A 56,342-nucleotide genomic window follows, 5' to 3' on the forward strand; every position below is an offset into this window, starting at 1 on the left:
GGACGGCAGGCGCGCGTTCGCGGCGAGCCGCCCGTCGACGATGCCCGCGCGAAGCTGGCCGTAAATCTGGCCGGTGAGGTCGCGGCGGCCGTGAAGGGTGATGTGGATGTCCAAAATTCGCTCACACGGACTGGTCTCAGGGAGCCAAGAGGCCGTCGCCGAAGATATCGCGGCACAACGTTACGCCCTCCACCGTCAACTCCGCGCTTCCCGTCCCATCTTCGCTCATTCTCACGTCGACGAGCCCTGCCTCCTCCAACCCGGTCAGCATTCGGCGCAGCGCGCTCATCGGCAGATCGGACTGTTTCGCCAGCTTCGCGAGCGACCACGCGCGCCCAGGCGTTTCCTTCCGCGCGCGCCACAACTGCGTCAGCACGGCGACGAGCGCCGGATCGATGTCATCGCTCATGCGCGTTCTCCCATCTTCGCCTCCTTGCCCGCAAGTTCGCCGAGCCGTCGCAGCGCGGCCTCGCTCTGCGCGGTCCACGGATAACTGTAGTTGAGACGGATGAAGTGGCTGAAGGCATTGCGCGTCGAGAACATGTAGCCCGGCCCGACCGTGATGCCGCTCGCGAGCGCGGCGCGGTAAAGTCGCATCGAATCGACGCGCGCCGGCAGTTCGACCCATAGCACGTACCCGCCCTGCGGCGCCGACGTGCGCGTGCCCGCCGGAAAAAACCGCTCGACCATCGCGCCCATGATGCGCGACTGCTGCCGATACAGCCTGCGCACGCGCCGCAGATGCCGGTCGTAGCCGTCCTGCCGCAGATAATCCGCGACCGCCACCTGCGGCACAGACGGCGTCGCCAGCGTGTTGAGGAACTTGAGCTTTTCGACCTGCGCCCGGTAGCGCCCCGGCATCGCCCAGCCGATGCGGTACGACGCCGTCAGGCTCTTCGAGAACGACGCGCAATGCAACACCAGCCCTTTCGTATCGAAATTCTTGAGCGACGACGGGCGCACATCGCCGTAATAAAGCTCGTGATAGACATCGTTTTCGATGACGGGAATCTCGTGCGTCGAGAGCAAGTCGACGAGCTTGCGCTTGCGTTCGTCCGGCATCTGGAAGCCGAGCGGATTCTGGAAGTTCGGCATCACCATGCACGCCGCAATCTTTCTTCTGCCGATGATCTGCGCCAGCGCGTCGATGTCGATGCCCTCGGCCGGATGCGTCGGCACTTCGATCGCACGCATGCCGAGACGTTCGATCGCGTGCAGCATCGCGTAGTAAGTCGGCGATTCGACCGCCACCGTATCGCCCGGCTTCGCGACGGCCTGCAGGCTCAGATTGATCGCCTCGGTCGCGCCGACGGTGATCACAATCTCGTCCGGATCGACCGGCACGCCGTTCTCGGCATAGCGCCGCGCGATCTGGCGAATCAGTTCGGGATTGCCCGGCGGCAAATCGTCGATGAGATTCCAGCTCGAATGCCGGCGCGCGATCGCGTTCGCATACTGGTTGATGCGCCGCCACGGGAACGGCTCGGGATCCGGATACGGCGAGCCGAACGGCACGGCATCGTGGGCGCGGATGCTGCGCAACGTCGAGAGCACGAGCCGGCTCACATCGACCTCCGATGCCGTCGCGATGACGCGCTTCGGCTCACGGCGCGCCGCGCCCGCCTGCGGCTTCGCGCGCACGAAATAGCCGGACTGCGGGCGCGTCTCCAGAATGCCGCGGCCTTCCAGCAGCGCGTACGCATGCAGCACCGTCTTGATGCTCACGCCGTGCTGCTGGCTCGCCTGCCGCACCGACGCGATCTTCTCGCCGGGCGTGAACACGCCGCGCCGCACGGCTTCCTCGATTTCGTCGGCGAGCTTTTCGTAGAGTTTCAAGGGCGTTGCATCCGTTGGCGGCATGCCGCAACTGTACTCCTTCTATTTCTTATTTTCTGTGTGCCGCACGCGATTCGGAACACAGTACGCTTCGAACATCGCAGGCCAGAAGCATCATCCGACAACCATGTTCAAGAAGCCCGAAGAACGCATCGAACCCTATACGCATCCTGCCGCCGGCTGGGGCGCGCTCAAGCAGGTCGCCATCAATCTCGTCAAGGAGAAGGTGGCGGGCGGCAATTACAAGACGCTGTTCAAGCAGAATCAGCCCGACGGCTTCGATTGCCCGGGCTGCGCGTGGCCGGATCGCGAGCATGGCTCGACGTTCGAATTCTGCGAAAACGGCGTGAAGGCCGTCGCCGCCGAAGCGACGAGCAAGCGCGTCACGCCCGCGTTCTTCGCGAAGCACACGGTTTCTGCGCTGATGGAACAGTCCGATTACGAACTGGAGCAGCACGGCCGTCTCACCGATCCGCTCGTCTACGATGCGCGGCGCGACCGCTACGTGCCGATCGAATGGGACGACGCGTTCGAACTGATCGCATCGCATCTGAAGAAACTCGACGATCCCGATCGCGCCGCGTTCTACACGTCGGGACGCGCGAGCAACGAGGCGGCGTTTCTGTATCAGTTGTTCGTGCGGATGTACGGCACCAACAACTTCCCCGATTGCTCGAACATGTGCCACGAAGCGACGAGCCGCGGCTTGCCGCATACGGTCGGCATCGGCAAGGGCACGGTCACGCTCGACGACTTCGAACACGCCGACACGCTTCTGCTCTTCGGCCAGAATCCGGCGACGAACCATCCGCGCATGCTCGGCGAATTGCGCGATTGCGCGAAGCGCGGGGCGACCATCGTGTCGATCAATCCGCTGAAGGAGCGCGGCCTCGAACGCTTCGCGAGCCCGCAGCACACGCTCGACATGCTGTCGCCGAAGGGCGTGAAGATCAGCTCGGTGTTCATCCGCCCGAAAGTCGGCGGCGATTTCGCGCTCATCAAGGGCGTGGCCAAGCGCGTGATCGAGCTGGATGACGCCGCGCGCGCGAACGGCGGCGAGCGCGTGCTCGATGTCGATTTCATCTCGGAACACACGGTCGGCTTCGACGCCTTCGCCGACGATCTGCGCGCCGAAAGCTGGGACGCGATCATCGCGGAATCGGGCGTGGAGCGGGACGATCTGCTAGATCTCGCCGATATCTATGCGAAAGGTCGCGCCGTCATCGCGACATGGGGCATGGGCCTCACGCAGCACAAGAACTCCGTGCCGACCATCCAGATCCTCTCCAACCTGATGATGATGCGCGGGAATATTGGCCGGCGCGGCGCGGGCTTATGTCCGGTGCGCGGCCATTCGAACGTGCAGGGAGACCGCACCGTCGGCATCGAGGAAAAGCCGACGCAGGCGTTTCTCGACCGGCTCGGCGCGGCCTACGACTTCGAGCCGCCGCGCGAGCATGGCTACGACGTCGTCGAAACCATTCACGCGATGCTGGAAGGCAAGGTGAAGGTGTTCATCGGCCTGGGCGGCAATTTTTCGATCGCAACGCCCGATACACCGCGCACCTGGGAAGCGATGCGTTCGTGCGATCTCACGGTGCACATCACGACGAAGCTCAACCGCAGTCATCTCGTGCACGGCCGCGACGCGCTCATCCTGCCGACGCTCGGCCGCACCGAAATCGATATGCAGAACGGCGTGCCGCAAGGCGTGTCCGTCGAGGATTCGATGAGCATGGTTCACATCTCGTACGGCATGAACAAGCCGGCGTCGGCGAATCTGCTTTCCGAAGTGGCGATCGTCGCGCGCATGGCGCACGCGACACTCGGCTCCGCGAAAGTCGACTGGCGCGCGCATGCGGACGACTACGCGCTGATCCGCGACGGCATCGAAAAAGTGCTCGACGGCTTCGAGCACTATAACGAACGCCTGAAGCAGCCCGGCGGCTTCCATCTGGGCGTGGCCTCTCGCGATCGTGTGTGGAAGACGCCGAGCGGCAAGGCACAGTTCATCGTGCATGAGATCGCATTCGATACGCCGATTCACCGCGCCCGCGCGCTGCATGGGGAGCGCCTCATGACGCTGATGACGACGCGCTCGCACGATCAGTACAACACGACGATCTACGGCCTCGATGACCGCTATCGCGGCGTGTACGGACAGCGGCGCGTGCTGTTCGCGAACCGCGATGACATCGATATGCTCGGTTTCGAGCCGGGCGAACTCGTGGACATCACGAGCGTATGGGATGACGGCGTGGAGCGCCGCGTGAACGGTTTCAAGCTGGTCGAGTACGATATTCCGCGCGGCTGCCTCGGCGCGTACTATCCGGAGACCAACCCGCTCGTGCCGCTGTCGTCGGTTGCGGATGGCGCCGGTACGCCGACTTCGAAGTCCATTCCCGTGTTGCTGACATCCTCCAGCCGGTCGATGACGCCTTGAAGCCGCTTTGCGACGACATGTTGCACAGGGCGCGAAGCCGCGCGTTCTGGCGCTGACGAATGCGCCTTTCCAGCGCCGCCGCGCCGCTGAAGCGCCAGTCGGCGAACGCGCCGAGCGTGGCGAGGATCGCGGCCCAAGCGCTCAGACCCGCTGCGAAACTGTCGAATTCGTTGCTGAACCAGACGCCGCCGAGCATCGCGACCGCGAATACAAACATGACCACGTAGAACGGCGGGCAGTGTTCGTGCTCGACGCGAGCCCGGCTTCCAGCGCCCAGGCCCAATTGATAACCGCTCAAGGAATACGCGCTGATGGAGTGAATCATTCTGTCCTCCAAACTGTCATAAGTCTGTGAAGCACGAACTTACGCATTCGGAGCGAGCAGCGACACCAGACAACTCCTAACAATGCATGCGGCGCTTTACCCTTGACTTTCGTGGAGCGCGCTCGAATCGCTCATTTCGCACCGACGAACTCCTGCATATCGGCATCCGCTTCGCCCGCGAGCGGCACGATGCCTGACGGTCCCGTCGCATGCGGCTGCAGCAGCAGCGCGACCAGTCCGCTCCAGCCCGTCTGATGCGATGCGCCCACGCCGCGCCCGTTATCGCCGTGAAAATATTCGTGAAAGAGCACGAGATCGCGCGAACGCGGATCGGCCTGCAAGAGCGGATATGCGGCCATCACGGGACGCTCGCCGTTCTTGTCGAGCAGAAAGAGCGTGGTCACGCGGCGCGCAAGTTCGTCGGCGATCTGCGCGAGCGAGAACTTCTGCCCCGAGCCGGTCGGATATTCGACACGGAAATCGTCGCCGTAATAACGATGAAACTCGTGGATCGATTCGATCAGCAGATAGTTCACCGGCATCCACACCGGGCCGCGCCAGTTCGAGTTGCCGCCGAACACGCGCGAGTCCGATTCCGCCGGCAGATAGCGGATGCCGAAGCTCTCGCTGTTGTGATAGTAGACGAACGGGTTATCGAGATGCACGCGCGAGAGCGCGCGCACGCCGTGATCGGAGAGGAATTCGGTTTCGTCGAGCGTGCGCCTGAGCAGCGCCTTCATGCGATGTCCGCGCAACAGCGACAGCAGCACGCTGTTGCCTTGCCCCGAGACATTCCACCGCGAGACGAGCCGCGCGAGATCGGTGCGATGTTCGAGGAACCAGTGCAGCCGTTCGCGCAGTTCCGGCAGCGACCGATACACCTTCGGTTCCAGCACATGCACCGCGAAGAGCGGAATCAGGCCGACGATGGACCGCACGCGCATCGGCACGCTGGAGCCGTCGGGCAGGCGCAGCTTGTCGTAAAAGAACTCGTCCTCGCTGTCCCAGAGGCCCGTGTCGCAGTCGTCCTCGCAGCTCACCGCCTCAGCGATATACAGGAAGTGCTCGAAGAACTTCACCGCGATATCGACGAACACCTTGTTCGCGTACGCCAGTTCCAGCGCGATACGCATCAGGTCGAGCGCGTACGCGGCCATCCACGCGGTGCCGTCGGCCTGATCGATATGCCCGCCCGTCGGCAGCGGCGACGAGCGATCGAAGATGCCCACGTTGTCCAGCCCGAGAAAGCCGCCCTGGAAGATATTCTTGCCGTCGGCGTCCTTGCGGTTGACCCACCACGAGAAGTTCAGCAGCAGCTTGTGGAACACGAGTTCGAGGAAATCGCGGTCGCCTTTGCCGGTGATCGCGCGATCGATTTCGTAGACGCGCCACGTCGCCCAGGCATGCACGGGCGGATTGGCATCGCCGAAAGCCCATTCGTAGGCGGGCAACTGGCCGTTCGGATGCTGATAGCGGTCCTTCACGAGCAATAGCAACTGACGCTTTGCGAATTCAGGGTCGATGAGCGCGAACGCCGCAGCATGGAACGCGAGATCCCACGATGCGTACCACGGATACTCCCACTTGTCCGGCATCGACACGATGTCCGCGTTGCACAGATGCCGCCAGTCCGAATCGCGCCCGAAACGCCGCTGCTTGGGCGGCTTCGGCTGGAGCGGATCGCCGTCGAGCCAGCGCGTCACGTCGAACTGATAATACTGTTTCGACCAGAGCATGCCCGCGAGCGCCTGGCGCTGCACGAGGCGCTGATCGGCATCGGCGATATCGTGCTGCAGCGCGCCGTAGAACTCGTCGGCTTCCGCGAGGCGGCGCGCAAAAAGCGCATCGACGTCGAGCGGCACCGCGTCCGGCGCCGATTCGGGCCGCCAGCGCAGATACACCACGGCCCTGCCGTGCGGCTCCAGTTCGAGACCGGCATGCGCGGCCGCGCGCGTGCCCTTGTCGCGGCGAATCGCGTCTTCATCGCCTTGCAGGATGTAATCGTTGAAGCCGTCCTTGAACGGCCCTTCGCCTTCCATCTGAAAGAGCCGCTTCACGTTGGTCTCGTTCTCGCAGAAGAGCCATTCGATGTTCGCGGCGTCGGGCGACCACGCGGTGACGACCATCGGCTCGTGCGCGCCCTGTTCGGCGAGCACGTATGTGCCTTCGCCCTGCACGGTCTCCACTTTCAGCGAAGGCTTGATGGGCGCCGGCTTCCATGACCATGTGTTGCGCGCCCAGATTTGCGGCAGCACGTCGAGCGAGGCCGATACCGCGCCGCGATTCTCCACCGTCACGCGCATCACGATGTCGTCGGGCGTGTGCTTCGCGTATTCGACCTGCACGTCGAAGTAGCGCTCGTCGTCGAACACGCCGGTGTCGAGCACTTCGTACTCGGGCATGTCGGCGCCGCGCCGCGCGTTTTCATCGACGAGATCGGCGTACGGATAAGCCGCATGCGGATACTTGTAGAGCATGCGCATGTAGGAATGCGTCGGCGTGCCGTCGATGTAGAAGTACAGTTCCTTCACGTCCTCGCCATGATTGCCTTCCTGGTTCGTCAGACCGAAAAGCCGCTCCTTGATGATCGGATCGCAGCCGTTCCAGAGTGCGAGCGATATGCACCAGTTGAGCTTGTCGTCGCCGAAGCCGGCGATGCCGTCCTCGCCCCATCGATACGCACGGCTGCGCGCATGATCGTGCGGAAAGTATTCCCACGCGGTGCCGAATTCGCTGTAGTCCTCGCGCACTGTTCCCCATTGCCGTTCGCTCAGATACGGTCCCCAGCGCTGCCAGCGCGAGCAGTCTTTCGAATGGAGCCGCGAGCCCTCTACGGTGTCGAGCTGGTTGACGGGGCGCGATCTGGGCATGGACGTCTCCTCGTTGGCGGCGTGCGGAACGGCGGGCAAGACCCGTAATTTAACGCGTTCGTTCGCGCATTGCGCGCGTCACGTCTATCGCGTGCCGAGCAGCTTTTCGATCCGCAGCAGTTCCGCGAGCGACCACGCCTGAAATGGCGTGCCGCCGGGCGTGTGTGGCGCGTCGCCATCGGCGACCTCGCTGATGTGATCGAGGCCGTAGCGATCGAGATGCGCATGGAGCGGCGCAAGAAAGCGCTCGCGTGCGCCCGCCGCGCCGTGCACGCGCACCCAGGCTTCGACGAACGGACCGATGAGCCACGGCCACACGGTGCCCTGGTGATACGCGCCGTCGCGTTCGAGCACGCCGCCCGCGTAGCGCGCCCTGTACGCCGGATCGGACGGCGCTAGCGTGCGCAGGCCGAGCGGCGTGAGAAGCTGCGTTTCGACCTGATCGACGACGGCACGCGCGATATCGCCATCGACGAGTGGAAACGGCAGGCCGCCGACCGCGAAGATCTGATTCGGACGCACCGCGCGATCGACCTTGCCGGTTTCGTGGTCCACATCGACGACATCGTAGAGCGTGTGCGTGTCCGGATCGACGAAGCGCGCGGCGAACGACAGCCGCGCCTGATCGCGCAACGGCTGCCAGCGTGCATTCCACGCGCTCGCGATCGACAGCGCGTTGATCCACAGCGCCTGCACCTCGACCGGCTTGCCGATGCGCGGCGTCACGACCCAGTCGCCCGCCTTCGCGTCCATCCACGTCAGTTGCACGCCGGCCACGCCCGCGCGCAGCAGGCCGTCGTGATCGGCGGCGATACCGAAGCGCGTGCCGCGCGCGTAGCCTTCGAGGATCGCATCGACGGCGCTTTGCAGGCGGCTCGTCGTCGCGGCGTGGGCGTGACCCGTCGCCAGATAGTCCTGCACGGCGACGGCGAACCACAGCGATGCATCGACGGAGTTGTATTCCGGCAGCCCGCCGCTGTCGGGAAAGCGGTTCGGCACCATGCCTTCGGAGATCGTGTCGGCCCATTCGAGCAGGATCGATTCCGCTTCCTGATGCCGGCCCGACGCGAGCAGAAGGCCGCGCATCGAGATGAAGGTATCGCGGCCCCAGTCGGTGAACCACGGAAAGCCCGCGATGATCGTCTTGCCGACGTTGCGCGTGACCACGTAGGCATCGGCGCTGCGTGCGAGCCGGGAGCCGAACGCCGCGCGCCGCTCCGCTTCCCGCGATGCAAGATGCGCCGCATGCGCGAGCGCGCTGTCTTCGAACGGCCTGTCGTGGCCGGCGTGCGCGTGCAGGATCATCACGGCATCGCCGCGCGCGAGGTCGAAGGTGAAGACGCCGGGCGTCGCGAGGTCTTCGGTGAAATCGAGTCCGCGCTCGCGTTCGCGCGCGTAGCAGAAGTTGCGATACCAGTCGGGCGCGTGATCGTAGGCGCCGTTCGATGTGACGCAGATCGTCGGCAGATCGCCGTAGGGCTGCCATTGCACGCGTTCGCCTTCGAGCGTCGCATCGAAGGAAAAGGCCGCGTTTTCGTGATGCAGCGCGTGATAGTCGCGTCCCGAGAGGAGCGGACGCACGCCGAGCTTCGCGGTCTCAGAGGCGCCTTCGAGACGCCAGCGCAGCACGGTCTCGCGCGCGTCCTTCGCGACGAATGCTTCCGCGACGACGACGGCATCGTCGCCGATGGCGAATCGCCATGTTGGCCACGGTTCAGTGTCGAACGAAAGCAGGCTTGCGGATGTGTCGGGATAGAGCACGTCGGGCGCGTAACGCTGCATCGTAAGCGGAATGCGTTTATCGCCCGCTGCGAGCCACGCTTCGACGCCGTTGATGAGCACGACGCGGCCTGCTGGCGGTTGCGTCGCCGTGAGCAGCAGCGCGTGATAGCGCCGCGTGCGCATGGTGCCGACGGTGCCGGAAGCGAAGCCGCCGCTCGCGTCGGCTTCAAGCCATTCGTCTTCGAGACGCGCGGTGTCGATCGGCGATTCGTCGGTGCGTTCGATGCGTGTCATGGCTTTTTTCTTCGCTGGATCTTTTGATCGTGGCGGCTCGGCGTTTCGCCGGATCCCGTGTTCGTGTCGGTCTATTAGCACTGCCCCTGTGCGGGGCGGCAGTCACTTTCTTCGCTGGATCCTTTGATCGTGGCGGCTCGGCGTTTCGCCGGATCCCGTGTTCGTGTCGGTCTATTAGCACTGCCCCTGTGCGGGGCGGCAGTCACTTTCTTCGCTGGATCCTTTGATCGTGGCGGCTCGGCGTTTCGCCGGATCCCGTGTTCGTGTCGGTCTATTAGCACTGCCCCTGTGCGGGGCGGCAGTCACTTTCTTCGCTGGATCCTTTGATCGTGGCGGCTCGGCGTTTCGCCGGATCCCGTGTTCGTGTCGGTCTATTAGCACTGCCCCTGTGCGGGGCGGCAGTCACTTTCTTCGCTGGATCCTTTGATCGTGGCGGCTCGGCGTTTCGCCGGATCCCGTGTTCGTGTCGGTCTATTAGCACTGCCCCTGTGCGGGGCGGCAGTCACTTTCTTTGCTGCTGCAAAGAAAGTAACCAAAGAAAGCAGCTTCTGATACGCCCGCGGTCACACGCAATTTGGGTAGTCCTCTCGTCGTTCGTGGGCTGCCTAAAGAGTGCCCTCATAGGACCAACCGGGCCTGGCTCGCGCACGGTCTGACTAGCCAAAAAGTCCCAGCGCGCGGGTTCAGCAATCATACATCCGGCACAGCGCTACGCGCTGCCGCCCGGTATGCAAGGGCAACCAACGAATCACAGATGCAATGAGATCGACGCGTTAGTAGCGAAGCACGCGCGGACCCAATGGACCGGTCGGCCGCGAAGCGGGCTGGAGCTATTCCGTGCTGAACCGGTTTGTTAGGTGGTGCGATGTGGCAGACCGTGCGCGATCCAAGTCCCGCAACTTCTATGAGGGCACTCTTTAGGCGAGTGCCACCTGGGACGAGAGAACTACCCAACGTGCGTATGACCGCGGGCGTGAAAAGCTGCTTTCTTTGCCTACTTTCTTTGCAGCAGCAAAGAAAGTAGGTGCCGCCCCGCACAGGGGCAACGCTAATAGACCACAAAGAAAACGGGATCCGGCGAAGAAGAAGAGGAAGAAGACATGACCTCACCCAACAACCACCGTCACAGCATGAATCAAAATCCCAACCGCGCCGCCCACAAGCGTCCCATTCACCCGAATGAACTGCAAATCCCGCCCGATATTGAGCTCAACATCCCTGACGAGCGTCGCATCGTCCCACTGCTTGACAGTAGCGGCGATATGCTTCGCGATACCATCCCGCAACTCCGGCGCCAAAGCCTTCAACGCATCCCGCATATGCTCGTTGATTGAATCGCGCAACGCCGGATCGCTGCCGAGCGCCGCGGCAAAACCACCCGCCATCGCCACGACCTTCGCGTGAAACGCCGAATCGGGTCGCCTGATATCGGCATCGAGCCACGCGATGAACTCATCCCATAGCCCGTTCACATAGCCGCGCAATTCCGGCCGATCGAGCCATTCGCGCTTGTGCTCGTCGATACGCGCCTTGAACGAAGGGTCAGTCTTCAACCGCTCGACAAACCGCTCCACGGCCGCATCGAACGCCTTGCGGCGCTCGTGCTCCGGGTCGCTGCTCACGTCGTGCAGCCATTGATTCGCGCCGCGCACGAGACCCGCCGCGAACTTGTTCCCGAGATCCTCCGCATTCAGCCCGACGAACCCCAGCATGCCGACGAGCTTCGGATACTCCTCGCCCGCCACCGCGACGATGCGCGTCGCCAGCATCTCCTGCACCTCGGGCTTGTCGAGCCAGCCGGCCAGTTGCTTCAGGCCTTCGTCGAGCAGCAACTGATGACGCCGGTCCGAGGTCAGCGCCGACAGCACGCTGCCCGCCGCGCCCGCGAGATCGAACGAATCCGCGCGTCGGCGCAGCGTGTCGTACAGCATCGTCTTCACGCGCTCGTCGTCGACGAAAGACAGCAACTGGCCGACCGCCGTCACCGCCTTCTTGCCGAGCAGCTCCGAGTTCTTCGGCTCGGCGAGCCACATCGACAGACGGCTCGCCGGATCGAACGCATTCACGCGCGCGACGAGCGCATCGGTGCCGAGAAAACGGTCGCGCACGAACACCGCCAGATTGTCCGCGACGCGCGCCTTGTTCGCGGGCAGGATCGCCGTATGCGGAATCGGCACGCCGAGCGGATGACGAAACAGCGCGACGACCGCGAACCAGTCCGCAAGCGCGCCGACCATCGCGGCTTCCGCGAACGACGACACCCACGCCCACGCGCCCGCATCGTGCTGGCTCTTGGCGAGCGCGAACAACGCGCCGGCCGCGACGAGCAGCGCGAAGGCGAACCACTTCATTCTTTTCAGCGCGACCGCTTTGTCTTGCGCGTTTTCCTGCGTTTCCATCTATGTCGGTTTCATGGTTTTGACGAGGCCGAAAGCTTACCAGCACTACGCTGCAATTCCCGAAGGACATCGACGGCGCGCTCGCCCTCGTCGGCCGGAACGAAGATGTGGTCGTGATACGCCGCCGCCATCACATTGCAACTGATGCCCGCTTCACCGAGCGCATGCGCGAACGCCGCGGTCAAACCGACAGCGTTCAGGTCCGAATGCACCGTCAGCGTGATCCACGCCGCGCGAAACAGCGGCACGATGCCCGCTGCCTGCGCCGCGCGCCCTTCCATCACGACGGTCAAGCCCTCGCGCTCGCGAAACGTCGCGACGATGCCCGCGCCGCTCGTCACAGCATCGTGCGGCAGCGACGCGAACACATACACGCCCGGCTGCAATTCGGGCTGCATCGACGCGATCAGCGTATCGAGATCACGCAGCATTTTCGGTAGCCCTCGTTCTAGCCAGCACCGGGCGCAACGCCGCACCGGTATGGCTGCGCGGATGCGTCGCGAGCGTGTCCGGGTCCGCGGCCGCGACGATCGTACCGCCGTTCACGCCGCCTTCCGGGCCGAGATCGAGCACCCAGTCGGCTTCGGCGATCACATCGAGATCGTGTTCGATGACGATCACGCTGTGCCCGCCATCCACCAGACGATGCAGCACGCGGATCAGCTTCGCGACGTCCGCCATGTGCAGGCCAACGGTCGGCTCGTCGAGGACATAGAGCGTATGCGGCGGCTTCTGGCCGCGTCGCGTGATGTCGTCGCGCACCTTCGACAACTCGGTGACGAGCTTGATGCGCTGCGCTTCGCCGCCCGACAGCGTCGGCGACGGCTGGCCGAGCGTCAGATAACCGAGGCCGACATCGCGCAGCAATTGCAGCGGATGCGCGATGCTTTGCATCGACGAGAAGAACTCGACGGCCTCGTCGATTTCCATCGTCAGCACTTCGCCGATGTTCTTGCCGCGCCACGTCACCGCGAGTGTCTCGGGATTGAAGCGCTGGCCATGACACACGTCGCACGGCACTTTGACGTCGGGCAGGAAGCTCATCGCAATCGTGCGCACGCCCTGGCCTTCGCACGCGGGACAGCGCCCCTCGCCCGTGTTGAACGAGAATCGCGACGGCGTATAGCCGCGCGCGCGGGCTTCGAGCGTATCGGCGAACAGCTTGCGGATGGTGTCCCACATGCCGATGTACGTCGCCGGGCATGAACGCGGAGTCTTGCCGATCGGCGTCTGATCGACTTCCAGCACGCGATCGATAGCTTCGAAACCAGTCACGCCGCTGCAACCCTGCCACCCGTGCGCGACATCGAACTTCGGACGCGGCGCTTCGCGTGCGAGCACGCTGGCGCGCGCCTTCGTGCCGGGCTTGCTCGTGTCGGCGGCCTGCGCCGCCTTGCGCGCACGCCGCACCGCGGGCGACGACAGCACCGAGCGGCCTACAGCATCGAGCAGATTGGTCATCAGCACGTCGCGCGCGAGCGTCGACTTGCCCGAGCCCGACACGCCCGTAATCGCGACGAGCCGGTTCAGCGGCATCGTCGCCGTCACGTTGCGCAGATTGTGGAGCGTCGCGCCTTCGACAGTGAGCCATTGCTCCGGAACAGCCGCGCGCTTCGCCGTCCCCGCACGCACTTCGCGGCGCGGCTGCAAAGGATGCACGATCGGATTCGCAAGGAACTGGCCGGTCAGCGACGCCTTGTGCGCCGCGAGGTCCGTCACGTTGCCCTGCGCGACGACCGTGCCGCCGCGCTTGCCCGCGCCCGGCCCGATATCGATGATGTGATCCGCGCGGCGAATCGTGTCTTCATCGTGCTCGACGACGACGAGCGTGTTGCCCTTGTCGTTCAGCTTCTTGAGCGCGGACAGCAAGATGAGGTTGTCGCGCGGATGCAGACCGATGGTCGGTTCATCGAGCACATAACACACGCCTTGCAGATTGCTGCCGAGTTGCGCGGCGAGGCGGATGCGTTGCGCTTCGCCGCCGGAAAGCGTTGGCGCGGCGCGATCGAGGCTCAGATAACCGAGCCCGACTTCTTCGAGAAATTGCAGACGTCCTTCGATCTCGCTGACGACGTCCCGCGCGATATCCGCATCGCGGCCCTTCAGCTTCAGCGAAGCGATCCACTCGCGCGTGTCGCTGACGGTCCATCGTCCGACTTCCGTGATCGGATAATTGCCGAACGTGACCGCGCGGGCGACATCGTTCAGACGCGTGCCTTCGCAATCCGGGCACGGTTGATCGATGATATCGTCCGGCTCCTGATCCACCGAACCGATGCTCTGCTCGCGGCCGCGATCGTCCTGCGCGAAGACCGTGTCGTCGAACGCGGCACGTTGCTCGCGCGTGAGCTTCACGCCCGTGCCGACGCATGTGTTGCACCAGCCATGCTTGCTGTTGTACGAGAACATGCGCGGATCGAGTTCGGGATAACTCGTGCCGCACACCGGGCACGCGCGCTTGGTCGAGAACACGCGCGTTTCTTCCTTGCCGCGCCGCGCGCCGTCTTGCCACGAACCATGCAGTTCGTCGAGCGGCGCGCAAAGATGCATGACGCCCTTGCCGATTTCGAGCGTATCGTCGAGCAAACGCCGCAGTTCCGCTTCGTTATCCGCCGACACGACGAGATCCGCTACCGGCAGTTCGATCGTATGTTCGCGGAAGCGATCGAGCTTCGGCCACGGGCTCACAGGCAGGAATTCGCCATCCACACGCAGGTGCGTGTTGCCGCGCGCCTTCGCCCATTTCGCGAGATCGGTATAGACGCCCTTGCGATTGACGACGAGCGGCGCGAGCAGTCCGACATGCTGTCCCTTGAAGTCGCGCATGATCTGTGCGGCGATCGACTCCGAGCTTTGCGACTGGACCGGCGTGCCATCGTGAATGCAATGCTGAATGCCGAGCTTCACGTACAGCAGGCGCAGGAAGTGCCAGACTTCCGATGTCGTCGCGACCGTCGACTTGCGTCCGCCGCGCGACAGACGCTGCTCGATCGCGACGGTCGGCGGAATGCCATAGACGGCATCGACTTCGGGACGGCCGGCGGGCTGCACGATAGAGCGCGCATACGCGTTCAGCGATTCGAGGTAACGGCGCTGGCCTTCATGGAAAAGAATATCGAACGCGAGCGTCGACTTGCCCGAGCCTGACACGCCCGTCACGACATTGAACTTGTTGTGCGGAATATCGACATCGAGCGACTTCAGGTTGTGCTCGCGCGCATTGACGATACGCACGACGTTCTCGCCCTGCAACGCACGACGCGCGCTCGCGACTTCCGCCGCGAGTTGCAGCGGCACGCCCGCGCGCTTTTCCGCCGCGCCCGGCGCCATCGCTTCTTCGTAGTCGACCAGCGCGCGGCCCGTATGCGATTGTTCGCATGCCGAAACATCGTCGGGCGTGCCGACACATACGATCTGCCCGCCGCCATCGCCGCCTTCGGGACCGAGATCGATGATCCAGTCGGCCGCGCGAATCACATCGAGATTGTGTTCGATGACGATCAGCGAATGTCCGCGTTCGAGCAAACGTCGCAGCGCCTGCATCAACTTGGCGATATCGTCGAAATGCAGGCCAGTGGTCGGCTCGTCGAACATGAAGAGACGGCGTTCGCTCTTGCTCGTCTGCGACGTTTCCGCGAGAAAGCCCGCGAGCTTCAGACGCTGGGCCTCGCCGCCCGAAAGCGTCGGCACGGGCTGGCCGAGCTTCACGTATTCGAGACCGACATCGACGATCGGCTGCAAAACGCGCAGCACTTCCTTGTCGTCCGCGAAGAGCGCGACGGCTTCGCTTACCGTGAGTTCGAGCACATCGGCGACGCTCAGTTGCCGATTGCCGCGCTCGATCTTCACCTCGAGAATTTCCGCGCGATAACGGCGTCCGTCGCAATCCGGGCAACGCAGATAGACATCGCTCAGGAACTGCATCTCGACGTGCTCGAAGCCTGAACCGCCGCACGTCGGACAGCGTCCGTCGCCCGAGTTGAAGCTGAACATGCTTGCGCTATAGCCGCGCTGCAACGCGAGCGGCGCCTTTGCATAGAGCTTGCGGATTTCATCGAACGCGCCGACATAGCTCGCCGGATTAGAGCGTGCCGTGCGGCCGATCGGCGACTGATCGACGAACACCACATCGCTCAGATGTTCCGCGCCTTTAAGATCGCGATACGCGCCGGGCGCCTCTGTCGCCTTGCCGAAGTGGCGCATCAGCGCGGGCGCGAGCACGTCCTGGATCAGCGTCGACTTGCCCGAGCCGGACACGCCCGTCACGCAGACGAGACGTTGCAGCGGAATATCGACGGTGACGTCGCGCAGGTTGTGATCGCTCGCGCCTTCGAGCGTGAGGCGCGGCGTGTTCGCATCGACGATGCGCCGGTTCCAGTTCGACGCATGCGCGACATGCTTGCGCCCGCCGAGATACGCGCCGGTCAGCGTGTCGGTGGTTTGAATGTCGTTGGGCGCGCCGTCGTAGACGATCTGCCCGCCGCGTTCGCCCGGCCCCGGTCCCATGTCGATGAGACGATCCGCCGCGAGCATCACCGACGGATCGTGCTCGACTACGACGAGCGTATTGCCCGCATCGCGTAGACGATGCATCGCCTCCACGATGCGGTTCAGATCGCGCGGATGCAAGCCGATGCTCGGCTCATCGAGCACGAACAGCGTGTTGACGAGCGACGTGCCGAGCGCGGTCGTCAGGTTGATGCGCTGCACTTCGCCGCCGGACAGCGTGCGCGATTGGCGATCCAGCGTCAGATAGCCGAGACCGACATCGCAAAGATATTTCAGGCGCGTGCGCACTTCCGCGTGCAGCAGCTTGAGCGCTTCGTCGAGCAAAGTGGACGGCAGCGTGAGCGAATCGAAGAAGCGGCGAATGCGCTCGATCGGCATCAGCATCAGATCGTGCACGGTCAAGCCCGGCAACGCCTCGAGCTGATCGCGCGTCCAGTCGACGCCTTCGGGCATGAAGCGATCTTGCGGCGACAGGACCGCATCGGCCTGTTCCTTCGTGCCGAGACGCCACAGCAGCGATTCGGTTTTGAGGCGCGCGCCGGCGCATACCGGACACGTCGTATAGCTGCGATATTTCGATAGCAGCACGCGAATATGCATCTTGTACGCCTTCGACTCCAGATAATCGAAGAAGCGCTGCACGCCGTACCACTGGTTCTGCCACTTGCCGGTCCAGTCCGGCGAGCCCTTGATGACCCAGTCGCGTTCCTGTTGCGTGAGATCCTTCCACGGCACGCCGAGACGAATGCCCGCCTTCGCGCCGTACTTCACGAGATCGTCCTGATTCTCTTTCCACGCGGGCGTTTGCAGCGTCTTGACCGCGCCTTCGCGCAACGTCTTCTTCTCGTCGGGAATGACGAGCCCGTAATCGACGCCGATCACGCGTCCGAAGCCGCGGCACGTCTCGCACGCGCCATAAGCCGAATTGAACGAGAACAACGCGGGCTGCGGGTCCGCGTAACGCAGATCGCTTTCCGGGCTATGCAGGCCGGTGGAAAAGCGCCAGATTTCCGGCTCGCTTTCGTCCTTCAGCACATACACGTCGACGCGCCCCGTGCCGCGCAGCAACGCGCTTTCGATAGCTTCCAGCGCGCGCGAACGCTCGGTGTTCTGCACACGGAAGCGATCCGCGACGACATCCAGCATCTGCCGCTTGCCGCTCGCGGTTTCGACGTGCCGTTTCGCCTGCACGCGCGTATAGCCGCTCGCGGAGAGCCATTGCTCGACTTCCTCGTCGCTCGCGGTATCGGGCAGTTCGACCGGGAACGTGACCGCGAGACGCGGATCGTCGGCGCGCGTGCGTTCCAGCAGTTCGGCGTAGATCGTCTCCGGCGTGTCGTGACGCACGCGGTGCGACGTCTTCTTGTCGAAAAGCTCGGCGGCGCGCGCATAAAAGAGCTTCAGATGGTCGTTCAGCTCGGTCATCGTGCCGACGGTCGAGCGCGAACTACGCACCGGATTCGTCTGGTCGATGGCGATGGCGGGCGGCACGCCGTCCACGCGGTCGACCTGCGGCCGGTCCATCCGGTCGAGAAACTGGCGCGCATACGCGCTGAACGTCTCGACGTAGCGCCGCTGGCCTTCCGCGTAGAGCGTGTCGAAAACCAGGCTGGATTTGCCGGAACCGGACGGGCCGGTCACGACCGTCATCTGGCCGGTATGCAGGTCGAGATCGAGATTCTTGAGATTGTGCTGACGTGCGCCGCGAATGCGGATTGCGTTATTCGATGCCAATTTTTCAACCGGTTCAATAAGTTGGGCGGCTTACCGGAAGCGCTCCGCGAACATGCGAAGTGTTCGGAAGTGCGCGGCCGCCATAGCGATCAGTACTGTACACGCATACAGTGTTCGCCGCCAAACGTGTCAGGAGTGTCCGGTGATGCTACGCAAGCCGCTCGCCTGCCCGCCGACTATGCGAGATGCGCGATCAGCGCGTCCGCGACGGCATCCGGCGCCTCGCGCAGCGGAAAATGCCCCGCGCCGTCGATGACGACGCGCCGGTAGCCCGCCGTGAAGTAATGCGCCTGGCCTTCGGAGCTTGCCGGTTCGTCGCAGGCATCGGCGCCGCCCTGAATCATCAGCGCAGGCACGCCAATGCGTTCGGTCGCCGCAAGCCGAGCGTACGACGCCGCGAGCGCCGGATCGGACGGCTGGTCGCCGCGCCATCGGCGGCGATAGGCGTTCAACGTGATCGGCACCCAGTCGGGATTGTCAAATGCGCGGGAAGTCGCCGCGAACTCGGCTTCATCGAACCAGCCAGACGGCGACCATGTGTCCCACTGGATGCGCGCGAAGCCTTTGGGATCGGCGGCGACGGCGTCCGGACCGCCATCGAGCGACATGAACCATTGATACCAGAAGCGCCGCGCCTGCGAAAAATCCGGCAGCTCGAAGACGCCGCGCGGCTGATACGCGAGCGCGAGCGCGGCCATGCGGCGCACGCGTTCGGGAAACAGCGCGGAAATCGTGTAGGCGGCGCGCGCGCCCCAGTCATGGCCGACGACATCGAATGTGGCGATGCCGAGCGCATCGGCGAGATCGACGGCGTCTTGCGCGAGCGCGACACCCGAGCCGTCGCGCACCGTGTCGCTGCTCAGAAAGCGCGTGCCGCCCGCGCCTCGCAACTCCGGCACGATGGTCCGATAGCCGGCTTCGTTGAGACGCGCGGCAACGGCATTCCAGGCGCGCGCGGCATCCGGCCAGCCGTGAAGCAGGATGACGACGGGACCATCGGCGGGACCGGAATCGGCGTAGGCGATATCGAGCGTCGGCGTGCGGGCGTGGCGTCCGAAGTCCAGCATGGCGAGACTCCTCGAAGGGGAAGCGTCATTCTAGCGAGCAGTGACAACGCGCGCTCGGCGAGTCACGCCCCGATCAGCACGCCGCTCCTGATCGCTGTTTCGCCTGTCACCCGCCCCATCGGCGCGCCCGCGTACACGAAGCGGATCGCGCGGCGCATGTAGAACACACCGTCGTTGGTCGTGGTGACGGTCGTCACCGCATCCGTGACCGGATCGACGATATCGAACACCGGATCGCCCGCCTTCAGCCGCGCGCCCACTTTCGCGCGATACACGACGATCCCGCTCGCCGGCGCCGTCAGTTGCTGGCTGCCCGCGAGCGGCGTCGCGGGTTGCGCGAGCGGCGGCACATCCTTCGCCTCGCCTTCGATCACGCCGCGCGCGATCAGATAATCGACGATGGCCTGCGCATCAGCCGACGCCGTCTCGTAGTCGACATCGCGCTGCCCGCGATGCTCGATCGTCGCCGCGATATTCGGCGCGCCGAGCGGCGTGCCGTCGCCCAGACGCGCGCGGACTTCGTTCCACAAAAGCGCGTGAACCTCGTCGAACGACTGGCCGCCCGAGTCGGTGGCGAGCAATACGCCGTTCGCGCCGAGCAGACGCGCGAGCGGCTCGATCGCGGGCCAGCTCGCGGGGCTCGTGTAGACGTGCATCGTCGCTTCGAGCGAGCAATGCAGATCGAGCACGATATCCGCGCGCGACGCAAGCGTCAGCAGCGCAAGCCGAAGCGATTCGAATTCGTTCTTCGCGTTGATCTCGCCGAGCATCTCGACGAGCGCGCCGCGCAACACGCGCGCGTTGTGCGCGGCATCGCCCGATGAAAAGCGCGCGCCCACGCGTTCGATCAACGCATCGGCGGACGGCATCGGAAAACTACGGTTGAAGTTGTGGCCGCTGTTCGCCTCGAAGCGTCCGAGAAATTGCCCGAGCACATGCTGCGACAAACCGATGGGATTCGCGACCGGCACCAGCACGACCTCGCCGCGCATACGGCCTTCCGCTTCGAGCTCGACGAGACGCCGCTTCAGGGTCCACGCGGCGAGCATGGCGGGCGTTTCGTCGGCATGCAGCGAGGCTTGCAGATAAACGCTCTCGCCGCGCGCGCCATCGCCGAAACGGAAGCTGACGAGTTCGCGCGACGTGCCGAGCGTCGTCGAGACAAGTGGATGACGTTGCGTGTGCATGGTCAATCGCCGTAGACGTCGAAATCGAAATACTTGCGCGCGATCTTCTGATACGTGCCATCCGCGCGCATGTCGCCCACGGCCTTGTCGACCTTCGCCTTCAGCGCCGCATCGTCCTGACGCAGACCCATGCCGACGCCGTGATCGCCCATCGACAGCGGCTCGCCGACGAACGCGAAACCCGCGCCGCGCGGCGTCTTCAGAAAGCCGTGCTCCGCTTCAACCGAACCGAGCAGCGCGGCGTCGATGCGTCCCGCCGTCAGATCGCTCAGCACGCCGTCCATGCTCTGATACGCGACCACTTCGACGCCGCCCGGCTGCCAGTTCTTCATCGCGAAGGTTTCGAACTGACTGCCGCTCTGCACGCCGATGCGCTTGCCGCGCAAGCCCTGCGCGCTCGCCGTGAGCGGCGCGCCCTGCTTGGCGATCAGCCGCGAGCGGAACTGGAATAGCTTCGTGGAGAAGGCGATCTGTTTCATGCGCTTGTCGGTGATCGCCATCGACGACATGATCGCGTCGATCTTGCGCGCCTGCAGCGCGGGAATCATCCCCGAGAATTCGAGTTCGACCCACTGGCAGCGCATCGCGATGCGGCGGCAAATTTCATCGCCGAGATCGACGTCGAAGCCCGCGACGTGGCCATCGGGCGTCTTCACGTCCATCGGCGGATAGCCGGGATCGATGCCGAGGCGCAAGGTGTCGGCGTCCTTCGCATGAACCGGCGCGGCGGCGGCGAGCGCGGCGGCCAGAAAGAGCGTGCTGAGTCTGAACATGGGCGCGGTGTCTCCTGAATATGACCACCGATGGTACGGGCGCAAAACGCTCGCAAAAAGACACGCTTTGCTTATCATGATCACTTTTCGAGATCACCCGACGGAGCCGAGCGTGGATCTGACGTTGACGCAGTTGCGCATGTTCGTCGCCGTCGCCGATGCGGGCAGCGTGCGCGCCGCCGCGCGCAGGCTCGATATCGCGCAAAGCGGCATCACGCAGCAATTGCAGAAGTTCGAAGCACTCGCGGGCGGGCCGCTGTTCGAACGCGACGTGCGCGGCGCGCGCCTGACGCCGATCGGCGAACGCCTGCGCGTGCGCGCCGAACTGATACTCGGGGAATGCCGCAAGACGGAAGATGAGATGCGTCAGTTGCGCGGCGAATTGACGGGGCGCGTCGCGCTCGGACTCGCGGCCGAAGCGACGATGCGGCTCTTTCCCGCGCTGCTCGCGAGCTATCGGGAGCGCTGCCCGCGCATCGACGTGCATCTGACGAGCGCGACCTCGCGCGTGCTGACGTCATGGGTACGCGACGGCAGTCTCGACTTCGCGCTCGCACTGATTGCGCCCGGCGCCGACATCCACGATCTGGAAACGACGCCGCTCTTCGATTCGGAAGTGGCAATCATCGCGCGGCGCGGTCATCCGCTAGAACGCGCGCGCACGCTCGCCGAGCTGCGCGATGCCGAATGGGTCAGCACGCGGCAAAGCGGCGGCGCGGCGCCCGGCAACAAGCTGTCGGCGCTCTTCGAGCAGGCGAAGCTCGCGCCGCCGCGCATCGCCGCGACGACGGAAGCGGTCTTCGACACGCTGCATTGCATCGCGTCGGGCGATTACCTCGGCCTCGAGCCGGCGAGTCTCGCCGGCCATGCTTTCTTTCGCGAGCACGTCGGCATTGTGCCGATCGCCGAACGCGCCGCGAAGACGCCCGTCTGCCTGCTACGCCGCGCGGGCGTACCGCTCACGCCCGCCGCGCAGGAACTCGCGACGATGGCCGTCTCGTTCGCGCGGATGCTGCCGCTTCAGCGCGACGCGTGACGCGCGTGCGATCCCTTCGACTTGGCGGCCGCGTTTCTGCGCCGCGTCGCCCAGCCTTTTTTCGCCGCCGCTGAACGATCCGCCGCCGAACGCCGGCTGGCGACTGCATGCGTCTGCCGCGACAACGACTTGTGCGAAGCGGCCTTGGTGCTTTCGCGCTTCAGCACGCGCGTCGAAACGGCCGAGCGCTTCGCCTTCGATTCAGTGCTCGGACTCTTCTTCGTGCGATGCGAAGCCTTCGTGTCCTGCGCGGCCTTTTTCCTCGTCGCCTCGGATGCCGCGCCCTTCTTCGGCGGCTTCATCTTAACGCCCGAGCGGCGCGCTTCCGACAAGCCGATCGCGATGGCCTGCTTCGCCGACTTCGCGCCGTGCTTGCCCTCGCGAATGTGATCGATCTGCTCCTTCACGAACGCACCGGCCTGCGTGCTCGCGGACTTGCCTTCGCGCTTCGCCTTCGATGCGCGCTCGACGGTTTTCTTTTCGGGCATGTCGGACCTCCAATATGAAGTGGGCTTGCATCGATCGAACGAGCAACGGCCATGCCCGCATTTTCGGTCTGCAAACGTTTGCGATGTCACCGGCGAAGCGTATGTAAAGAAAGAGAAAGGCGAGCGGCCAACACGCGTGCAAAGCAGCGTTCGAAACGGCTAAAGGCGGCCGAAACGTTGCCGTTAACGCGCTTATCCATAGCACCCGGGTCGTCTAAATTGAAGCCTGTTTTGCCTCTTGTTCTTGCGTTGTGGCCGGGGCCGCCGTGGATATGATCCAAACAGGTAAGCACTTCCCTCTGGCACTGCAAAACCGACTCTCACTCATCAAGGAAGCAACATGCAAAAACTGATCAAGGCCTTCGTGCGCGACGAACGTGGCGTTAGCGCCATGGAATACGCCATCCTCGCCGGCATCGTCGTAGTGGCACTGGTGGCCGTCGGCACCGCGTTCAGCACCAACATGTCCGAAATCTTCACGAACCTGACCACCAAGGTCAAGAACGCGGCGGGCTAAGCATTCGAAGTCCCCGAGTCCGGGTCTTCGCGCCCGGACTCATCTGACTCAACCTCATTCGAGCCCATCGTGCCGACCTTGTCCGTTGTCATCCGTCTTCTCGTGCTCTGCGCGCTTTTGTGGCTCGCGGTCAGCGACGTTCGCACGCGACGCCTGCCGACGCGCATCGTCCTCTCGATCGGCGCACTCTTTTTCGCCGATGCGTTCATCGCCGGCATGCCGATCGACGATGTCATCTCGCATCTGCTGCTCGCGGTGATCGTGTTTCTCGCGTGCGCAGTGCTGTTCGTCGCGCGCATGTTAGGCGGCGGCGACGCCAAACTCGCTTCGGTCATCTTTCTCTGGGTGGGATTCGGTCTTTCGCTCGCGACGCTGACGCTCGTCTCCGTGATCGGAACCGTGGTGTCGCTCATCAGTCTCGCCACGCGCGGCATGAATCCGTCGCAGCGCTTCGTGCCGCTGCGCGCGCTCGCGATGTTCTCCGCGGCCCGCGGCGTTCCGTATGGCGTGGCGCTCGCCTTCGGCGGCGGCTTCGTCATCGTGCTGCCCGCGCTGCTGCATCTCATCCCGACGCGATAGGACGGCCCATCCATGTCCAACATCATCAAATTCGCCGTGCTGCTGGTCGGCGCACTTCTGATCGCGCTGATCGTGCGCGTCGTGCTCGCCAGCGCCTCGCGCTCGCCGAAGCCCGCCGTGACGAGCGAGAAAGTGCTCGTAAGCGCCGCCAGCCTGCCGCAAGGCTTGCTGCTGCGCGACGAAGACCTCGCCTGGAAGGACATTCCGAAGGCGGACATTCCGTCCAGCGCGATCGTCGCGGGTGTCGCGGGCGCGCCTGATCTGAAAGGCGCGTTGCTGCGCCATCCCGTCGCGAGCGGCACCGTGCTCGTTTCCGACGATGTCTTTCTGCCGAGCGCGCCGGGTTTTCTCGCCGCGACGCTCAAGCCCGACATGCGCGCGGTCTCGGTCGCCGTCGACGACGTGTCCGGCAACGCGGGCCTGATCCAGCCGGGCGACTATGTCGACCTGATTCTCACGCAGCAGATGGACCGCCGCACCGAATCCCCCGATCTCGCGGTATCGAGCGAAACGGTGGTCGAGCATGTGCGCGTGCTGGCCGTCGGCTCCGAAATCAAGCGGCCGAAGAACGACGGCGATGGCGACGTCGCCGTGGCCCGCGCCCGCACCGTGACGCTCGAAGTCACGCCGCGCATGGGCGAAGTGGTCGCGGTCGCCGCGCGCCTCGGCAGCCTGTCGCTCGCGCTGCGCAGCTTCGCCACCGTCAGCCGCGATCCGGCCGTGCCCGCGGGCGCGTCGGCGGCCGACCGCAAGCCGATCTGGGCCGGCGACATCTCGCGCGCCGTGCGCGATCTGCCGCGCGCGCGCCCGGTTCAGTCGGGCGCACCGAACGCCGCGCCGGCGATGCCGCGCACCGTGACCATCTATCGAGGTTCGGAGAAGTCGGATACGTCGAGCGTCGCCCAGGCGGGCGGCGCGGGCCAGGCCGTTCCGCCGCTGCCTTCCGTGCCCACGGAGCGTTGACCCGTGCCTCCGTTCGAAAGCGTGCCATCGCCAGGATTCATATTCATGAAAACGCAGTTCAGTTCGAGCCGCCCTTCACGTCGCATCGCCGCGGTCATCGCGTGCGCGGCGTTGGTGACGTGCGCCGCGGCCCATGCCGCCCCGCCCGCGGCGACACCGCGCGAGGCAGCGCCCGCCGCCGCGCAAGGTGCGCTCGTGCTCGACGCGGGCAAGGGCACGATGCTGCAGTTGAACGAAAACGTCGCGTCGGTGTTCGTCGCCGATCCGGCCATCGCCGATGTGCACGTTCCATCGGCCAAAGCGGTCTTCGTGCTCGGCAAGAAGACCGGCACGACCACGCTCTACGTGCTCGGCGCGAACAACCGGCCGCTCGTGCAGCGCACGGTCGTCGTTTCGCGCGACATGATCACGCTGCGCGCGATGCTCGCCGCGCGCTTTCCGAACACCAACGTGCAGATCGCAACGGGCCAGGGTTCGCTGATGCTGACCGGTCAGGCATCGAATCCGGCGGATGCCGATGCCATCGTCCAGGCGGTGACACCCTATCTCGCCGACAAGGAAGTGCTCGTCAACCGCATGACGATCGACCGGCCGCTGCAAGTGCAGTTGCGCGTGCGCATCACGGAAGTGGACCGCAACGTCACGCAGCAGCTCGGCATCAACTGGCAGGCAGTCGGCAACGCAGCGGGCAACTTCTATAGCGGCATTTTCAGCGGCCGTCCGATCTACAACCTGAACCAGCCGATCACGAACGGCAACGGCTCGGTGAGCTATCCGGTCAATCTGCCGACCAACAACGCCTACTCGATTCTCGGCGCGTTCAGGACGAACAACGTGGACATCCGCGCGCTCGTCGATGCGCTGAACCAGGAAGGCCTGCTGACCGTGCTCGCGGAGCCGAATCTCGTCGCCTTGTCCGGCCAGACGGCGAGCTTCCTCGCGGGCGGCGAGTTCCCGATTCCGGTGTCGCAGGTGAACGGCGCGATCACCGTCGAATTCAAGCAGTTCGGCGTCAAGCTCGACTTCACGCCGACCGTGCTCGACGACCGCCGCATCAGCCTGAAAGTGCGCCCGGAAGTCAGCCAGATCGACACGACCGCGAGCGTGACGACCGGCGGCATCACCGTGCCGGGGCTGTCGGTGCGCCGCGCGGACACGACGGTCGAACTCGCGAGCGGCCAGAGCTTCGCGATCGGCGGTCTTCTGCAAAGCAATACGAGCGATGTCGTTTCGCAAGTGCCCGGTCTGGGCTCGATTCCGGTGCTCGGCAAGCTGTTCTCGTCGACCAATTACCAGAACAACAAGACCGAGCTCGTCATCATGGTGACGCCGTATCTCGTCGAGCCGACCGATCCGTCGAAACTGCGCTCGCCGCTCGATTCGCTGATCTCGCCGTCGAGCGATGTCGAATACAGCTTCCGCCGGCAAAACGGCGGCGCACCGGCGCAAGCGGGCGCACCCCGTCTCGTCGGCGCGGCCGGCTACGTCTATTGAGGCCGTCATGAAACACACCCGCGCGCTCGCGCTCCTTCTCGCCGCCGCGTTCGCCGTGGCCGCCGCCGGCTGTTTCAAGCCGCCGCGCAACATGCCGAACGAAACGGTGATCGGCTACGACGGCAACACCGCCGTGCCGCCCGATTGCGACAGCCTCGCGCGTCCGTCGCTGCTGACCGATGCCGGCATCCGCCGCCCGAGCATGCAATGGGGCTGCGCGACCTACACCAATCTCGCCGCGCAGCTCGCGCGTCCGGAAGACGCGGTGCATCCGCAGACGCTTGGTCCGGCGAACGCGGCGGTGGCGGCGAGCGCGGTGCGGCGATACGAGACGGGGCGCGTGATTCAGCTCGACAAGTCGACTTCGCGCGACAGCAAGTGACGTAACGCGACATCGCCCGACGCACACGAGGCCAGCCAATGAGCACAGAGTTCTCCTTTTCGAAGACCAAGTCCGGCACGCGCAACGCGGATTTCATCGCCTTCGTCGCCGATCGCAAGACCGAGCAGATCGTGAAGAGCTTCGTGCTCGAACAGGCGATGCCGCACGCGCATATCGTCGTCGGCAATGTCGACGATGCGATCGCCTATCTCGCCAGGGTCGACCGCTCGCCGCTCTTCCTGCTCGTCGATCTCCAGGACTCGGTGATGCCGCTCTCCGACCTCGGCCGCCTCGCCGAAGTCTGCGAGCCGTCGGTGCAGGTGGTGGCGCTCGGCGAGCGCAACGACGTCGGCCTGTTCCGCAGCCTGCTCAAGATCGGCGTGCGCGACTACCTCGTGAAGCCGATCACCGTCGAGCTGCTCAAGCGCACGGTCAATGTCGCCGAAGGCAAGGTGAGTCCCGTCATGCTTGCGCGCGCGGGCAAGACGATCGCGTTCACCGGCTCGCGCGGCGGCGTCGGCGTGACCACGCTCGCGCTCAACGTCGCGCGCCATCTGTCGGAAGACACGCACCGGCGCGTCGCTTACGTCGATCTGAACCTGCACGGCGGCGCGGCCAACTCGATGCTCGGCCTGCAAAGCAACAACGGACTCATCGACGTGCTGCAGAACGTGCATCGGCTCGATCCGCAATACGTCGAGCGCACGCTCGTCGCCAAGGGCAGCCGGCTTTTCATGCTGTCGGCGGAACACGATTACGGCGCCGCGCGCCCGTTCGCGCCGGGCGCCTTGCCGCGCGTGCTCGAACTGCTGTGCGACAGCTTCCACTACGTGATTCTGGACATCGGCTCGGTGACGGATCCGCTCGCGCAGGAAGCGTTCGATCACGCCGCGCGCGTCTACATGGTCGCTGACCGTTCGGTGCATTCGACGCGCGAGACGATCCGCCTGCTGCGTCATATCGAGGATCGCGACAACAACCCGCCGACCTCGCTGCTGCTCAACAACCCGAACGCCGCGACGAGCGGCAAGGTGCAGGTCAACGACTTCATGACGGCGGTCGGCCGCAACGTGCTGTATGAAATCCCGTTCGAGGCGAAGTCGCTCGCGACCGCCGAGAATCTCGGCGAAGCGCCGAAAGAGAAGGCCGCGAACGGTTTCAACCAGATGATCACGCGCATCGGCGGCGATCTGACCGGTCAGCAGATGAGCGCCGAGCGCTCGTTCTTCCAGAAGCTCGGGCTCAGGAGAGGCTGATGTTCGGACAGAAGCAGGTTCCCCGCCCGACACCCGATCCGGACGCGGCATCCGGCGACGCCGCGCCGGTCATCGAAGCGCCGCCGGTCGCGCCGCCGCCGCGCGCGCCGGAAGGCGCCGAAGTGCTCGTGCGCTCGGACCTCTTCAAGGTGATCCGCAACGGCGTGTTCGCGGCGATGAATCCGTCGGCGGCCGTCGGCAAGACGCGCGAGCAGATGAAACCCGGCGTGGAGCAGCTCGTGCTCGACGTGGCCGAGCGCGAACGCCTGAACGTGACCATCGCGGAGCAGCAGCAGATCGTCGGCGAATTGCTGAACGACATGTTCGGCCTCGGCCCGATCGAACCCTTGCTCGCCGACGACACCATCACCGACGTCCTCGTCAACGGTCCCGATCAGGTCTGGGTCGAGCGGCACGGCCGGCTCGAACTGACGCACTGCAAGTTCCGCGACAACACGCACGTCATCAACGTCGCGCAGCGCATCGCGGCCGGCGTAGGACGGCGCGTCGACGAAAGCAGTCCGATGGTCGATGCGCGTCTCGCCGACGGCAGCCGCGTGAACGTCGTGCTGCCACCGCTTGCGATCCACGGCGCATCGATCTCGATTCGTAAGTTCTCCAAGCGCAACATCACGCTGCACCGGATGGCGACGCAGGGCAACCTGTCCGCCGCGATGGCCAACGTGCTCAAGCTCGCGAGCACCTGCCGGCTCAACATCATCGTGTCGGGCGGCACGGGCTCGGGCAAGACGACGCTGCTCAACGCGCTGTCGCACTTCATCGGGCACGGCGAGCGCACCGTGACGATCGAGGATGCCGCCGAACTGCAACTCGTGCAGCCGCACGTCGTGAGCCTCGAAACGCGCCCCGAGAATGCCGAAGGACTCGGCGCGGTGACGCAGCGCGATCTCGTGCGCAACGCGCTGCGGATGCGCCCGGACCGCATCATCCTCGGCGAAACGCGCGGCCCCGAAGCCTTCGACGTGCTTCAGGCGATGAATACCGGCCACGACGGTTCGATGACCACGATCCACGCGAACACGCCGCGCGACGGCATCACGCGTCTGGAGTCGATGGTGATGATGGCGAACGGCAACCTGCCGCTCCTGTCGATCCGCCGGCAGATCGCGAGCGCGGTGCACATGATCGTGCAGATCGAGCGCATGCGCGACGGCATGCGGCGCGTGACGCGCATCACCGAACTCGTCGGCATGGAAGGCGAAGTCATCATCACGCAGGATCTCTTCACGTTCCGTTATGACGCGAGCGCGTACAGCGAGGAAGTGAAAGGCGTGTTCGAAACGGGCGCGGTGCGGCCGGCCTTCGCCGCGCGCGCCGCGTATTACGGCCTCGAGGATGCGCTGCTGGAGGCGATGCGGCCATGAGTTCCATCGACCTCATCACGTTCGGATCGTTCGCTGTCGTGCTGCTGCTCGGCATCATGCTGCTCGTGGTGCAGGACATGCGCAGGCAGCGGCCCGAAGCGCGCATCCAGGCGCGGCTGCAGGCGGACTTTCCGTCGACGGGCGCAAGCGGCCGCGAAATGCGCCACGATCACTCCGACATCTTCACGTTCAGCCGCAACGACAACCTCGTGAGCCGCTGGTTCGCGCCGAAGATCGCGCGCCTCAAGACGGTGGCCGGGACGCGCGGGCTGCGCGTGGTGATCGCCGCGGCGGTCGTCGCGGAAATCCTCGCGCTCGTGATGGCGAAGCTGCTGCCGCTGCCTTCGTTCGCGCCGCCCGCGCTCGTCATCGGCATGCCGGTGTTCGGCGCGATGCAGGCATATCGCTTTCTCGTCGAGCGCTTCAAGCGGCGCTTTCTCGACGGCTTTCCCGATCTCATCGATCTGATCGTGCGTGCGGTGCGCGCGGGCGTGCCGGTGACGCACGTGATGGGCGTCGCGTCGAGCGAATGCGCCGAGCCGCTCAAGAGCGAATTCCGCCTGATGGGCGACGGCCTCAAGGTCGGTCTCGATCTCGAAGAAGTGCTCGCGACGGCGGTCGCGCGCATCGGCATCGCGGATTTTTCGTTCTTCTGCGTCTGCCTGCTGCTGCAGCGCGAAACCGGCGGGCAGCTCGGCGAAACGCTGGAGAACCTCGCGGGCATCGTGCGCCGGCGCCGCGAGATTCGCCAGAAGACGAAGGCGCTGACGGGCGAAGCGCGCATCACGACGAAGATTCTCGCGGCGGTGCCCTTCTTCATCGTGGGCAGCATGTTCCTGCTCAACCGCGCCTATCTGATGGTGCTGTTCCAGACGTCGGCGGGGCAGAAAGTGCTGACGTGCGCCGTGATATCGCTCGCGATGGGACTGGGCGTCGTTCACAAGATGTCGAAACTGGATACCTCGCGATGAGCCAGGACAATCTCGAGACACTCATCAACCTGCTGATGCTGCTCGCGCTCGTCGTCGCCATCGTGCTGTGGTGGGCGACCAAGCACGGCGGCACGCGCGGGCGCATCGCGGAGCGCGCGCGTCAGGCGGCTATCGTGCAGCGCAATGAAAGCGCGCTCACCGACGAAGACGACGGCGACGGCTTCGCTGCACGCCTCACGCACCGTCTCGCGCGCCTCGGCGACCGCCTGCCGCTCTTCGACGCCAAGTACCGCGCGAAGCTGCGCGCGCAGATGGTCCGTAGCGGCTATCGCAGCCATTCGGCGGTGTCGGTCCTGCTCGCGATCAAGTTCGTCGTCGGGCTCGTGTGCGCCGCGTTTACCGTGATGCTCGGCTCGCGCATTCCGGTGATCGGCGGATATCCGGCCGTGCGCGGCGCGATGATGCTGCTGGTGTTCGTCGTCGGCATGATCCTGCCGGAATACGTGCTCGCGTTCTTCGCGTCGCGGCGGCGCAAGGCGATGGCCTCGTGCCTGCCCGACGCGCTCGATCTGCTCGTCATCTGCACGAACGCGGGCAACAGCCTCGGCGTGTCGATCCGGCGCGTCGCCGACGAACTCAAGACCATCTGCCCGCCACTCTCCAGCGAGTTCTCGCTGACCGCCGACGAACTCTCGCTCTCCGGCGACAGTGCGCGCGCGCTGCAGGCGCTCGCCGATCGCATCGATCTGCCGTCGATCCGCGCGCTGATTTCCACGCTCACGCAATCGATGCGCTACGGCACGCCGATCACGCATGCGCTGCGCACGCTCTCGCACACCGAGCGGCTCGCGCATATCGTGTCGCTCGAAGAAAAGGCGGCCAAGCTCGCGCCGAAAATGGCCGTGCCGATGATGCTCTTCATCCTGCCTGCGGTGATGTTGATCGCCGCCGGCCCGGCCATCATCCAACTCATCAGCGTCTTTGCAAAGAAATGAAGACCACACCGATTCCACTCGCCTGCATGCGCCGCGCCGGACTTGCCGCGTGTTGCGCGACGCTCGCGATCGCGTTCAGCGCCTGCACGACGACGACCACGACACGTCAGAGCTTCGACAGCCGTCCGGTCACGCGCAACTCCGCGCCGAGCACGATGAGCGAATTGCGCATCGCCGACACGGCACTCGAATCCGGCAATGTCGAACTCGCGACCTCGCTCTACGAGAAAGCGGTGCAGGCGGACCCGCACTCGGTCGCCGGGCTGACGGGGCTCGGCAACACGCTCTACACGGTCGGCGACTTCACGCGCGCGGGCGTCTATTACGACCGCGCCAGCAAGGCCGATGCGAAGGCGAGCGCGCCGCTCATCGGTCTTGCGCGCGTCGCGATGCGCCAGCGCCGCTTCGATGACGCCATCGCCAGTTATCGGCATCTGCTCGCGCTCACGCCCGACGATCCGCTCGCCGCAGCCGGGCTCGGCGCCGCGCTCGACATGAGCGGCGATCACGCGGGCGCGCAGGCCGTGTTGCGTCAGGCGCTCGGCAAGAACGTGGGCGATCCGATGCTTTCGGTGAATCTCGGCCTGTCGCTGACGCTCTCCGGCAATCCGCGCGAAGGCGCGAACGTGCTGCTCGACGTGACGCGTTTCCCCGCCGCGCCGCCGCAGGCACGTCAGGATCTCGCCCTCGCCTACGGGCTGCTCGGCAATCGCGAGGCGGCGGCCGAAATCCTGTCGCGCGATCTGCCGAAGGCATCGGTCGAAGACAATCTGCGTTACTACGACATGCAGCGCGAGTTGATGTCGCAGCGCGCGCCGGCGGCATCGGCAACACCGACGGGAACGTCGGCATCGCCCGCCGCGATTCCGACGGCTCTCGTCCAGACGACGCGTCTCAAATGAAAGCGTCCGCGCGCCGCCGTCCACGACCGCCATCCGTCGCGATGCGACTGCTGCGCGACGAGCGCGGCATCGCGTCGATCGAGTTCGCGTTCGTCGTCGTCATCGCGGCGATCATCATCATCGGCACGGTGGAGCTCGCGCTGGAGATGATCGTCGATGCGACGGTGCAGGCGGCCGCGCAGGAAGCATCGCGCGTGGGCCTGACGACCACCGCGCCCGCTTCCGGCACGCGCGCGCAGAAGGCGCAGGCGATCGTCGAAACGATCCTCGGCGGATGGCGCGCGCTGAACGCGACCATCACCGTCACCGAGCTGAACTACGGCAACTACGGCTACGGCAACGTCGCCAGTTCCACCTATACGCCGACGCAGGACATGGGCGGATACGGCGACGTGGTCGCCTACAACATCCAGGTCAGGATGCCGGGCATCACCGGCATTCCCGCGATGTTCGGCATTTCGCAACTGACCTTCCAGCGCAATTTCATCGTGCAGAACGAGAAATGAGAACGCTCTTCGAAACCATGCGATCGATCCGCGCGAGGCTCGCCGGCATGCTGCGTTCGGATCGCGGCAGCGTGTCGATCGAGTTCGTCATCATCGTGCCGATGATGCTCATCGTGATGCTCGGCTTTTCCGAGCTCTACATGTACATGCGCGCGGTGAGCGCGGTCGACCGCACGGCGTTCACGCTCGCGAACACCATCGGCCAGATGACATCGGTCATCGCCGACAACAACGACACCACCGAAGCGAACAGCTACGGCTCGCTGTGGCAGGACGCGATCCTGCTCGCCGCGCCGTATCAGTTGAAGGCGAACGGCATGGTCTACGTGACCTTCGTGTGCGATCCCGATGCAAGCAAGAAGTGCAAGGACATGGACACGACGATGACGACGGCCACGCCCAAAATCCAGTGGACGGCGTCGCCGCCCGCATGGACCAACAGCAAGAGCGCGAGCATGGCGTCGCGGATTTCGGCCACGAACCTGCTGCCCGCATCGTGGCCGTTCCGCACGGGCGATTCGGCGATCGTCGTCGAAGTGTTTCTGTCGTATAACCCGTTCACGATGACGTCCGGCTTGCTGTCGGGCCTGCCGGGCCAGCAGACGGTGTACCGCCGCGTGTACGTGCGTCCGCGCGCGATGCGTGCGTTCTACTGACGCGCGCCGGATCATGAACGTCCTCATGAAAATCACACGCAAACGCTCGCGCAGGAGCGACGCGGGCAGCATCGCGATGATGTTCGCGATGTGCGCGAGCGCGATGATCGGATCGATGTGCGTGGCGCTCGACATGATCGACTACGTGATGACGCAAGGCCGCATGCAGATGGCGCTCGATGCCGCGACGCTGTCGGCGGGCGCCGATCTGCAGCGTTTCGGCAACACGCCGACCGGCACATCGCTCGCGACATGGCAAAAGGACGCGCGCGCGTATTACGACGCGAACAGTCCCGCCGGCGTGCTCGGCTTCACGATGCCCGACGCGCAGTTCAGCGCGACCGTATCGGGCGCGCCTGCGACGGGCCAGACGATCGCGCTGTCGGCGTCGGGCTCCTTGCCCTTGATCGCGCCGAAGGTGCTCAGCACGACCTCGGGCAGCGGTTCGGGTTCGGGATCAGGTTCAGGCAGCGGCGCGACATCGCCCACTACATCGACGATATCGGCGAACAACACCGCGTTGCGGCTGCCGCAGAGCACGCTGGAACTTGTGCTCGTGCTCGACAACACCGGTTCGATGAAAGACGCCGCGAACGGCAGCTCCGGCCCGAGCAAGATGAGCGGCCTGCAAACCGCGGCCAATGCGCTGATCGCCGATCTGCTGCCGGGCGGAAGCACGTCGACCAACAAGAACTTCATCGGACTGGTGCCGTTCGCGAGCACCGTCAACACGACGGGCGCGCTACCGTCCACCGGAAGCTGGCTCAGCTCGACGCTGCCAAGCTACAACACCAGCAACATAACGACGAGCACATGGAACGGCTGCGTGATCGAGCCGCGCACGGGCGGCAATCTCTCGCCCGAACCTTATTCGCCGACCGACACGCGCAAGTTCCAGCGCTACTACTACAACGTGCCGCCGACCAAGCTGAAGGTCATCACGTATAGCTCATCGACGCGCTACAACAACTGCGATACGACGAGCAGCACGACTTCATCGATATCGAACGTGCCGTTCAGCATCGGCTCGTCAGGGTCGGCGAACAAGTGCAATACCTCCGGCGCCTTCGTGGGCACGGGCATCGGCACGCAATTCGACGAAACCAACACGACGGGCCAGAACCTCACGCAGAACTCCGGCTGCCTCGGCACCTCGATGACGTTCCTCACGCAGAACGCGACCACGCTCACGTCGGCCGTCAACAAGATGACGCCGTCGGGCTCGACGATCATCCCGGTCGGATTGCTGTGGGGCTGGCGCATGCTGGAGCCGTCGTGGTCGCAGAACGTCGCGGGCACGAAGAATGGCTGGACATCGACCGATCCGAGCCTGCCCAAGCCCACCGACGGTTCCGTGCAGAACCTGCAACGCGTGATGATCGTGCTCACCGACGGCCTGAACCAGATCGGCGCGGCGGGCTCGATACCGAACACGCTGTACTTCAACGGCCTCTCGGGTGTGGGCACCAACAGCCTCTCTGCGCCGACCGTGCTGCGCGCCGACGGCTCGAAGATGTCGAACGCGCTCACGGACTCGTCGGAACTGCACGGCGGCAGCATCAAGGACCCGTCGAGCGGCAACAACGCGGGCTATCCCGACGACGCCAACTCGTATCAACTCGCCATCTGCAGCGCGATCAAGGCGGCCGGCATCACGGTCTATTCGATCACGTTCGGCGCATCGGCATCGAGCTCGACGGCGCAGGTCACGATGCAGAACTGCGCAAGTCCCGGCAACTACTATCACGCGCCGGACAACACGACGCTCGAGAACATCTTCCAGCAGATCGCCGGCAATCTCGGCGTGCTGCGCCTCACGAAGTAACACGAAGCGCTACCGCTTCGGCTTGCCGGAGCGGTCATCGCGATCCTCGAACGACGGCATGTCGATGTCCTTGCTCGCCGAGCGCAGGCCGTCGCGCGCTTCCTGCGCGAGCTTTTCGTAGCGCTTGCGAAAAACCGTCAGTTCCTTCTCGTCCAGTTCTTCGAGATCGAGCAGCGCGTTATGCGCCTTGTCGATTGCGCGGATGAGTTCGTCAAGCTTGATCTGCATCGCGGCGGTATCGCGGTTCTGCGTGTTCTGGATCAGGAAGACCATGAGGAACGTGACGATGGTCGTCGACGTATTGATGACGAGCTGCCACGTGTCGCTGAAATGAAAGAGCGGCCCGGACACGGCCCAGACGATCACGAGCACCACGGCGATGACGAAGGTCGATGCGCGGCCCGCCATTTGCGCGAGCGCATTCGAGAACTTGAGGAACCAGGATGTCTTCATTCGGCGTCTCCGGATAGTCACGTTTCATGCGTTGGCACGGCCGCGGCTAGAATACCGCCTGTGAACAAGAAGCCCAAACCCATCGATTTCCACGCGCCGTCCGAGATCGTCGCGCGACGTCTGATCGGCGCAATCGTGACCGTCGACGGCGTCGGCGGGCGCATCGTCGAAACGGAAGCCTACGATCGCGAGGATCCGGCGTCGCACAGCTTCTCCGGCCCGACGCCGCGCAACGCCGCAATGTTCGGGCCGCCCGCGCACGTCTACGTCTACCGCTCGTACGGCATTCACTGGTGCATGAACTTCGTGTGCCGCGAAGACGGTCACGGCGCGGGCGTGCTGATTCGCGCGATCGAGCCGCTCACCGGCATCGACGACATGCGCGCGCGGCGCGGGCTCGAACCGCTGCGGCTTCTTTGTTCGGGACCGGGGCGCGTCGCGCAGGCGCTCGGCGTCACGCACAAGCACAACGGCATGTCGCTGCTCGAAGCGCCGTTTCATCTCGAGCCTTCGTGCGAAGACGTCGAGATCGTGCAGGGGCCGCGCATCGGCATCAGCAAGGCAATGGACGTGCCGTGGCGCTTCGGGCTTGCCGGATCGAAGTTCGTCAGCAAGCCCTTTCCGAAGGATTGACGCGTCGATGCCTCAGTCGGCCGGACGCAGCTTCTTCACCTCTTCGTCCGATGGCTGCACGCTCGCGCCATCAACGTAACGGAACGACGTCATCACGCCCTTGCCGTCCTTCTGCCCCGTCACGCCGACATACGCGCCCATCGTCGATTGATTGTCCTGCTTGCGGTACGTGATGGGACCGAACGGCGTATCGACGGGCAGGCCCTTGAATGCGGCGGCGAGCTTGTCGGCATCGGGCGAACCCGCTTTCTTCAGGCCGTTGGCGATCGACATCATGGCCGTATAGCCGACCACCGATCCGAGGCGCGGATAGTCGTGATACTTCGCCTCGTAAGCGGCGACGAACTTCTTGTTCGCGGGCGTATCGATCGAATACCACGGATACCCCGTCACGATCCAGCCGACCGGCGCTTCCTTGCCGAGCGGATCGAGGTAATCCGGCTCGCCCGTCAAGAGCGACACGACCGCGCGATCCTTGAACAAACCGCGCGTGTTGCCTTCGCGCACGAACTTGCCGAGGTCCGCGCTGAAGAGCACGTTGAAGATGGCGTCGGGCTTCGCGTCGGCGAGTGCTTGCGTGACCGCGCCTGCATCGATGTTGCCGAGCGGCGTCGCTTGCTCCGCGACGAACTCGACATCCGGCTGCGCGGCCTTCAGCAGGCGCTTGAACGTCGCCACCGCCGATTGCCCGTACTCGTAGTTCGGATAGACGAGCGCCCAGCGCTTCTTCTTGAGCTTTGCGGCTTCGGGCACGAGCATCGCGACCTGCATGTACGTCGACGGACGCAGCCGGTACGTGTACTTGTTGCCATCCTGCCAGACGATCTTGTCGGTGAGCGGTTCGGCCGCAAGGAAGAAGATGCGCCGCTGCTTCGCGTAGTCCGCGAGCGCGAGACCCGTGTTCGACAGATAGCCGCCGAACAACAGCTTCACCTGTTCGCGCGTGACGAGCTCCTGCGCGACACGAACCGTATCGCCGGGATTGCCGTTGTCGTCGCGCGAAACGACTTCGAGCTTGTTGCCGTCGATGCCGCCCGCCGCGTTGATCTCGTCGAGCGCGAGATTCCAGCCGTTCTTGTACGGCATGAGGAACGCGGGTTGCGCCTTGTAGCTGTTGATCTCGCCGATCTTGATGGTGTCGGCATGCGCGGCGAACGTCATGCCCGCTGCGATGGCTGCGATAGTGAAGCGCATTGGCGCCATTGAGTTATCCCTCTCAGTTTGAATGATCGATCAGACGCCGAGCAACTCGCGGCGCGCGGCATTGTCGTTTGCGAATGCGTGCATCGGACCTTCATGGCGAATCTGGCCTTTCTCCAGCACATACACGCGATCGCTGACGAGTTCCGCGAAATGCAGGTTTTGTTCCGACAGAAGGATCGCAAGCCCTTCGCGCTTCAGTTCGAGAATCATATCGGCCATTTGCTCGACGATCACGGGCGCCACGCCTTCCGATGGCTCGTCGAGCAGCACGAGGCGCGGATTGCCCATCAGCGTGCGCGAGACGGTCAGCATCTGCTGCTCGCCGCCGCTCATGCGGCTCGCGCGGCGATGACGCATGTCGCCCAGATTCGGGAACACGCGAAAGAGCTTCTCCGGCGTCCACAGCGGCGCGCCATCGCGCGGCGGCTGGCGGCCCGTATCGAGATTCTCCATGACCGTGAGATCGCCGAAGACGCGGCGATCTTCGGGTACATAGCCCAGACCCTTGCGCGCGATGCGATGCGTCGCCATGCCGGCGATGTCCTCGTCCATGAACGACACCGCGCCCGACATGCGCGGCAGCAGGCCCATCACGGCTTTCATCGTGGTCGATTTGCCCGCGCCGTTGCGGCCCATCAGCGCGACGACTTCGCCGCGTCCAACTTCGAAGCCCACATCGAACAATATCTGCGCGCGGCCATAGAACGCATTGAGCGCGTCGACTTTCAGCAGCGTCATGTCGATGCTCCCGCGCGCGACGACACGCGCGGCGAAAACGATGCGCCCGTGCCGAGATAAACCTCGCGCACGCGCGCATCGTTGCGGATGGCCTGCGCATCGCCCTGTGCGATGACGCGCCCGCGCGCGAGCACGATCAGCGTGTCCGCATGCGAAAACACCACGTCCATGCTGTGCTCCGTGAACAGCACGCCGATGTTGCGTTCCTTCGCGAGACGCGCGGTCAGCGCCATCAGTTCGTTGCGTTCCTGCGGCGCCATGCCCGCGGTCGGCTCGTCCATCAGCAGGAGCTTCGGATGGTTCGCGAGCGCGATCGCAAGCTCGACGCGTTTCACGTCGCCGTATGCGAGCACCGCGCAACTGCGATGCGCGTGCATCGACATGCCGACGAGATCGAGCAAGGCCATCGCTTCGTCTTCTCTCCATGACGCCACGCGCTGAAAGAGCCGGTACACACGCCGCTCGCGCGAGAGCAACGCCATCTGCACGTTTTCGAGGACGGTCATCGAATTGAAGGTCGCGGCGATCTGGAACGTGCGCGCGACGCCAAGCCGCCAGATATCGCGCGGACGCATGCCGGCGATGTCGTGACCGGCGAAACGGATCACGCCGCTGTCAGGCTTCAGTTGACCGTTGATCATGTTGAAGCACGTCGACTTGCCCGCGCCGTTCGGACCGATCAGCGCGAGCAGGCGGCCTCCTTCGAGATCGAAAGAGACATCGTCGACGGCATGCACGCCATCGAACGACTTCGAGAGCTGCGCGACCGCAAGCAAGGTCATTGCGCCTCCCTGAAGAAGCGCTCGCGCACAAAGCCCGCGATGCCCTGCGGAAACGCGATGACGAGCACGAGGATCGCCGCGCCGAGCAATGCCTGCCAGTAATCGGTCTGACGCGCGACCGTGTCTTGCAGCCACGTGAACACGCTTGCGCCGACGATCGGTCCGGCGAGCGTCTGGATACCGCCGAGCAGGACCATGACGAGACCGTCGACGGAGCGGCCCACGCTGATCGCTTCCGGTGAGATGTTGCCCTTCGAGAACGCGTAGAGCGAACCCGCGAGTCCGCACACGAGACCTGCGACGACGAAAGCGGCCCACTGCACGCGCGCGACGTTCAGGCCGATGGCTTCGGCGCGCAACGGCGAATCGCGGCCCGCGCGCATCGCGAGTCCGAGCGGCGAGAACAGCATGCGGCGCAACATCCAGACGCCGATCACGGCGAAGAAGAGCGTGAGGTAATAGAACGCGACAGGCGATGCGAGCCACGGCGACGGCCAGATGCCGAGGATGCCGTTGCTGCCGCCCGTCACCGCGTCCCATTGAAAGACGACGGACCACACGATCTGCGCGAACGCGAGCGTGAGCATCGCAAGATAGACACCCGATAGCCGCACGCAGAACCAGCCGAACACGATCGCACCGATGCCCGCGATCAGCGGCCCGAGCACGAGCGCGGCTTCCATCGGCAAGGCGAGCACCTTGAGAAACAACGCCGCGCCGTATGCGCCGAGACCGAAGTACGCCGCGTGACCGAACGAATGCATGCCGCCCGGGCCCATGATGAAGTGCAGGCTGGCGGCGAAGAGGACCGCGATCATGATCTCGACGAAGAGGACAGGCATGTACGGAAACGCATCGGCGGCGAGCGGCGCGAGTGCGAGCGCGATGACGATGCCAACGGCCGCGAGCTTCATCGCGCGCGTGGCGGGACGCAATGGCTGCTCGGCGGGCGCGGCCGACCGCGCGATCGCCGTTGCACGCCCGAAGAGTCCCCACGGACGCAGCACAAGCACGACGGCCATCACGGCGAACTCCGCGACGAGCGTGAACTTCGACAACGAGAAGCCGACTCCCATGATCGACACGTGCCCGATGCCGATGCACATCGCCTTGATCTCGGCGATCAGCAGCGCCGCGACGAACGCGCCCGGAATGGAGCCCATGCCGCCCACCACGACGACAACGAACGCCTGCCCGATGGTCTCGATATCGAGCGACAGATTCGCCGACATGCGCGGCACCTGCAGCGCGCCGCCGAGACCTGCAAGCATCGCGCCGACGAAGAACACGCCCGTGAAAAGCCACGCCTGATTGACGCCGAGCGCGCCGAGCATCTCGCGGTCCGCGCTCGCCGCGCGCACGAGCGTGCCCCAGCGCGTGCGCGTGAGCGCGTACCAGAGCGCGAGCAGCACGAGCGGCCCGATGACGATCAACGCGAGATCGTAAGCAGGCAATGCATGGCCGAGCAATTGCACCGCGCCTTCGAGATGCGGCGCGCGCGGGCCGAACAGATCTTCCGGTCCCCAGCGCCACAACGCGGCATCGCGAATGATGAGCACGAGCGCGAACGTGGCAAGCAGATGAAACAGCTCAGGCGCCCGATAGATGCGCCTCAGCACGCTCACTTCGATCGCCGCGCCGATCGCGCCGACGAACAACGCGGCGCCCGCGACCGATGCCCAGAAGCCCGCGACGCTATTGCCGAAGCGGCTCGTCAGGCTGTATGCGACATATACGCCGAGCATGTAGAGCGAGCCGTGCGCGAAGTTGACGATACGCGTGACGCCGAAGATCAGCGAAAGCCCCGACGCGACGAGAAAGAGCGCGCAGGCATCGGCTAAGCCATTGACGAGTTGAACGAGCAGGTTCGAGAGCATCGGCCCGGTAAGCATTTCGGCGGAAAGAGCCGACATTATCGATGAATTGCGCAACAGCTTCCTCGCGCAACAAAATAGACTCGCGCGCAGCCGATGGAAAAAACGTATTGACGGCGTTTGTCTCTCGTATATGCTCGCTGAAGGGCAATTGCCGGCATCGGCAATGCTCTGCAAATCAACCCGACCCACGAGTCTTATCGTGACAGTCCAAAGCCCTCTGGCACGTCGGAGCCGCGGCTCCTGCGCCGATCGCTGCGGCAAGCTTCCCGATCGCCGCTTCCTGTCGGTACTGACCATCCTCTCGCGCCGCTGCGTGCGGCGCCGCAACGCCGTTTCCGCCCGCGCGTTCATCGCCGTGCATTGCGTCGGCGTGGCCTCGCTGCTGCCGTAGCGCCTCTTCACTCTTCTCGCTGTTCCGCTCAACGACTGGTCCGCTCGCGTGCATTGGCACGCGTGAATGCGCACGCGTTCCCCGTGCGCCTTCGCGATGCCTCGCGAAGGCCGTGGACGCGCGCGCCCGCTCAAACATACGAGAACGAAAATGGAACGCATCGACGAATTCCTGCGCAAGCACCGCATTACCGAGATCGAAGCGATCATTCCCGACATGGCCGGCACCGCGCGCGGCAAGATCATTCCGCGCAGCAAGTTCGAATCGGGCGAATCGATGCGCCTGCCGCAAGCCGTGATGATCCAGACCGTGACGGGCGACTATCCCGTCGATGGCAGCTTCACCGGCGTCACCGATCCCGACATGATCTGCGTGCCCGATCCCGCGACGATCCGCCTGATTCCGTGGGCCACCGATCCGACCGCGCAAGTCATCCACGACTGCGTGCATTTCGACGGCACGCCGGTCGCCATTTCACCGCGCCGCGTGCTGCGGCAAGTGCTGCAGAAATACGCGGACAAGGGCTGGCGGCCCGTGGTCGCGCCCGAGCTCGAGTTCTTTCTCGTCGACATGAATCGCGATCCCGATCTGCCGTTGCAGCCGCCCGTCGGCAGAACCGGCCGCGCGGAAACCGGACGCCAGGCGTATTCGATCGATGCGGTCAACGAGTTCGATCCGCTCTTCGAAGACATCTACGAATACTGCGAGGTGCAGGAGCTCGAAGTCGATACGCTGATTCACGAAGTCGGCGCGGCGCAGATGGAGATCAACTTCATGCACGGCGACCCGCTCAATCTCGCGGATCGCGTGTTTCTCTTCAAGCGCACCGTGCGCGAGGCTGCGCTGCGCCACAAGATGTACGCGACCTTCATGGCCAAGCCGATGGAGAACGAGCCGGGCTCGGCGATGCACGTGCATCAGAGCGTCGTCGATGAAGAGACCGGGCGCAATCTCTTCGCGGGCCGCGACGATGAACCGACCGGACTCTTTCATAGCTATATCGCCGGCTTGCAGAAGTACACGCCCGCGCTCATGCCGATCTTCGCGCCTTACATCAATTCGTATCGCAGGCTGTCGCGCTTCATGGCCGCGCCGATCAACGTGCAATGGGGCTATGACAACCGCACGGTCGGCTTTCGCGTGCCGCATGCGTCGGCGCAGGCAAGGCGCATCGAGAATCGCATTCCGGGTGTCGACTGCAATCCGTATCTCGCGATCGCCGCCACGCTCGCGGCTGGCTATCTCGGCATGACGCAGCATCTAGAACCGACCGGGCCGCTCGCGAGCGACGGCTATCGCGAGCCTTATCAGTTGCCGCGCAACCTCGACGAAGGACTCACGCTGATGGGCGCGTGCGAGCCGCTCGCAGGCATGCTGGGCGAGAAGTTCGTGCGGGCGTATCTCGCGTTGAAGGAAACCGAATACGAGGCGTTCTTTCGCGTGATCAGTTCGTGGGAACGCAAGCATCTGCTGCTGCACGTTTGAAAAGGAGACGACGACATGAACGATCGAATCGATTCGACGGCGCATTACCGCGCGCTCGACGCCGCGCATCATCTGCATCCTTTTTCCGACATGGACACGCTCAATCGCGCGGGCAGCCGCGTGATCGTGAAGGCCGAAGGCGTGTATCTGTGGGATTCGGAGGGATCGCGCATCATCGACGGCATGGCGGGACTGTGGTGCGTCAACGTCGGCTATGGACGGCGCGAACTCGTCGATGCCGCATCGAGGCAGATGCAGGAACTGCCGTACTACAACACGTTCTTCAAGACGACGCATCCGCCGGTAATCGAGTTGTCCGCGATGCTGGCCAACATTCTGCCCGCGCGCTTCAATCGCTTTCTGTATTGCAACAGCGGCTCCGAAGCCATCGATACGGCGCTGCGCGCGGTGCATCGCTATTGGGCCTTGCAGGGACAGACGAAGAAACGCTATGTGATCGCGCGCACGAATGCGTATCACGGCTCGACCATCGCGGGCGCGACGCTCGGCGGCATGAGCTACATGCACGAGCAGATGCCATCGAAGATCGCGCATGTCGTGCATATCGATCAGCCATACTGGTTCGGCGAAGGCGGCGCGATGAACAAAGAAGCGTTCGGTCTTGCGCGCGCGCGGCAACTCGAAGCGAAGATTCTCGAACTCGGCGCGGACAATGTCGCGGCATTCATCGGCGAGCCGTTTCAGGGCGCGGGCGGCGTGATCTTTCCGCCATCGGCTTACTGGCCCGAAGTCGAACGCATCTGCCGCAAGCACGATGTGCTTCTGATCGCCGACGAAGTGATCGGCGGATTCGGGCGCACGGGCGAATGGTTCGCGCACGAGCACTTCGGTTTCGAGCCCGCTGTCATCACGATGGCAAAAGGTCTGACGAGCGGCTACGTGCCGATGGGCGCGGTCGCGCTGTCCGATCGCATCGCGGAAACCATCGTGCAAGGGGGCGAGTTCGCTCACGGCTTCACGTATTCCGGGCATCCGGTCGCGGCGGCGGTGGCGCTCGCGAATCTGAAGTTGTTGCGCGACGAGGGCATCGTCGCGCGTGTGAAGAAGGATGCGGGGCCCTACTTTCAGCGGCGCTTGCACGATGCGCTGGGCGACCATCCGATCGTCGGTGAGATCGCGGGCGCGGGGCTCGTCGCGGGCATTCAACTTGCCGAAGATCGCGCGACGAGAAAGCGCTTCATCAATGGCGATGACATTGCCGATATGTGCCGCGATTGCTGCTTCGCGGGCGGTCTCGTGATGCGCGCGAGTCACGATCGCATGGTGCTGTCGCCGCCGCTCGTCGTCACGCATCAAGAGATCGACGAGATCGTCGACAAGGCAAAAGCCGCGCTCGATGCAACCGCGCGCGCATTATGAGGGATGCGCCGCGATCAGATGCCGTTCTCGACCATATCGAGCAGACGCGCGGCGAGCGGCTCGATCTGCGTGCGCTTCAAACCCTGCAACGGGCCTTCGATGACCAGCAGCGCGAAGCCATGCACCGCGCTCCATGCGAGATATTCGGCGTTGAGCCTGCGTTTCGCATCGAGCGCGCCCGCCTCGACCATCTCGTCGAGCGCGCGGCTCAGCAACTGAAACGGATCGAGTCCGCCCGGACCTTCGCCGTAGTGCCCCTCGTGCTCGGCCCATTCCGCCTGCGGCGCGGCGAACGCCGTGCGAAACAATCCCGTTTCCGTTTGCGCGAAACGCAGATACCCCGTGCCGATGGCGCGCAATCCGGCGCGCGCCGCATCCGCGCGACGGCGCTTTTTGGGGCGCGACGCGAGTTCCTCTTCCATCGCCTGCGCGACGAACGAGAGCGCCGCCGAACGCACCGCCGATAGCAATTCCTGACGGCTCTCGAAATGACGATAGGCCGCGTTCGGCACGACGCCCGCGCGCCGCGTCGCCTCGCGCAAGACGATCGCGTCGGGTCCGCCCTCGCGTGCGAGTTCGATGCCCGCGTCGATCAGCGCACGACGAAGATCGCCATGCCGATAGGTGCTGCGCGGCTTGCCATTGGTCATTCCGCTTGCCATGTCGATTCGTGGGGCTTTCCTTATGTGGACACTGTCCATTATCTCTGCTACTTTTTGTGGACGGTGTACACAACAAAAAAATAGTTATCTATCGTTGTCTGCCGTTGCTTTGTCACGACGCGGCGGCATCCTTCGCAAAGGAGGTTTGCATGACCGAGGCGAATGATCGTAAGGATGAGCCAGGCGAGATCGCGCGCCTTCGCGCGCTGATCGAAGCGTGGCGGCAGGCGGTGCTCGCAAAAGACGTCGATGCACTCGTCAGTCATTACGCCGCCGATGTGGTGGTGTTCGATGTCGTGCCGCCCGCGTCGATCCGCGGCGTCGCGCAGTATCGCGAGAACTGGCGGCGCTGGTTCGACAGCATGAAAGGCCTGCTCACGTTCGAGATGCGGGATGTGGAAGTCGCCACGAGCGGCGATCTGGCTTATGCGCACTCCGTCAATCGCGTCGCCGTGGGCGAGCAGGAGGACATCGTGCGCGCGACCGTGTGCTTCAGGAAGATCGATGGCGACTGGCGTGTCGTGCATGAACACGCATCGGTGCCGCTCATGATGGATATGGACCCCGACGAAACGTCATAACCCCAAGGAGCAGACATGCAAGTGCAACCCTATCTGTTTTTCGAAGGCCGCTGCGAAGAAGCGATCACGTTTTATCGCGAGAGCCTGGGCGCGCAGGTCGTCATGACGATGCGCTACAGCGAAAACCCCGAAGCCGCCAAGGCCGAAACGGCCAGCGGCTGCGGCATTCCGCCGGGATCGGAAAACAAGATCATGCATGCGGCCCTCACCATTGGCGATTCCATGGTGATGGCTTCCGACGGCATGTGCAGCGGCACGCCCGAGTTCAAGGGCGTCTCGCTTTCGCTGACGGCCAACGACGAACAGCAGGCGGAGAAATTCTTCAGCGCCCTGTCCAACGGCGGACAAGTGCAGATGCCGATGACGCAAACCTTCTTCGCCAGGCGCTTCGGCATGGTGTCCGACAAGTTCGGCGTGACGTGGATGGTCCTCGGCGGCGTCGAGGGCAAGCCGCAGTAAGTATGTGGTGATCGTTCAATGAACGTCTGGCTGGAACGATGCTTGCGCGCCTTTCATCGCATCAATTCGATAGGAGAGGCGACATGAGCAACTACGCCGGACGTTCACAGGAAGAGCGCATCGAGCAGCGCAAGGGCAACAAACAGACGTCGCAGGAACAGCCGGGCGGATCGATGGCGGAGCCCGGCACGCAACCGGACAAGGATCACAGCAGCGGCGTGCTGAGCGAAGAAGGCAAAGAGGCGTGGCGAACGGGTTCAGGCATCGACGGCGGCGGAAAGACCTGACACCGGTATCGACCTTCCGAAACGTGAAACAATGGCGGGGTGCCAACATGCACTGAACGTACTACTTGCACCTTGACTCAGGAGCTTTCGATGAGCGCCCCGCGCAAAAACCATCTTACAGGCTCGGACATGCCTGCTGAACAAGCCGATCGTCCGACCCGCGAGGAAGCCGAAGCCGCCGTGCGCGTGTTGTTGCGCTGGGCCGGCGACGATCCCGCCCGCGAAGGTCTGCTCGACACGCCGGGCCGCGTCGTGCGCGCATATGAGGAGTTCTTCGCGGGCTACACGCAGAATCCGCACGACATTCTCGCCCGCACGTTTTCGGAAGTGCAAGGCTACGACGAGATGATCGTATTGAAGGACATCCGCTTCGAAAGCTACTGCGAGCATCACATGGTGCCGATCATCGGCCGCGCGCACGTCGCTTATTTGCCGAACAAACGCGTGGTCGGCATCTCGAAGCTCGCGCGCCTGGTCGATGCCTTTGCAAAGCGTTTGCAGATTCAGGAGAAGATGACCGCGCAGATCGCCGATACGCTCGATGAAGTGTTGCAGCCGCTCGGCGTCGGCGTGATTCTCGAAGCCGCGCATCAGTGCATGTCGACGCGCGGCGTGCATAAGGCGGGCGTGTCGATGGTCACGTCGCGCATGCTCGGATCGTTCCGCGACGACCCGTCGACGCGCCGCGAGTTTCTCGCCATCGTCGGCAATCAGAATGCGTTCAGTGTGTCGAACACCTGACGCCGCACTTTCATACTCGCACGCAAAAACGAAAGGGCCTCGCGGCCCTTTCTTCGTTCATGCGCCGAAGCCGTTGCCCGGCGCTTCCGCTCCACTGCCCTCGCGTATCTTGCCCTGCGATACGTTGCTGCCCGGCGGCACGCTATGCGTGAGCCACACGTTGCCGCCGATCACCGAGCCTTTGCCGATGGTCACGCGCCCGAGAATCGTCGCGCCCGCGTAGATGACGACGTCGTCCTCGACGATCGGATGGCGCGCGTTGCCCTTGACGAGCGCGCCGTCGCTCGTCGAAGGAAAGCTCTTCGCGCCGAGCGTCACGGCCTGATAGACGCGCACATGCTGTCCGATCACCGCCGTCTCGCCGATCACGACGCCCGTGCCGTGATCGATGAAGAAGCTCGGTCCGATGGTCGCGCCCGGATGAATGTCGATGCCCGTCAGCGAATGCGCGATCTCGTTGATGAAACGCGCGAGCAAGGGCACGCCGAGCTTGTGCAACGCATGCGCGAGACGATGATGCGTCATCGCCCATACGCCGGGATAGCACAACAGGATTTCGGTGATGTGCTGCGCGGCGGGGTCGCCCGTGAATGCAGCCTGGATGTCGCTCACGAGCAGCGCCCGGATGTGCGGCAATTGCACGCCGAGCTCACGCGCGATCGAAAAGGCTTGCGCGGAAAGATCGGCCTCGCTCGTATCGCGATGCTCCGGCAAAAAGCGCAGCGCGCGGCGAATCTGCTCTTGCAGCAAGCGCAGATTGGTTTCGAGCGTCTGGCCCACGTAGTAGTCGACGCTTTCGTCGGTCAGATCGGGTGTGCCGTAATGCGTCGGAAAGAGGGCGGAACGCAGCCCATTGACGATCCTGACGATCGCCTCGCGCGAGGGCAGCTCACGTATGCCGAGCGGATGCCGCGTGCGATGCAGTTCTTCGCGTGACGCGCGCAAGTCCGCGACGATGCGGGCAAGGCCCCATTCCGGCGTGTCGCGCGGGGTATCGCGGGAGAGTTCGAGCGGCGGTACGGCGCCAATTCTGGACGTGTTCTGCATGTCGGCCATGATGCAAGGGAAGCGGCCGCCGTGCCTTGCACGACGGATCAAACCTCAAGGGTAACCGGTTTTGCACAAGCCTGCCGCACGGCGGCGCGCCTACATGTGTTGCCGAGGTTTCATCGGACAAACGCTCAGACGGTGACGTTGCTTGCATCGATCCAGCGGACCGCCCAGTCGCGCGCATGCGCGATGGCTTCGGTCTCGTTGCGGAATCGCAAGTCCGAAGGAAAGAAGCGGTTCGCGACGAGCTCGCCATCGCTCGATCGCGAGATCACCACGTACGGCTGGTAGCTGCCATCTCCGGCCCGGGCGGGCGCGCAGTTTAGAAGGTAGCCTCGATGTGAAAAGGCTGCATCGTGTTGCATGAGTCACCTGTGTGAAAGTGCCCTGCTCGTTCGAATCGCATTGCTTTCTTCGACGGCAAGACGACGCGCCCTCCTGCTCGCTTACGTCGCGCCAGTTGCGCTTTGCCGTCGACAGGTTCCAAATAATACTTGCAGGAAATCCGCTTGGGGCTGAAAAAAAAGCCTGAAATTAAGTCATCCATGAAGGCGCCCACAGGCCAAGGCTCGCGGTTCCGTCGCCAAATAGCCGGAACGAGTTTTGCGTACGAGTCCTGTCAGTTCAGTTCTTTTGGAGCGATGTGATGAACAACGCAGAAGCGAATCAGCCGCAGGACAAGCAGAAGGATCAGATCGCCGACAGCCCGATCAAGACGCCCGGCGCCGAGACTGCGCATGTGAAGATGAGCGACGCGGTGACGGCCGCAGCGGGAGGCGAAGCGCATGCGGGCGCGGGCGCGAAGACGCGAACGGAATCGACGAAGGAAGGCATGCACGTCGGTCCGCAAGGCACGTACGAGAAGCCGCCGCGCGGCGTCGATGTCGCCAACGACGATGGACTCGACGACACCGTCGACGCCGATTCGAAGAACATCCACGCGCGTCGTGAAGCGGAGATGCGCGCGCGCGAGCCGGACTCCGTCATCAACTCGAACGCAACGCGCGTGAACTTCGTGCCCGAGCCGGGCGATGGCCTCGGCGGTTTCGACAGCCGTCCTGCTCGCAATGGCGTGTTGCTCGCGCTGGAGCGCGGCTATCGAATGATCGATCGCGGCATGGTGGCGCCCACGGTGCCCGAGGTCGAAGACAAGGTGCGTTTCGAAGGACGCGACGCGCACGGCAATACGCTACGCGGGCGCAAGCACTACGCGCTCAATCATCTGAGGCCGTCGCGATTGTTCGAACTGGAACGCGGCTAAGCACCACGTCGCCGCGACCCAAAGGTGGAGAGCCGCACGACATGTGCGGCTCTTTTCACTTCAAAAGGCTTTCGGCCTTATTTCTTGTCGTCCTTTTCATCGTCTTCGGTTTCGATGCGCGTCACGCCGCCGGTAGCGGGCGGATCGCTGGCTGGAAACGTGTCTTCCACCGCCTTGTCGAGATCTTCATCGTCGCGTTCCGAATGCGGATGCTGCTCTTTGATGTTGCTCATGGTTGGCTCCTGTCAGTGTGACGATATGGTCGATGCAATTTGTAAGCAACGTGCGTTCCTCGAGGGCTGGCACGCCGTATGCGCATGCACACGGCGAACGAAACGCCGCATCGCAGCAATGTGCGATGACCGGCCTAAAACACGACCGCGCAACGCCTAGAATCGATAAAGGGGAAAGACCAGATGACGACCATCCACGCATCCGACGGCTACCCGCACGAGTCCGACGAAGCATCCCAGCTTCGAACGACGACGAGCCATGTGGCCACGCCCGAACAGCGCTTCACGTCCGCGATTGCATGTCTCGGCGCGGCATGGGCGTTGTCGTGGGCCGAGTTCGCCTTGACGCTCGCGATCGGTCTTCCCGGCGATGCGTCCAGTCATCCGATTGCGGCATCGGTCGCGTCGCGCGTGCTCGTCGGCCTGCTTTACGTGTGCGTGGCGTCGCGTTTGCAGTGGGCGCGCTGGCTCGCCGTCGTGCTCGGAATCGTATCGGTTGCACTCGTCGCGCCGACCCTCGCGCTGCAATGGCATGTGTTCCCGGCCGGTGCGTTCGTGTGCGGCGTGGGACTCGTGTGCAAGTTTGCGGCATCGCTCTATCTGCTTTCGCCGATGCCCGCGCGGCTCGCCACTCGATAGCCATTCGAAATCCGCGGTTTGCAATCCTTGAAGCGAACGCGCCTTGTTCGGGCGTTCGCGTGCTCGCACAATGCATGACCATCCTTCAACGTCATCCATGCGAGTTCGATCATGAAAATCGCTGTCATCGGCGCGACCGGCACGGTCGGCCAGGCGGTTGCCGCCGAGCTGAAAGCCCGCCATGAAGTCTTCGAAATCGGGGCAACGCGCGGCGCGCATCGCGTCGACCTGCTCGATCCGAACAGCATCAAGAACCTTTTCCAATCGATTGGCAAGGTCGATGCAATCGTCGCGACCGCTGGCCACGTGCATTTCGGCCCGCTCGTCACGATGACGCCCGAGCAATTCCGCCTCGGCCTCAACGACAAGCTGATGGGCCAGGTCAACCTCGTGCTCACCGCCCGCGATTACCTGAACGACGGCGGCTCGTTCACGCTGACGAGCGGCATCGTCGGCGCGGCGCCGATTCGCGAAGGCGCGAGCGCGGCATCCGTCAACGGCGCGATCGAAGGCTTCGTGCGCGGCGCGGCGATCGAGTTGCCGCGCGGCCTGCGCATCAACGTCGTCAGTCCGACGATGCTCGAAGAAGCGCGCGAGAGTTTCGGCCCGTATTTCCGCGGCTTCGAGGCGGCGAGCGGCGCGCGCGTGGCGCTCGCGTACAGCCGCAGCGTCGAGGGCGCGGAGACCGGGCGCATCTACAACGTGCACTGACACATGCACTCCATGCGCTGACACTTGCGCGCGCAAAGTGTGCATGGAGCACGGCGCGGTCATCGCTTAAGCTCGGCGCTTCAGAGAGGACAAGGAGCGCGCGATGCAATGGACGCGGGATGAATATCGGCTGAGCACGGACATCGACGAATTCGACTTCGATGTCGTGCATCGCTACTTGAGCGAAGTGGCGTACTGGTCGCCGGGCATCGCGCGCGAGAAGGTCGAGCGCGCCGCGCATCATTCGCTCGCATTCGGGCTCTTTCGCGGCGGCACGCAGATCGGCTATGCGCGCATGATTACCGATACCGCGACCTTCGCTTATCTCGCCGATGTCTTCGTGCTGCCCGAGCATCAGGGCGCGGGCCTCGGCAAATGGATGATGCAATGCGTGATGGCGCACCCCGATCTTCAAGGCCTGCGCCGCATGATGCTCGTCACGTCGGACGCGCACGGGCTTTACGCGCGCCACGGCTTCGCGGCGAGCCGGCATCCCGAGCGCATCATGGAGCGGATCGCGAAGCCTTAACCGCCCCGCACGCCCTGCGTGTTCACGTACAGCGAATAAAGCCCGTGGCTCGCGGCCATGAACAGCCGGTTGCGATGCCGCCCGCCAAAGCACAGGTTCGCGCAGCGCTCCGGCAAGTCGATGTGACCGATGGCCTCGCCTTGCGGCGTGAAAACGCGCACGCCGTCGAGTTCGGCATCGCCCATGCCCCAGCCGCACCACAGGTTGCCGTGGATGTCGACGCGAAAGCCGTCGGGCGTGCCCGGGCCGGCATCGATCAGGACACGCGGCTCGCCGAGCCTGCGCCCGCCATCGAGCACGTAGAACGCGTAGATCTTGCGCGGCGTCGAGCGCGATTCGACGACATACAGCACCGATTCGTCCGGCGAGAACGCGAGACCGTTTGGGCCGACGAAGGCGTCGATCATCAACGTGATCTCGCCGCTCTGGCCATCGACGCGATAGACGCACGGCTTCAGTTGCGCATCGTGTTTCTCGCCTTCGTAGAAGCCGTCGATGCCGAACGTCGGATCGGTGAACCAGATCGAGCCGTCCGACTTCACGACGACGTCGTTCGGGGAATTGAACGGCTTGCCGTCAAAGTTATCGGCGATGACGGTGATCGCGCCGTCGTACTCGGTGCGGGTCACGCGCCGCGTCAGGTGTTCGCACGTGACGAGCCGCCCTTCGCGATCGCGCGTGTTGCCGTTGGCGTTGTTCGACGGCTTGCGGAACACGCCGACTTGCCCGCTCTCTTCGTCCCAGCGCAGGATGCGGTTGTTCGGGATATCGCTCCAGAGGAGATAGCGGCCGTCGCCGAACCATACCGGGCCTTCGGACCAGCGCGCGCCTTGATAGAGGCATTCCACCGATGCCGACGCGATGCGCAGCGCGTTGAAGCGCGGGTCGAGAACGCGCACGGCGGGGTCGGGGTAACGGCGCTCGATGTTCGTCATGCTCCTTCATCTCCGGTTGTCAAAATATCCGCCAGAAGAATAAACGACGTTCATTCGCCGAACAGATATCGCAAGACTAATTCGGCCCCAGCTCCCCATCCCTCAACCGCCAGAGATTCAACGGATTGTCGTCCGCGAGCGCCGCCGGCAACAGCGCCGCCGGCAAATCCTGATAGCACACCGGCCGCAGGAACCGTTCGATCGCCATCGCGCCGACTGAGGTCGAGCGGCTGTCGGACGTCGCCGGGAACGGCCCGCCGTGAACCATCGCGTACGACACTTCGACGCCCGTCGGAAAACCGTTGGCGAGAATCCGCCCCGCCTTGCGCTCAAGCACGGGCAAAAGCCGTCGCGCGAGTTCGACGTCGTCGTTCTCCATGAGCAGCGTCGCGGTCAACTGGCCTTCGAGACCGCGCGCGACCGCGATCATCTCGTCTTCGTCCCGGCACACGACGACGACCGAAGTCGGCCCGAAAATCTCGTCGGCCAGTTGCGGCTTCGCGAGAAACTCCTCCGCGCTCACCCGATACAGCGCCGGCAGCGCGCCGCTCGACGCCTTGCCCGCTTCGCCCGTCGCGATACGCTTCGCGGCTTCGTCGCGATGCTTCAGGCCGTCCGCGTAAGCCGCCGCGATACCCGCCGTGAGCATCGTCTGCGTGCCCTTCTTTTCGAGCGCGGCGGCGGCGTTGTCGATGAAATCGTCGAGATCGGAATCCGCGAGGCCGATCACGAGCCCCGGATTCGTGCAGAACTGGCCGACGCCCAGCGTGACCGAATCGATGAAGCCGGCCGCGAGCGTATCGCCGCGCGCCGCCAGCGCGCCCGGCAACGCGAACACCGGATTGACGCTGCTCATCTCGGCAAACACGGGAATCGGCACCGGACGCTTCGCTGCGATATCGACGAGCGCGAGCCCGCCGCGCCGCGATCCCGTGAAGCCGACCGACTGAATCGCCGGATGCGCGACGAGCGCCTCGCCGATCGCATTGCCCGCGCCGACGACGAGCGAAAACGTGCCTTCGGGCAAGCCGTTGTCCGCGACGGCCTTCTGCACCGCGCGCCCGACCAGCTCCGACGTGCCCAGATGCGCCGGATGCGACTTCACGACGACAGGACAGCCCGCCGCGAACGCCGACGCCGTATCGCCGCCCGCCACCGAAAACGCCAGCGGAAAATTGCTCGCGCCGAACACGGCGACCGGCCCGACCGGAATCTTTTGCAATCGCAGGTCGGAGCGCGGGAGCGGCTTCCTGTCGGGCTGCGCGGAATCGAGCGTCGCAGAAAGCCAGCGGCCCTCGCGCACGAGCGATGCAAACAGCCGCAACTGCCCGACCGTGCGGGCGCGCTCGCCCTCCAGCCGCGCCTTCGGCAGGGCCGATTCGGCCATCGCGCGCTCGATCAGCGTGTCGCCAAGCGCGATGATGTTGTCCGCGATCGCTTCGAGAAACTGGGCGCGCGTTTCCAAAGGTGCGTGGCGATAGTCGTCGAACGCCGTTTCGGCCAGCTCGCACGCGCGCGCGACTTCCGCCGCGCCGCCGCCGCCGAACGCGGGTTCGAGATCGGCATTGCGCGCGGGGTCGAACGCGCGGAGCGTGGCGTCGGTGCCCCGCACGGCCGATGCGCCGATCAACATCTCTCCGGTGATCTTCATGTCAGCTCCTCATCTTCGTTGGCGATGGACGGCGCGCGTCACGCGGCCGTCCGCTAATGCGAGTGACCGGCAACCCGCGCAAGCGTTCCGCGCGAGCCGCCGTCGAGGGCGATGAAGCAAGCGCGGTGCGCGGTCGGCGTCGAAGCGAAAAGCTGTCCTGGCCGCGACGCCAGAAATAATAGGCGCGGGAAACCGCTTCTCAAAGAATGCGCGTCAGGATTTCGCGGCGGGCGTCGCGTGCTTGCGGAACGTGATGTGCGCGATGCGCCGCACCAGCAGCGCCGCCACGAGCGCGGCGACAGCCGTCAGCATCACACCGATGTGGATCGACTGCACGAGCGCGTCGCGGGCGGCATCGAGGAGCGCGGAGGCATCGAGGCCGGCGGCGTTGAGTTCGGCGAGGAGACGGTCGCGCAATGCTTCGTCGACGAGAATCCGCGGGTCCGACAGTCGCGGCAGCCATTGCGCCGACACCGGCGCGCCGAGCACGCTGACCGTGCGCCCGACGACGCTCGCGTAGTGATGCGCGACGATCGTCCCGACGATGCTCGTGCCCATCATCCCGCCGACCATGCGCGTCGACTGCAGCAGCGCCGTCGTGATGCCGAAACGCTCGCGGCCCGCGATCTCCTGCCCGAAGATGTTCATGTTGTTCAGGATGAAGCCCAGGCCGATGCCGGTCGCGGCCATCGGCAGTTCGATCCACAGATGCGGCGTCGATTCGCGCGCGAACGCGAGCGCCACCGACGCGATCAGGAGCAGCGTGAAGCCGATCGACAGGATGTTCACCGGCTTCTTCATGTGAATCACGATGCGCGTGTTGATGAAGCTGCCGAGCGCGATGCACGCGGCGATCGGCGTCGCGAGCAGGCCGGCGGCTTGCGGCGAAAGGCCGAAACCGCCTTGCAGCAGGAGCGGCGCGAAGAAGATCAGCGAGAACATCACGAAGCCCGCGAGAAAGGACAGCGTGAAGAGCGTGTTCATCTGCGGGTCGCGGAAGATGTCGAGCGGGATGATCGGATGCGTCGCGCGGCGCTCGCAGATCAGAAGCGCCACCGCGCACACCGCCACGCCGATGCCGAGCGCGACATTCGCCGTCGAGATGCCGTCCTTCGGCAGCGCCTCGATCAGCGCCTGGAAGCCGCCGAGCACCAGCGCGACGAGCGCCGCGCCCGTCCAGTCGATCTTCACCCCGCCCTCGCGCGGCCGATGCAGATTAGGCAGATGCGACCAGATGAAATAGAGCGCCGCCGCGCCGACCGGCAGATTGACGAGAAACGTCGAGCGCCAGCCCCAGTGCTGACTCATCCAGCCGCCGAGCGACGGCCCCGCCGCCGTGCCGATGCCGTATGCCGCCGCGAGCACGACCTGCCAGCGCACGCGCGTGCGCGGATCGGGAAACAGATCGGGAATCGATGCGAACGCGGTGCCGACCATCATTCCGCCGCCGGCGCCCTGCAGCCCGCGCGCGAGCACGAGAAACAGCATGTTGGGCGCGAGGCCGCACAGCACCGACGCAACCGTGAACGTAACGACCGCCGCGATCACGAAGCGCTTGCGTCCGAAGTAGTCGCCGAGCCGCCCAAACACCGGCACCGTCACGACCGACGCGAGCAGATACGCGCTCGCGATCCACGCATAGAACTCGAAGCCGTGCAGTTCCGCGACGATCGACGGCAGCGCCGTGCTGACCACGGTCTGATCGAGCGCGACGAGCATGTTGACGAGGCCGATGCCGAGCATCGCGTAGAGCGCGGTTCTGAACGGTAAAGCAGGCGGCGATTGAGTCACGGTCGGGCGAAGAGGCTGGGGAAGTGCTAGAAAGAGGTCACACCGCCGGTTTTTAAGCGGGCGCTGATGTCGAGCAACCACGAATTGTACGGCCTGCCTTGCGCTAGATCGACTTATCGCAAAAAAGCGGCGTCGCGATTCGCGGGCCGCGCCCTATCATGCGAAAGCATGAAAGACGGCGCGTGCCGTACGTCAATCGATCGTTTCGTGGGGAAACCGTCATGTTCAAACGCATTCTCGTCGCCATCGACGGCAGCCGGACTTCCGAGCGCGCCTTCTCCGCCGCGCTCGATCTCGCCGTCACGCATCAGGCGGTCGTGCAGCCGTATTACGTCGTCGAAGCCGGACCGATGTATCTCGACGTGCCCGGATACGATCCTTCGTCGCTGCATTCGAGTCTGATGGAGCAAGGCGCATCGCTCGCGCGCGAAGCCGCTGCGCAGATGACGGCGCGCGGCGTCACCGGCGAAGTCGTGACGGTCGAAGCCACCGCGAGCGACGACGTCGCATCGCTCATCATCCAGGCGGCGCATGCCTTCGACGCCGATTTGATCATCATGGGCACGCACGGCCGCAAGGGCTTTCAGCGGCTGATTCTCGGCAGCGTGGCCGAGCGCTGTCTGCGTCAGGCAACGCTGCCGGTGCTGCTGATTCCATCGGCTGCGGGCGGAGCGGAAGAGAAAGCAACCGCATGAGGTAAAAGAGTTTGATCGATGCCCTGCCCGCGTCAATTTTTCACGCAGGCGGGGCGATGGCCTATGGGAGAATCGTTTTGTCATTCATCAACAAAACGAA

Annotated in this window: 53 protein-coding genes (1 of these 53 cut by a window edge); 29 read left to right on the forward strand and 24 right to left on the reverse strand. The window is 64.5% G+C overall.

Annotation, left to right across the window (positions count from 1 at the left end):
- The 3 genes in view from pdxR to AWB77_RS23915 are tightly spaced (at most 22 nt apart) and all read right to left on the reverse strand, a layout consistent with a single transcriptional unit that may run on beyond the window.
- Positions 1 to 114: the 5' end (the start) of a MocR-like pyridoxine biosynthesis transcription factor PdxR gene (gene pdxR / locus AWB77_RS23905; RefSeq protein ID WP_061136920.1), read on the reverse strand. Its footprint begins 1,338 nt before the window's first position; 114 of the gene's 1,452 nt are visible here — the first part of the coding sequence; it begins with the start codon at positions 112 to 114; its stop codon lies off the left edge, out of view.
- A gap of 22 nt (positions 115 to 136) precedes the next feature.
- Positions 137 to 409, reverse strand: a complete 273-nt coding sequence (locus AWB77_RS23910; RefSeq protein WP_061136921.1) for a helix-turn-helix domain-containing protein — start codon at positions 407 to 409, stop codon at positions 137 to 139.
- A complete protein-coding gene (locus AWB77_RS23915; RefSeq protein WP_061137029.1) occupies positions 406 to 1,836 on the reverse strand; it encodes an aminotransferase-like domain-containing protein in 1,431 nt (476 codons plus the stop codon). The genes AWB77_RS23910 and AWB77_RS23915 overlap by 4 nt, the downstream gene beginning before the upstream one ends.
- A 127-nt stretch (positions 1,837 to 1,963) precedes the next feature.
- On the opposite strand from AWB77_RS23915, the gene AWB77_RS23920 reads away from it, so the two are divergent.
- Together AWB77_RS23920 and AWB77_RS36110 are read left to right on the forward strand one after the other, a co-directional pair.
- Positions 1,964 to 4,279 (forward strand): FdhF/YdeP family oxidoreductase, encoded by a 2,316-nt coding sequence (locus AWB77_RS23920; RefSeq protein ID WP_061137030.1) that lies wholly within the window; start codon positions 1,964 to 1,966, stop codon positions 4,277 to 4,279.
- A 59-nt stretch (positions 4,280 to 4,338) separates the two neighbouring features.
- Positions 4,339 to 4,506: a hypothetical protein gene (locus AWB77_RS36110; protein WP_157694917.1), complete on the forward strand. Its 168-nt coding sequence runs from the start codon at positions 4,339 to 4,341 to the stop codon at positions 4,504 to 4,506.
- Between the two features lie 229 nt (positions 4,507 to 4,735).
- Here the strand turns inward: AWB77_RS36110 and AWB77_RS23925 are convergent, their stop codons facing one another.
- The 8 genes from AWB77_RS23925 to AWB77_RS23960 all read right to left on the reverse strand — a co-directional run bounded on the left by AWB77_RS23925 (position 4,736) and on the right by AWB77_RS23960 (position 21,159).
- Positions 4,736 to 7,474 (reverse strand): MGH1-like glycoside hydrolase domain-containing protein, encoded by a 2,739-nt coding sequence (locus tag AWB77_RS23925; RefSeq protein ID WP_061136922.1) that lies wholly within the window; start codon positions 7,472 to 7,474, stop codon positions 4,736 to 4,738.
- An 84-nt stretch (positions 7,475 to 7,558) separates the two neighbouring features.
- A complete protein-coding gene (locus tag AWB77_RS23930; protein ID WP_061136923.1) occupies positions 7,559 to 9,490 on the reverse strand; it encodes an amylo-alpha-1,6-glucosidase in 1,932 nt (643 codons plus the stop codon).
- 1,106 nt (positions 9,491 to 10,596) lie between these two features.
- Entirely contained in the window at positions 10,597 to 11,889 is a 1,293-nt protein-coding gene (locus AWB77_RS23935) for a DUF445 domain-containing protein (protein WP_061136924.1), read from the reverse strand.
- A gap of 11 nt (positions 11,890 to 11,900) precedes the next feature.
- Positions 11,901 to 12,320 (reverse strand): ACT domain-containing protein, encoded by a 420-nt coding sequence (locus AWB77_RS23940; protein ID WP_061136925.1) that lies wholly within the window; start codon positions 12,318 to 12,320, stop codon positions 11,901 to 11,903.
- Complete coding sequence (gene uvrA, locus AWB77_RS23945; protein ID WP_096031176.1) at positions 12,310 to 18,132, reverse strand: excinuclease ABC subunit UvrA; 5,823 nt, start codon at positions 18,130 to 18,132, stop codon at positions 12,310 to 12,312. The genes AWB77_RS23940 and uvrA overlap by 11 nt, the downstream gene beginning before the upstream one ends.
- Positions 18,133 to 18,308: 176 nt before the next feature.
- Positions 18,309 to 19,199 (reverse strand): alpha/beta fold hydrolase, encoded by an 891-nt coding sequence (locus tag AWB77_RS23950; protein ID WP_061136927.1) that lies wholly within the window; start codon positions 19,197 to 19,199, stop codon positions 18,309 to 18,311.
- Positions 19,200 to 19,261: 62 nt separating this feature from the next.
- Positions 19,262 to 20,386: a succinylglutamate desuccinylase/aspartoacylase family protein gene (locus AWB77_RS23955; RefSeq protein WP_061136928.1), complete on the reverse strand. Its 1,125-nt coding sequence runs from the start codon at positions 20,384 to 20,386 to the stop codon at positions 19,262 to 19,264.
- A 2-nt stretch (positions 20,387 to 20,388) separates the two neighbouring features.
- A complete protein-coding gene (locus AWB77_RS23960) occupies positions 20,389 to 21,159 on the reverse strand; it encodes a transporter substrate-binding domain-containing protein (protein WP_061136929.1) in 771 nt (256 codons plus the stop codon).
- A 112-nt stretch (positions 21,160 to 21,271) separates the two neighbouring features.
- On the opposite strand from AWB77_RS23960, the gene AWB77_RS23965 reads away from it, so the two are divergent.
- Positions 21,272 to 22,195: a LysR family transcriptional regulator gene (locus AWB77_RS23965; protein ID WP_061136930.1), complete on the forward strand. Its 924-nt coding sequence runs from the start codon at positions 21,272 to 21,274 to the stop codon at positions 22,193 to 22,195.
- Here AWB77_RS23965 and AWB77_RS23970 read toward each other — a convergent pair.
- Complete coding sequence (locus tag AWB77_RS23970) at positions 22,180 to 22,683, reverse strand: DUF6496 domain-containing protein (RefSeq protein ID WP_061136931.1); 504 nt, start codon at positions 22,681 to 22,683, stop codon at positions 22,180 to 22,182. The two genes, AWB77_RS23965 and AWB77_RS23970, sit on opposite strands and share 16 nt — an antisense overlap.
- Positions 22,684 to 23,023: 340 nt before the next feature.
- Between AWB77_RS23970 and AWB77_RS23975 the strand changes: the two genes are divergently transcribed.
- From AWB77_RS23975 to AWB77_RS24035, 13 genes are all read left to right on the forward strand, one after another.
- Positions 23,024 to 23,200, forward strand: a complete 177-nt coding sequence (locus AWB77_RS23975) for a Flp family type IVb pilin (RefSeq protein ID WP_061136932.1) — start codon at positions 23,024 to 23,026, stop codon at positions 23,198 to 23,200.
- Positions 23,201 to 23,269: 69 nt separating this feature from the next.
- Complete coding sequence (locus AWB77_RS23980) at positions 23,270 to 23,779, forward strand: A24 family peptidase (RefSeq protein ID WP_061136933.1); 510 nt, start codon at positions 23,270 to 23,272, stop codon at positions 23,777 to 23,779.
- A gap of 12 nt (positions 23,780 to 23,791) precedes the next feature.
- A complete protein-coding gene (cpaB, locus tag AWB77_RS23985) occupies positions 23,792 to 24,742 on the forward strand; it encodes a Flp pilus assembly protein CpaB (RefSeq protein ID WP_061136934.1) in 951 nt (316 codons plus the stop codon).
- Positions 24,743 to 24,787: 45 nt separating this feature from the next.
- Positions 24,788 to 26,236 (forward strand): type II and III secretion system protein family protein, encoded by a 1,449-nt coding sequence (locus AWB77_RS23990; protein WP_061136935.1) that lies wholly within the window; start codon positions 24,788 to 24,790, stop codon positions 26,234 to 26,236.
- Positions 26,237 to 26,243: 7 nt separating this feature from the next.
- Positions 26,244 to 26,618, forward strand: a complete 375-nt coding sequence (locus tag AWB77_RS23995; protein WP_061136936.1) for a CpaD family pilus assembly lipoprotein — start codon at positions 26,244 to 26,246, stop codon at positions 26,616 to 26,618.
- A gap of 38 nt (positions 26,619 to 26,656) precedes the next feature.
- Entirely contained in the window at positions 26,657 to 27,874 is a 1,218-nt protein-coding gene (locus tag AWB77_RS24000) for a CpaE/TadZ family protein (protein WP_061136937.1), read from the forward strand.
- Positions 27,874 to 29,259, forward strand: a complete 1,386-nt coding sequence (locus AWB77_RS24005; RefSeq protein WP_061136938.1) for a TadA family conjugal transfer-associated ATPase — start codon at positions 27,874 to 27,876, stop codon at positions 29,257 to 29,259. The genes AWB77_RS24000 and AWB77_RS24005 overlap by 1 nt, the downstream gene beginning before the upstream one ends.
- Positions 29,256 to 30,230 carry a type II secretion system F family protein gene (locus AWB77_RS24010; protein WP_061136939.1) on the forward strand — a complete coding sequence of 325 codons (975 nt, stop codon included), beginning with the start codon at positions 29,256 to 29,258 and terminating at the stop codon, positions 30,228 to 30,230. The genes AWB77_RS24005 and AWB77_RS24010 overlap by 4 nt, the downstream gene beginning before the upstream one ends.
- Positions 30,227 to 31,186 (forward strand): type II secretion system F family protein, encoded by a 960-nt coding sequence (locus AWB77_RS24015; RefSeq protein WP_061136940.1) that lies wholly within the window; start codon positions 30,227 to 30,229, stop codon positions 31,184 to 31,186. The genes AWB77_RS24010 and AWB77_RS24015 overlap by 4 nt, the downstream gene beginning before the upstream one ends.
- Positions 31,183 to 32,088 (forward strand): tetratricopeptide repeat protein, encoded by a 906-nt coding sequence (locus tag AWB77_RS24020; protein WP_244158631.1) that lies wholly within the window; start codon positions 31,183 to 31,185, stop codon positions 32,086 to 32,088. Before AWB77_RS24015 ends, AWB77_RS24020 begins: the two co-directional genes overlap by 4 nt.
- A complete protein-coding gene (locus AWB77_RS24025) occupies positions 32,085 to 32,594 on the forward strand; it encodes a TadE/TadG family type IV pilus assembly protein (RefSeq protein WP_061136941.1) in 510 nt (169 codons plus the stop codon). The genes AWB77_RS24020 and AWB77_RS24025 overlap by 4 nt, the downstream gene beginning before the upstream one ends.
- Positions 32,591 to 33,250, forward strand: a complete 660-nt coding sequence (locus tag AWB77_RS24030) for a TadE/TadG family type IV pilus assembly protein (RefSeq protein WP_244158632.1) — start codon at positions 32,591 to 32,593, stop codon at positions 33,248 to 33,250. The genes AWB77_RS24025 and AWB77_RS24030 overlap by 4 nt, the downstream gene beginning before the upstream one ends.
- 25 nt (positions 33,251 to 33,275) lie before the next feature.
- Positions 33,276 to 35,075 (forward strand): TadE/TadG family type IV pilus assembly protein, encoded by a 1,800-nt coding sequence (locus tag AWB77_RS24035; protein ID WP_244158633.1) that lies wholly within the window; start codon positions 33,276 to 33,278, stop codon positions 35,073 to 35,075.
- 9 nt (positions 35,076 to 35,084) lie between these two features.
- On the opposite strand, the gene AWB77_RS24040 is transcribed toward AWB77_RS24035, so the two are convergent.
- Positions 35,085 to 35,528 (reverse strand): low affinity iron permease family protein, encoded by a 444-nt coding sequence (locus tag AWB77_RS24040; RefSeq protein WP_061136942.1) that lies wholly within the window; start codon positions 35,526 to 35,528, stop codon positions 35,085 to 35,087.
- Positions 35,529 to 35,588: 60 nt separating this feature from the next.
- On the opposite strand from AWB77_RS24040, the gene AWB77_RS24045 reads away from it, so the two are divergent.
- Complete coding sequence (locus AWB77_RS24045; RefSeq protein WP_061136943.1) at positions 35,589 to 36,161, forward strand: DNA-3-methyladenine glycosylase; 573 nt, start codon at positions 35,589 to 35,591, stop codon at positions 36,159 to 36,161.
- A gap of 12 nt (positions 36,162 to 36,173) precedes the next feature.
- Here the strand turns inward: AWB77_RS24045 and AWB77_RS24050 are convergent, their stop codons facing one another.
- Genes AWB77_RS24050 through AWB77_RS24065 form a run of 4 tightly spaced genes read right to left on the reverse strand, consistent with a single transcriptional unit; the run spans position 36,174 to position 40,761 of the window.
- Positions 36,174 to 37,364 (reverse strand): ABC transporter substrate-binding protein, encoded by a 1,191-nt coding sequence (locus AWB77_RS24050; protein WP_208601556.1) that lies wholly within the window; start codon positions 37,362 to 37,364, stop codon positions 36,174 to 36,176.
- 30 nt (positions 37,365 to 37,394) lie between these two features.
- A complete protein-coding gene (locus tag AWB77_RS24055) occupies positions 37,395 to 38,108 on the reverse strand; it encodes an ABC transporter ATP-binding protein (protein WP_208601561.1) in 714 nt (237 codons plus the stop codon).
- Entirely contained in the window at positions 38,099 to 38,884 is a 786-nt protein-coding gene (locus tag AWB77_RS24060) for an ABC transporter ATP-binding protein (protein WP_061136946.1), read from the reverse strand. The genes AWB77_RS24055 and AWB77_RS24060 overlap by 10 nt, the downstream gene beginning before the upstream one ends.
- A complete protein-coding gene (locus AWB77_RS24065) occupies positions 38,881 to 40,761 on the reverse strand; it encodes an ABC transporter permease (RefSeq protein WP_061137034.1) in 1,881 nt (626 codons plus the stop codon). The genes AWB77_RS24060 and AWB77_RS24065 overlap by 4 nt, the downstream gene beginning before the upstream one ends.
- Positions 40,762 to 40,960: 199 nt before the next feature.
- Here AWB77_RS24065 and AWB77_RS34750 point away from each other — a divergent pair, with 199 nt between their 5' ends.
- The 3 genes from AWB77_RS34750 (at position 40,961) to AWB77_RS24080 (ending at position 44,017) form a co-directional block, all read left to right on the forward strand.
- Positions 40,961 to 41,152: a hypothetical protein gene (locus tag AWB77_RS34750; RefSeq protein ID WP_096031178.1), complete on the forward strand. Its 192-nt coding sequence runs from the start codon at positions 40,961 to 40,963 to the stop codon at positions 41,150 to 41,152.
- A gap of 150 nt (positions 41,153 to 41,302) precedes the next feature.
- Complete coding sequence (locus AWB77_RS24075) at positions 41,303 to 42,637, forward strand: glutamine synthetase family protein (protein ID WP_061137035.1); 1,335 nt, start codon at positions 41,303 to 41,305, stop codon at positions 42,635 to 42,637.
- A 15-nt stretch (positions 42,638 to 42,652) separates the two neighbouring features.
- Positions 42,653 to 44,017 (forward strand): aspartate aminotransferase family protein, encoded by a 1,365-nt coding sequence (locus AWB77_RS24080; RefSeq protein ID WP_061136948.1) that lies wholly within the window; start codon positions 42,653 to 42,655, stop codon positions 44,015 to 44,017.
- Positions 44,018 to 44,031: 14 nt separating this feature from the next.
- On the opposite strand, the gene AWB77_RS24085 is transcribed toward AWB77_RS24080, so the two are convergent.
- Positions 44,032 to 44,667: a TetR/AcrR family transcriptional regulator gene (locus AWB77_RS24085; RefSeq protein WP_082852748.1), complete on the reverse strand. Its 636-nt coding sequence runs from the start codon at positions 44,665 to 44,667 to the stop codon at positions 44,032 to 44,034.
- Between the two features lie 161 nt (positions 44,668 to 44,828).
- Here AWB77_RS24085 and AWB77_RS24090 point away from each other — a divergent pair, with 161 nt between their 5' ends.
- The 4 genes from AWB77_RS24090 (at position 44,829) to folE (ending at position 46,747) form a co-directional block, all read left to right on the forward strand.
- Positions 44,829 to 45,260 (forward strand): YybH family protein, encoded by a 432-nt coding sequence (locus AWB77_RS24090; protein ID WP_061136950.1) that lies wholly within the window; start codon positions 44,829 to 44,831, stop codon positions 45,258 to 45,260.
- A gap of 15 nt (positions 45,261 to 45,275) precedes the next feature.
- Complete coding sequence (locus AWB77_RS24095; RefSeq protein WP_061136951.1) at positions 45,276 to 45,719, forward strand: VOC family protein; 444 nt, start codon at positions 45,276 to 45,278, stop codon at positions 45,717 to 45,719.
- An 83-nt stretch (positions 45,720 to 45,802) separates the two neighbouring features.
- On the forward strand, positions 45,803 to 46,006 hold the full coding sequence (locus tag AWB77_RS24100; RefSeq protein WP_061136952.1) for a hypothetical protein: 204 nt from the start codon (positions 45,803 to 45,805) through the stop codon (positions 46,004 to 46,006).
- A gap of 90 nt (positions 46,007 to 46,096) precedes the next feature.
- On the forward strand, positions 46,097 to 46,747 hold the full coding sequence (folE, locus tag AWB77_RS24105) for a GTP cyclohydrolase I FolE (RefSeq protein WP_061136953.1): 651 nt from the start codon (positions 46,097 to 46,099) through the stop codon (positions 46,745 to 46,747).
- A gap of 57 nt (positions 46,748 to 46,804) precedes the next feature.
- On the opposite strand, the gene epsC is transcribed toward folE, so the two are convergent.
- Positions 46,805 to 47,794, reverse strand: coding sequence for a serine O-acetyltransferase EpsC (gene epsC, locus AWB77_RS24110; RefSeq protein ID WP_244158634.1), 990 nt, complete (start codon positions 47,792 to 47,794; stop codon positions 46,805 to 46,807).
- A gap of 134 nt (positions 47,795 to 47,928) precedes the next feature.
- The gene (locus tag AWB77_RS24115; RefSeq protein WP_061136954.1) at positions 47,929 to 48,162 is read right to left on the reverse strand and encodes a hypothetical protein; all 234 of its coding nucleotides are present in this window, start codon (positions 48,160 to 48,162) and stop codon (positions 47,929 to 47,931) included.
- A 281-nt stretch (positions 48,163 to 48,443) separates the two neighbouring features.
- Between AWB77_RS24115 and AWB77_RS24120 the strand changes: the two genes are divergently transcribed.
- Complete coding sequence (locus tag AWB77_RS24120) at positions 48,444 to 49,058, forward strand: DUF3005 domain-containing protein (RefSeq protein WP_061136955.1); 615 nt, start codon at positions 48,444 to 48,446, stop codon at positions 49,056 to 49,058.
- A 77-nt stretch (positions 49,059 to 49,135) separates the two neighbouring features.
- Here AWB77_RS24120 and AWB77_RS36480 read toward each other — a convergent pair whose 3' ends face one another.
- Positions 49,136 to 49,291: a hypothetical protein gene (locus AWB77_RS36480; protein WP_167354176.1), complete on the reverse strand. Its 156-nt coding sequence runs from the start codon at positions 49,289 to 49,291 to the stop codon at positions 49,136 to 49,138.
- 183 nt (positions 49,292 to 49,474) lie between these two features.
- Here AWB77_RS36480 and AWB77_RS24125 point away from each other — a divergent pair, with 183 nt between their 5' ends.
- The 3 genes from AWB77_RS24125 to AWB77_RS24135 all read left to right on the forward strand — a co-directional run bounded on the left by AWB77_RS24125 (position 49,475) and on the right by AWB77_RS24135 (position 51,170).
- The gene (locus tag AWB77_RS24125; protein WP_061136956.1) at positions 49,475 to 49,930 is read left to right on the forward strand and encodes a hypothetical protein; all 456 of its coding nucleotides are present in this window, start codon (positions 49,475 to 49,477) and stop codon (positions 49,928 to 49,930) included.
- Between the two features lie 108 nt (positions 49,931 to 50,038).
- A complete protein-coding gene (locus AWB77_RS24130) occupies positions 50,039 to 50,641 on the forward strand; it encodes a short chain dehydrogenase (RefSeq protein ID WP_208601562.1) in 603 nt (200 codons plus the stop codon).
- A 103-nt stretch (positions 50,642 to 50,744) separates the two neighbouring features.
- Positions 50,745 to 51,170, forward strand: a complete 426-nt coding sequence (locus AWB77_RS24135; RefSeq protein WP_061136958.1) for a GNAT family N-acetyltransferase — start codon at positions 50,745 to 50,747, stop codon at positions 51,168 to 51,170.
- Here AWB77_RS24135 and AWB77_RS24140 read toward each other — a convergent pair.
- The 3 genes from AWB77_RS24140 to AWB77_RS24150 form a co-directional block, all read right to left on the reverse strand.
- Complete coding sequence (locus tag AWB77_RS24140; RefSeq protein WP_061136959.1) at positions 51,167 to 52,105, reverse strand: SMP-30/gluconolactonase/LRE family protein; 939 nt, start codon at positions 52,103 to 52,105, stop codon at positions 51,167 to 51,169. The two genes, AWB77_RS24135 and AWB77_RS24140, sit on opposite strands and share 4 nt — an antisense overlap.
- A 76-nt stretch (positions 52,106 to 52,181) precedes the next feature.
- Entirely contained in the window at positions 52,182 to 53,756 is a 1,575-nt protein-coding gene (locus AWB77_RS24145) for an aldehyde dehydrogenase (NADP(+)) (protein ID WP_061136960.1), read from the reverse strand.
- A gap of 213 nt (positions 53,757 to 53,969) precedes the next feature.
- A complete protein-coding gene (locus tag AWB77_RS24150; RefSeq protein ID WP_061136961.1) occupies positions 53,970 to 55,499 on the reverse strand; it encodes an MFS transporter in 1,530 nt (509 codons plus the stop codon).
- Between the two features lie 269 nt (positions 55,500 to 55,768).
- Between AWB77_RS24150 and AWB77_RS24155 the strand changes: the two genes are divergently transcribed.
- Positions 55,769 to 56,242, forward strand: coding sequence for a universal stress protein (locus AWB77_RS24155; protein WP_061136962.1), 474 nt, complete (start codon positions 55,769 to 55,771; stop codon positions 56,240 to 56,242).
- Positions 56,243 to 56,342 lie beyond the last annotated feature (100 nt).

The organism is Caballeronia fortuita, from assembly GCF_001544835.2.
Classification (GTDB): Bacteria; Pseudomonadota; Gammaproteobacteria; order Burkholderiales; family Burkholderiaceae; genus Caballeronia; species Caballeronia fortuita.

What these genes read in the sequence shown, in the direction of transcription:
- AWB77_RS23910 (WP_061136921.1), bottom strand. Translation starts at nt 409, where the DNA reads ATGAGCGATGACATCGATCCGGCGCTCGTCGCCGTGCTGACGCAGTTG.
- AWB77_RS23920 (WP_061137030.1), top strand. Translation starts at nt 1,964, where the DNA reads ATGTTCAAGAAGCCCGAAGAACGCATCGAACCCTATACGCATCCTGCC.
- AWB77_RS36110 (WP_157694917.1), top strand. Translation starts at nt 4,339, where the DNA reads ATGCGCCTTTCCAGCGCCGCCGCGCCGCTGAAGCGCCAGTCGGCGAAC.
- AWB77_RS23925 (WP_061136922.1), bottom strand. Translation starts at nt 7,474, where the DNA reads ATGCCCAGATCGCGCCCCGTCAACCAGCTCGACACCGTAGAGGGCTCG.
- AWB77_RS23930 (WP_061136923.1), bottom strand. Translation starts at nt 9,490, where the DNA reads ATGACACGCATCGAACGCACCGACGAATCGCCGATCGACACCGCGCGT.
- AWB77_RS23935 (WP_061136924.1), bottom strand. Translation starts at nt 11,889, where the DNA reads ATGGAAACGCAGGAAAACGCGCAAGACAAAGCGGTCGCGCTGAAAAGA.
- AWB77_RS23940 (WP_061136925.1), bottom strand. Translation starts at nt 12,320, where the DNA reads ATGCTGCGTGATCTCGATACGCTGATCGCGTCGATGCAGCCCGAATTG.
- AWB77_RS23950 (WP_061136927.1), bottom strand. Translation starts at nt 19,199, where the DNA reads ATGCTGGACTTCGGACGCCACGCCCGCACGCCGACGCTCGATATCGCC.
- AWB77_RS23955 (WP_061136928.1), bottom strand. Translation starts at nt 20,386, where the DNA reads ATGCACACGCAACGTCATCCACTTGTCTCGACGACGCTCGGCACGTCG.
- AWB77_RS23960 (WP_061136929.1), bottom strand. Translation starts at nt 21,159, where the DNA reads ATGTTCAGACTCAGCACGCTCTTTCTGGCCGCCGCGCTCGCCGCCGCC.
- AWB77_RS23970 (WP_061136931.1), bottom strand. Translation starts at nt 22,683, where the DNA reads ATGCCCGAAAAGAAAACCGTCGAGCGCGCATCGAAGGCGAAGCGCGAA.
- AWB77_RS23975 (WP_061136932.1), top strand. Translation starts at nt 23,024, where the DNA reads ATGCAAAAACTGATCAAGGCCTTCGTGCGCGACGAACGTGGCGTTAGC.
- cpaB (WP_061136934.1), top strand. Translation starts at nt 23,792, where the DNA reads ATGTCCAACATCATCAAATTCGCCGTGCTGCTGGTCGGCGCACTTCTG.
- AWB77_RS23990 (WP_061136935.1), top strand. Translation starts at nt 24,788, where the DNA reads ATGAAAACGCAGTTCAGTTCGAGCCGCCCTTCACGTCGCATCGCCGCG.
- AWB77_RS23995 (WP_061136936.1), top strand. Translation starts at nt 26,244, where the DNA reads ATGAAACACACCCGCGCGCTCGCGCTCCTTCTCGCCGCCGCGTTCGCC.
- AWB77_RS24000 (WP_061136937.1), top strand. Translation starts at nt 26,657, where the DNA reads ATGAGCACAGAGTTCTCCTTTTCGAAGACCAAGTCCGGCACGCGCAAC.
- AWB77_RS24005 (WP_061136938.1), top strand. Translation starts at nt 27,874, where the DNA reads ATGTTCGGACAGAAGCAGGTTCCCCGCCCGACACCCGATCCGGACGCG.
- AWB77_RS24010 (WP_061136939.1), top strand. Translation starts at nt 29,256, where the DNA reads ATGAGTTCCATCGACCTCATCACGTTCGGATCGTTCGCTGTCGTGCTG.
- AWB77_RS24015 (WP_061136940.1), top strand. Translation starts at nt 30,227, where the DNA reads ATGAGCCAGGACAATCTCGAGACACTCATCAACCTGCTGATGCTGCTC.
- AWB77_RS24020 (WP_244158631.1), top strand. Translation starts at nt 31,183, where the DNA reads ATGAAGACCACACCGATTCCACTCGCCTGCATGCGCCGCGCCGGACTT.
- AWB77_RS24025 (WP_061136941.1), top strand. Translation starts at nt 32,085, where the DNA reads ATGAAAGCGTCCGCGCGCCGCCGTCCACGACCGCCATCCGTCGCGATG.
- AWB77_RS24030 (WP_244158632.1), top strand. Translation starts at nt 32,591, where the DNA reads ATGAGAACGCTCTTCGAAACCATGCGATCGATCCGCGCGAGGCTCGCC.
- AWB77_RS24035 (WP_244158633.1), top strand. Translation starts at nt 33,276, where the DNA reads ATGAAAATCACACGCAAACGCTCGCGCAGGAGCGACGCGGGCAGCATC.
- AWB77_RS24040 (WP_061136942.1), bottom strand. Translation starts at nt 35,528, where the DNA reads ATGAAGACATCCTGGTTCCTCAAGTTCTCGAATGCGCTCGCGCAAATG.
- AWB77_RS24050 (WP_208601556.1), bottom strand. Translation starts at nt 37,364, where the DNA reads ATGGCGCCAATGCGCTTCACTATCGCAGCCATCGCAGCGGGCATGACG.
- AWB77_RS24060 (WP_061136946.1), bottom strand. Translation starts at nt 38,884, where the DNA reads ATGACCTTGCTTGCGGTCGCGCAGCTCTCGAAGTCGTTCGATGGCGTG.
- AWB77_RS24065 (WP_061137034.1), bottom strand. Translation starts at nt 40,761, where the DNA reads ATGCTCTCGAACCTGCTCGTTCAACTCGTCAATGGCTTAGCCGATGCC.
- AWB77_RS24075 (WP_061137035.1), top strand. Translation starts at nt 41,303, where the DNA reads ATGGAACGCATCGACGAATTCCTGCGCAAGCACCGCATTACCGAGATC.
- AWB77_RS24080 (WP_061136948.1), top strand. Translation starts at nt 42,653, where the DNA reads ATGAACGATCGAATCGATTCGACGGCGCATTACCGCGCGCTCGACGCC.
- AWB77_RS24085 (WP_082852748.1), bottom strand. Translation starts at nt 44,667, where the DNA reads ATGACCAATGGCAAGCCGCGCAGCACCTATCGGCATGGCGATCTTCGT.
- AWB77_RS24090 (WP_061136950.1), top strand. Translation starts at nt 44,829, where the DNA reads ATGACCGAGGCGAATGATCGTAAGGATGAGCCAGGCGAGATCGCGCGC.
- AWB77_RS24095 (WP_061136951.1), top strand. Translation starts at nt 45,276, where the DNA reads ATGCAAGTGCAACCCTATCTGTTTTTCGAAGGCCGCTGCGAAGAAGCG.
- AWB77_RS24100 (WP_061136952.1), top strand. Translation starts at nt 45,803, where the DNA reads ATGAGCAACTACGCCGGACGTTCACAGGAAGAGCGCATCGAGCAGCGC.
- folE (WP_061136953.1), top strand. Translation starts at nt 46,097, where the DNA reads ATGAGCGCCCCGCGCAAAAACCATCTTACAGGCTCGGACATGCCTGCT.
- epsC (WP_244158634.1), bottom strand. Translation starts at nt 47,794, where the DNA reads ATGCAGAACACGTCCAGAATTGGCGCCGTACCGCCGCTCGAACTCTCC.
- AWB77_RS24115 (WP_061136954.1), bottom strand. Translation starts at nt 48,162, where the DNA reads ATGCAACACGATGCAGCCTTTTCACATCGAGGCTACCTTCTAAACTGC.
- AWB77_RS24120 (WP_061136955.1), top strand. Translation starts at nt 48,444, where the DNA reads ATGAACAACGCAGAAGCGAATCAGCCGCAGGACAAGCAGAAGGATCAG.
- AWB77_RS36480 (WP_167354176.1), bottom strand. Translation starts at nt 49,291, where the DNA reads ATGAGCAACATCAAAGAGCAGCATCCGCATTCGGAACGCGACGATGAA.
- AWB77_RS24125 (WP_061136956.1), top strand. Translation starts at nt 49,475, where the DNA reads ATGACGACCATCCACGCATCCGACGGCTACCCGCACGAGTCCGACGAA.
- AWB77_RS24135 (WP_061136958.1), top strand. Translation starts at nt 50,745, where the DNA reads ATGCAATGGACGCGGGATGAATATCGGCTGAGCACGGACATCGACGAA.
- AWB77_RS24140 (WP_061136959.1), bottom strand. Translation starts at nt 52,105, where the DNA reads ATGACGAACATCGAGCGCCGTTACCCCGACCCCGCCGTGCGCGTTCTC.
- AWB77_RS24145 (WP_061136960.1), bottom strand. Translation starts at nt 53,756, where the DNA reads ATGAAGATCACCGGAGAGATGTTGATCGGCGCATCGGCCGTGCGGGGC.
- AWB77_RS24150 (WP_061136961.1), bottom strand. Translation starts at nt 55,499, where the DNA reads ATGCTCGGCATCGGCCTCGTCAACATGCTCGTCGCGCTCGATCAGACC.
- AWB77_RS24155 (WP_061136962.1), top strand. Translation starts at nt 55,769, where the DNA reads ATGTTCAAACGCATTCTCGTCGCCATCGACGGCAGCCGGACTTCCGAG.